Genomic DNA, 47643 nt, shown 5'->3' on the forward strand with positions numbered 1-47643 from the left:
GAGGTCGCCAAGGAGCTGGGGATGAGTCGCGTCCCGGTGCAAGAGGCCGTCGTTCAGTTGGAACGCGACGGCGTGCTGTCCACCCGATACCACCGGGGCGCGTTCGTCGAACGGTTCGACGAAGACACCATCCTCGAGCATCACGAGCTGCACGGCGTGCTCAACGGCATGGCATCGGCGCGGGCCGCCGCCAACCCAACCCCGCGGGTCCTGGGCCAGCTCGATGCCCTGATGCGCACGCTGCGTACCGCGAAGGAGCCCCGCACCTTTCAGCACGCTGCCCGCGAGTACCGGCACGCGGTCAACGACGAGTACGCCGGGCCGCGGTTGCATGCGGCGATCCGGGCTTCGCAGAGCCTGATTCCGCGTGCGTTTCTGCTCAGCTACCCGAACGTCATCGCTGAGATGCTGCCGTTCTACGAAGACGAGACCGCCGCGATCCATCGACGTGATCCCGACGCCGCGCGAGCGGCGTGCAGTGGCTGCGCCGAAGTGATGGCCAAGGTCATGGTGAGCGAACTCGTTCGGCGCGGCGTCCTCGCCCCGCCGCAGAAGGCAGCCCGGTTGTGAGGTCTCCCGATCGCCGTGGCTGAACCGTTCGCCAGCCGATACCTTGCAGGTTATGCAAGTCAACGCCGGCCACCGAGTCGCCGGAAAGCTGTTCGCGCTGATCGCGGTGACACTGTTGGTGTGCAGCCTTGGATCGGCTGCCCCCGCCGCCGCCGACACCAACCAGTGCGCCCCGCCCGGTAAGGAGGCGGCGATCGCGCTGCCGCGCAAGCTGGCCACCGCGAAACGCCCGCAGGAGGACAAGTACACGACCGCCGACGTCGAGCCGCTGAGTTCGGTGGACATCAACGAGCTGGGGCTGCTCACCCCCGGCACCTTGACCATCGGTACGTTGTCGCAAGCTCCGCCGACCAGCTGCGTCGACCCGGGCGGGCGCTACACCGGGTTCGACAACGAACTGTTGCGTGCCATCGCCGAGAAGCTGGGTTTGCGGGTCGTCTTCGTCGGCACCGACTTTTCCGCATTGCTCGCCCAGGTGGCTTCGCGGCGCTTCGACGTGGGCTCGGCATCGATCACCGCGACCGATGCGCGCCGGCGCACCGTCGCCTTCACCAATGGCTATGACTTCGGCTACTTTTCGCTGGTTGTGCCGTCCGGCTCACCGATCACCGGATTCGACGACCTCGCCGCCGGACAACGCATCGGCGTCGTTCAAGGCACTGTGGAGGACGCCTACGTCGTCGACAACCTGCACCTGCAGCCGGTCAAATTCCCGGATTTCACCACGGCCTACGCCAGCGTGAAAACTCACCAGGTCGACGCGTGGGTGGCGCCGGCGATGGAGGCACTCAACGTAGTGCGCCCCGGTGATCGGGCCGCGATCGTCGCCTACACCTTCAGCCTGGGACGGTACGTGGCCTATGCGGTCGCCAAGGACAACCGTGCGCTGCTCGCGGCGCTGAACTCCGGGCTGGACGCCGTGATCGCCGATGGCACCTGGTCGCAGCTGTACACCGATTGGGTACCGCGTCCGTTGCCGCCGGGGTGGGAGCCCGGATCCACGGCGGCGCTGACTCCGCACCTGCCGGACTTCGCCGCGATCGCCGGGCGCCATCACCGGGTGGCCGATGAGCCGCCTCCGCCCAGGTCGACGCTCGCCCAGCTGCGGGAGTCGTTTTTCGACTGGGAGCTGTACAAGCAGGCCGTCCCGGTGCTGCTCGTGACCGGGCTGCCCAACACGCTGATCCTGACCGTCAGCGCCGGCGTCATCGGCCTGGCGGTCGGGATCGTGCTGGCGATCGCCGGCATCTCGCGCGCCCGCTGGTTGCGCTGGCCGGCGAGGGTATACACCGACATCTTCCGCGGCCTGCCTGAAGTGGTGATCATCTTGCTCATCGGGCTTGGTGTCGGGCCGATCGTGGGCGGGCTGACCAATAACAACCCCTATCCGTTGGGTATCGCCGCACTGGGATTGACCGCCGCAGCCTATGTCGGCGAGATTCTCCGCTCCGGCATCCAAAGCGTGGAGTCCGGCCAGTTGGAGGCGTCCCGCGCGCTCGGTCTCAGCTACCCGACCGCCATGCGGCTGGTGGTGGTGCCACAGGGGATACGCCGGGTGCTGCCGGCGCTGGTCAACCAGTTCATCGCGTTGCTGAAAGGCTCCGCGCTGGTGTACTTCCTCGGGTTGATCGCCGGTCAGCGTGAGCTGTTCCAGGTCGGCCGCGACATCAACGCGCAGACCGGCAGCCTGTCGCCGTTGGTGGCGGCCGGTGCTTTCTACCTGCTGCTGACTATCCCGCTAACCCATCTGGTGAATCTCGTCGACGCCCGGCTTCGCCGTGGACGGCCCGCGACCGAAGCGGAGGACCACCTCGATGCGATCGCCGCGGCGTCCGGCCAGGAGATGACATGAGGCGAGAGTCAGTGTCGTTGGCCGGCAAGGGTATTCACCTGGCATTCGGCAGCAATGCGGTGTTGCGCGGCGTCGACATCGCCGTGCCGGCAGGCAGCACGGTGGCGGTGATCGGCCCGTCGGGATCGGGTAAGTCGACGCTGCTGCGCACGCTGAACCGGCTGTACGAACCCGACGGCGGCGATGTCCTGCTCGACGGTCAGTCGGTGTTGCGTGACGATCCCAACCAGCTACGCGAGCGCATCGGGATGGTGTTCCAACACTTCAACCTATTCCCGCACCGCAGCGTGTTGGACAACGTCACCCTGGCGCCACGCAGACTGAAGCGGCTTTCGGCCGATGCCGCCCGCGAGTTGGCGCTGGCGCAGCTCGATCGGGTGGGCATGAAAAACAAGGCCGACAGCCGTCCGGGCGCGCTGTCGGGCGGACAGCAGCAACGGGTGGCAATCGCCCGAGCGCTGGCGATGGCACCGCAGGTGATGCTGTTCGACGAAGCGACTTCGGCGCTGGATCCGGAATTGGTCAAGGGCATCCTGGCGTTGATCACCGAGCTCGGCGACGAGGGCATGACGATGGTCGTGGTCACCCACGAAATGGGTTTCGCCAAGTCAGCGGCCGATACCGTGGTGTTCATGGATCATGGCGCGGTCGTGGAGAGCGGACCGCCCGAGCAGATATTCGAGGCGGCTGAGACGGAGCGGCTGCAGCGATTCCTGTCCCAAGTACTTTGACAGTGCTAACGATTTTTCGCTTTGGCGCGCTGCCATCAGGTTAGACTGGCGAATTATGGCGGACCGTGAAGCCACCGCGGCGGAAGCAATACAGCTGGCTCAGGGTCTGCACCGTGCGTTGTCGAAACTGTTCTCCATCCTGCGCCGCGGCGATCCCAGCACCGGCGCTGCAACAGCGGGTGAACTGACGCTGGCACAGTTGTCCATCCTGGTTACGTTGCTCGACCAGGGCCCGATCCGAATGACCGACCTCGCGGCCCATGAACGTGTCCGCACTCCCACCACGACCGTGGCGATTCGGCGGCTGGAGAAAATCGGCTTGGTGAAACGCTCCCGTGACCCATCCGATCTGCGCGCGGTACTGGTCGACATCACCCCGCGCGGACTGGCGGTTCACCGCGAGTCACTGGCTAACCGGATCTCCGCCCTGGCCGCGATGCTGAACAAACTCAGTGAGTCCGACCTGGAAACCCTGACTAAGGCGCTCGCGCCGCTGGAACGCTTGGCGGCCGGCGAACTCGCCGGCACTCCCGACGGTTCGCCCCAGGATCGGTAGACCTGATAGTCGAAGCGCTGCAACGTCATTGACCGCATGTCTACCGCACTGATCACCGGCGCGAGCCGCGGTATCGGGTCGGCGATCGCCGCCGCCTTGGCCCCGACACACACCCTGCTACTGGCCGGGCGGCCCTCGGCTCGACTCGACGACATCGCAAAGCGTCTTGGCGCCAGCGTGTTCCCACTCGACCTGGCCGACACCGGCGCGATCGGTGCCAGTGCCGGCTCGATCACCGACCTCGACGTGCTGGTACACAACGCCGGTGTGTCCATGCCCGGCCATGCCGGGGAGTCCACCATCGGCCAATGGCGCACCACCTTCGAAGTGAATGTTATTGGCGTGGTGGCGCTTACGCTGGCGCTGCTGCCCGTGCTGCGGAGCTCGCACGGCCAGGTGGTGTTCGTCAATTCGGGGTCCGGACGCAAAGTTTCACCGGGAATGGCCTCCTACTCGGCCAGCAAGTTTGCGTTGCGCGCGTTCGCCGATTCATTGCGCGACGACGAGCCGGCACTGCGGGTCACCACTGTGTACCCCGGACGTGTCGACACCGACATGCAGCGCGAGCTGGTCGCGTTCGAGGGTGGCGATTATGACCCGGCCCGTTTCCTGCGCCCCGGGACCGTCGCGGAAGTTGTTGCGAATGTGGTGGCCACCCCGCCGGACGGCCACGTCCACGAGGTGGTCATCCGGCAGCGCTGAGCAGACGCCTAGACGACCAGGTTGACCAGTCGGCCGGCAACCACGATCACCTTCTTCGGCGTGGCGCCGTCCAGGAATGCCTGCACCTTCTCGTCGGCCAGCGCAGCCGCTTCCAGGGTGTCGGTGTCGGCGTCGGCGGCCACCACCACCTTTCCCCGCACCTTGCCGTTGACCTGCACAGGGTATTCAACCGTGTCCTCGATCAGATAGGCCGGGTCGGCCACCGGGAACGGCCCGTGCGCCAGCGACGCGTCGTTGCCCAGCCGTTGCCACAACTCCTCGGCGACATGCGGCGCCAGCGGCGCCAGCATCAACACCAGCGGTTCGACCGCTGCTTGCGGCACCACATCCCCGTGCTGTTTGGTGAGATGGTTGGTGTACTCGATCAGCTTGGCCACTGCGGTGTTATTACGAAGTGTCGCAAAGTCTTCCGAGACGCCCGCGATGGTGCGATGCAGGAGCCGCAAGGTGTCGACGTCCACGGCCACGTGGTTGTCCACGCGCGTCTCGCCGGTTTGCTCGTCAACCACCAGGCGCCACACCCGCTGCAGAAACCGGTGTGCACCGACAATGTCCTTGGTGGCCCACGGACGCGAGGCCTCCAATGGTCCCATCGACATCTCGTATACCCGCAGTGTGTCGGCGCCGTACTCGTCGCAGATCTCGTCGGGTGACACCGAGTTCTTCAGGCTCTTACCGATTTTGCCGAATTCCTGGAAGACCTCGATCTCGCCGTCCGGTCCCGGGTAGACGAACTTGCCGTCGCGTTCGATCACTTCCGTAGCCGGAACGTAGGACCCGCGGGCGTCGGTAAAGGCGAACGCCTGGATATAGCCCTGATTGACCAAGCGTCGGTAGGGTTCCCGGGAGCTGACGTGGCCCAGGTCGTAGAGCACCTTGTGCCAGAACCGGGCATACAACAGGTGCAACACCGCGTGTTCGACGCCGCCGACATACAGGTCGACGCCACCCGGGTCGTCGGAGCCGTGCTCGGCCGGCCGCGGGCCCATCCAGTAGGCCTCATTCTCTTTGGCGCAGAACCGCTCCGAGTTGTGCGGATCGGTGTAGCGCAGCTCGTACCAGGAACTGCCCGCCCACTGCGGCATCACGTTGGTGTCACGGGTGTAAGCCTTGAGTCCGTCGCCCAAGTCCAGTTCTACGTGCACCCAATCGGTCGCCTTGGCCAGCGGCGGCGATGGCTCGCTGTCGGCGTCGTCCGGGTCGAACAGCACCGGTGCGTAATCCGCGACATCCGGTAATTCGACCGGCAGGGCCGCCTCGCCCAGCGCGTGCGGACGTCCGTCGCGGTCATAGACGATCGGGAACGGCTCACCCCAGTACCGCTGTCGGGCGAAAAGCCAATCCCGCAGCTTGTATTCGATCCGGGCCTGGCCACGGCCATCGGATTCCAGGCGAGCCGTGATGGCCTCCTTGGCCGCGGCCACATCCATGCCGTCGAGGTAACCCGAGTTGACCAGCATACCGTCGCCGACGTAGGCGGCTTGCGAAATATCGCCACCGGCAATGACTTCGACGATCGGTAGGCCGAACTCGTGGGCGAATTCCCAGTCGCGCTGGTCGTGACCGGGAACGGCCATGATCGCTCCGGTGCCGTAGCCGGCCAGCACGTAGTCGGCAATGAAGATCGGTACCTTGACGCCGTTGGCCGGGTTGATCGCGTAACTGCCCAGGAAGACCCCGGTCTTCGCCTTGTTCTCCTGGCGTTCCAAGTCGGACTTCGCGGCGGTGGACTGCCGGTAAGCGGCGACGGCCGCGGCAGGTGTGGCACTCCCGAACGTCCAGTGCGGGTCCACGTCGTCTGGCCAGTCGGCGGCCACCAGGCGGTCGACCAAATCGTGCTCCGGGGCCAACACCAGATAAGTCGCGCCGAAAAGCGTGTCCGGCCGGGTGGTGAACACTTCCAGGTCGACCTCGGTACCGTCGGCGGTACGCGCCACAAACAACGCGGCCGCGCCGCTGGAGCGCCCGATCCAGTTGCACTGCATGGTCTTGACCTTCTCCGGCCAGTCCAGCAGGTCGAGATCGTCGAGCAGCCGATCGGCGTAAGCGGTGATCCGCATCATCCACTGGCGCAACCGTTTGCGGAACACCGGGAAGTTCCCCCGATCACTGCGACCGTCGACGGTGACCTCTTCGTTGGCCAGCACTGTGCCCAGGCCGGGGCACCAGTTCACCATCTCCTCCGAGCGGTAGACCAGGCGATGAGCGTCGATCACGTCGGCCCGCTCACCGGCCGACAACGCCGCCCAGTCCCGACTGTCATCCAAAGCGCGCGTACCGGAATCGAATTCGGCGATCAGTTCGGCGATCGGACGGGCCTTGTTGGTGGCAGTGTCGAACCACGCGTGGTAGATCCGCAGGAAGATCCATTGTGTCCACTTGTAGAAGTCGACGTCGGTGGTGGAGAAGCTTCGCCTGGTGTCGTGGCCGAAGCCGAGCCGGCCCAGTTGACGCCGGAAGTTGACGATGTTGGCCTCGGTCCGGGTCCGCGGGTGAGTGCCGGTTTGCATCGCGTATTGCTCGGCAGGTAGCCCGAACGCGTCGAACCCCAATGCGTGCAGGACATTATGGCCGGTCATCCGGAAGTAGCGCGCGTAGACGTCGGTCGCGATGTAGCCCAGCGGATGACCGACGTGTAGACCCTCGCCGGAGGGATACGGGAACATGTCCTGGACGAACATCTTGTCCTCGGGCACCGTCGAACCGTCCGTTGGCGCCAGCGAGCCGACCGGGTTGGCGACATTGAACGTCCTCCACCGGACCCAATTGTCCTGCCAGGCCCGCTCGATGCCGTCCGCCAGGTCCGCGGTATAGCGATACCGCGGTGTATCGGATTCCGCGTCGCCGGCACCCGGGTTGGCGGCGGTCGGGGATTCGGTCACGTCAACAGGGTATAAGGGCGCAAAGGACCGGCCCTGCGGCCATCGGCCGGTCTCGGTTGGATTGCGGCCCGGTCAGCGGTTCATCCCAGCTCGATTCCAGATCTATTCCGAGCCTGGCAGTCACCGGTTGTTCCTGGTTACAGTCGGCCTCTAATCCCCTTTCGCCGTTTGGAAGGACCAGTCTCATGATGCGGATTGCCCGTAACTGGCGGGTACTGCTAGCAGCTCTTGCCGTGATCGTCGGGGGTGCCATGGGATTTCCCGCTGCGACCGCGTCGGCAGAGCCGGTGTTTCCGCCCCGGCCCAATCCCGTACCGGCCCCCGCGGCACCGCTGACACCTCCAACCGCGCCCGGGCCGGTCGGCAACAGCATGCCGGGAACGGCTCCTTCCTTGCCGCCTAATGGAGGTACGTCCCCGGTCGCACCGGCCCGGCCGGCAGCACCGACACTGCCAGCGCCGACGCTGGCACCGGCCAGCTCCGGAACGCTAAGCGATTACTTGCACACTAAGAACGTCCAACTCGAGCCGCAGCAACCGCAGAACTTCAAACCGCTCGACATCAGCTTGCCGCTGCCGCCCCGCTGGACGCAGGTACCCGATCCCAACGTGCCCGACGCGTTCGCCGTCATCGCCGACCGTACCGGCAACAGCAGTCTCTACACATCGAATGCCCAGGTGGTGGTGTACAAGCTGATCGGCGACTTCGACCCTCGGGAAGCCATCACCCATGGTTACGTCGACAGCCAGCAGTCGCCCGCCTGGCGGACCACCAACGCCTCGATGGCCGATTCCGGCGGATTCCCGGCGTCGCTCATCGAGGGCACGTACCGGCAGAGCGACATGACGCTCAACACCTCGCGCCGACACATCATCGCCACCTCCGGGACAAACCGCTACCTGGTGTCGTTGGCGGTGACGACCGCAGTCAGCCAGGCCGTCGCCGACGGCCCGGCCACCGACGCGATCATCAACGGTTTCCGGGTGAGCACGCCCGGCGCCACCCCATCCGTCGCTGCCCCGGCACCCGGGCCGTCCACCCCTCCACTGTCTGGCCTGTCGCCCACACCGTCGCGCTAGGAAGGCGTTGCGGCCTACCCGCGCGGCGCGTGCGGTCTGCACCCTGCGTGATTGCGCAGCCAGGTTCAATTGCGGCTGATGTCGACCGGGTGGGTGGCCAATAGCGAAAGCGGCAATGGCTGGCGCCGGAGCGCCGTCCCCCACAGATCCACTTTCGGCGCCATCAGAATGTCGGATGGCAACGCCGACAGCACAATCCAATCGTCGCGTTCGATCTCGCCTTCGAGCTGGCCGATCGTCCAGCCGGAGTATCCGGCGAAGATTCGCACGCCCTCCACCAGCGGGGCGATCGTCTCCGGATCCCTGTCGAGGTCCACCATCACCAACCGGCCGGAAACGTGCCGCAGGCCCGGTACACCGTCCGGATCCGCACCGACCCGCAACACCGACAAGCACAATGCCGCGTCCCGTTTCACCGGGCCCCCGATGAACATGGTCTTGGGTTTGGCCGCCAGCTTGGCCCACTGCGGCAACACGTTGTAGACGGCGGTCTCGCTGGGGCGGTTGAGCACTACACCCAGGGTGCCGCCATCATTGTGCTCGACGATGTAAATCACGCTGCGACGAAATGTCGGCTCAAGCAACTCGGTGTTAGCCAGTAGCAAGGTGCCCGCCCGCACCCGATGCGCGGCGGGCGCGACAAAGTCCTCGGGATCTTCGGGCTGCGCCACCACACCATCATGGCATCAGCATCGGGTCGCTGTAGTGAACAAGCCGGGCGCTGCCGATATTTGTAGGGTGGTTTTGCGGACCTCACCCTGCATTCGCTCACCGAAGCCCCTAGCGGCAGCAGCAGTAGCCGTGGAAGTAGGTCTTTTGACTACTCCCCGCCCTGGAGGACGGAGATTTCAGCCCTCGCGGGCTGGGGTTCCTGCTTCGTCGCCGACCGCTGAAAGGGGTCTCCTTGCAGACTGATATCAGCTCGACAGGCCGTCACCGAAAGTCCTTCGGCCAAAATGTTCTTCGCGGCGTTCAAGTCCCGGTCGTGCCGGGTGCCGCAGGACGGGCAACGCCACGTCCGCGTATCGAGGTTGAGCTGGTCAAGCACGTGCCCACACCCGCTGCATTTTTTCGAGCTGGGACAAAACCGGTCGATGACCACCAGTGTCTTGCCCCACTTCAGGGCCTTGTAGTCGATCATCTGGCGAAACGAAGACCAACCACAGTCGGAGATCGCCCGCGCGAGCCGACGGTTGCGCAGCATCCCCGACACATTCAAGTCCTCAATCACGATCACATCGTTGGCCCGAACCAGCCGGGTGGACGTGGCGTGCAGAAAATCGCTTCGCGCGCGCCGAACCTTGCCGTGGGCGACCGCGACCTTGCGAGCTGCCTTGGCCCGGTTCTTCGAGCCCTTCTGCTTACGAGCCATGCGGCGCTGATAGCGAGCCAAGTTGCGCTGCTTGCGGTGCAGCAGACGCGGGTTGTCGGTGACCTCACCATCGGAGGTCACCGCGAACGATCTGATGCCCATGTCGATACCGACAGTGTTGCCTGTCTTGGGCAACGGTTGGGGGTCTGGGACATCGAGTTGAAAGGTCACATACCAGCGCCCGTCGGCGTCGTGGGTAACGGTCACCATCGACGGTTCGATTGCGACCTGGTCGATGTCGGCCCAGGACCATACGAACCGCAGGGGCCCGGTCTGCCTCGCGAGAACCAGTTGGCCATTCCGGTAGCGGAACGCCGAACGCGTGTAGGTCGCGGTCTTACGTCCGCGCCGGGGCTTAAAACATGGGTAGCCAGCCCGGTGGGCGAAGAAGTTGTTCATCGCGCGCGACTGATGGCGCAGCGTCTGCTGCAAGGGCACCGACGACACCTCCTTCAGGAATGCCGAATCGGGACGTTTTTTCAACTCGGTCAAAAACCGGTCGGTTTCGGCGTAGTTCGTGCGAATACCATCGGTGCGATACCGCCTGGTGCGCCAGTCCAGCACCTCGTTCCACACTTTGCGTACGCAGCCGAAAGTCCGGGCAAGGTTGGCCGCTTGCTCGTCGGTCGGATAAGCCCGACATCGGAACGCCGTACGCACAGCACAATACTTATCGCAAGGGACCGACACATCATGAGATTGCGGCCTTGCAGCGACAGACCGCCATTCTGCAACAGCCTGATGGCCCAGGCTTCCTGGCGGTGGTTTCTGTGATTCACACCCGGACACCGGGTGCTGTCTGGCGCTCGGTGCGTAGCCTGCCCGACTTTCGGCGGCTGCTGGAATTGCGCATGGTCAGCCAATTCGGTGACGGGCTTTTCCAGGCCGGACTGGCCGGTGCGTTGTTGTTCAATCCGGAGCGGGCCGCCAGCCCGTTGGCAACCGCCGGAGCGTTCGCCGTGCTGTTTTTGCCGTACTCTCTGCTGGGCCCGTTCGCCGGCGCACTGATGGATCGCGGGGATCGACGGCTCGTGCTGGTGTGGGCCAACGTGGGCCGGCTGGTGTCGGTGGCCGTGGTGGGCACCTTGTTCGTTGCAGGGGCCGCTGACCTGCCGGTGCTGTGTGGCGCACTGATCGTCAACGGTTTCGGCCGTTTTGTGTCCTCTGGGCTCTCGGCGGCACTGCCGGACGTGGTGCCGCGTGAGCAGGTGGTCACGATGAACTCGATAGCCAGCGCGGCGGGCGCGGTGGCCGCCTTCCTCGGCGCCAACTTCATGCTGGTGCCCCGCTGGCTCTTCGGGAGCGGCGACAACGGCTCCGCGTCGATCATCGTCCTGGTCATGATCCCGGTGGCGGTCGCGTTGCTGTTGTCGCTGCGATTTGCGCCGCACGTGCTGGGCCCCGACGACACCCGGCGCGCGGTCCACGGATCCGTGCTCTACCTGGTGATCACGGGCTGGCTGCACGGCGCGCGCACGGTGCTTACCAGCCCGACGGTGGCTGCCACGTTGGCCGGGCTGGCCGCGCACCGAATGGTGTTCGGGATCAACACGCTGCTGGTGCTGCTGTTGGTGCGCAGTGCCGGTGGCGCGTCCCTCGGCGCTCTGGGTACCGCGGTGTCGTTCCTCGCCGCGACCGGGACCGGGTCGTTTCTGGCCAACGTGCTGATGCCGCCGGCCGTACGCCGCTGGGGCCGCTACGCCACGGCCAACGGAGCGCTGGTGATCGCGGCAGTTATTCAAGTCGCCGGGTCCGGTCTGCACCTGCCGGTCATGGTGGGTTGCGGGTTTTTCCTTGGCGTTGCCGGACAGACGGTCAAGCTGTGCGCCGACACCGCGATGCAGGTCGATGTCGACGACGCCCTGCGAGGCCACGTGTTTGCGGTGCAGGATTCGGTGTTCTGGGTGTCGTTCGTCGGGGCGATCACCGTCGCGGCGGTCATCGTTCCCGCCGATGGGCACGCGCCCGCTCTGGCGCTGGCCGGGACTGCGCTTTACCTGGGCGGGCTTGCCGTTCACAGTCTGGTGTGGCGAGCACCGGTCCGTCGTTAAGGTAGTCGGGATGACCGACCTGCACTCGATTGTTGCTGATCTGCGCGCCGAAAGCGACGAACTCGACGCGCTGGTGACGCCGATGCCCGCCGAACGCTGGGCGGAGTCAACGCCCGCGGCGGGCTGGACCATCGCCCACCAGATCGGACACCTGTTGTGGACCGATCGGGTCGCGCTGACCGCGGTCACCGACGAGGCCCGCTTCGGCGAGCTGCTGGATGCCGCGGCCGCCGATCCCAGCGGCTTTGTCGACGCCGGGGCGGACGAACTGGCCGCCACGCCACCGGCCGAGCTGCTCGCCGATTGGCGGTCCACCCGCATCCGATTGCACGACGCGTTGTTGTCGGTCCCCGACGGCCGCAAGCTGCCATGGTTCGGGCCGCCGATGAGCGCGGCGTCGATGGCAACCGCGCGCCTGATGGAGACCTGGGCGCACGGCCTCGATGTCGCCGACACGCTCGGGGTCCAACGGCCCGCCACCGCGCGGCTGCGGGCGGTCGCACATATTGGCGTCCGCACCCGCGACTACGCCCTCGCCGTCAACGGCCTTACCCCGCCGAGCGCACCGTTCTTCGTCGAGCTCCGCGCGCCGGACGGCGGCACCTGGTCGTGGGGCAAGCCAGACGCCGCGCAGCGGGTAACCGGATCGGCCGAGGACTTCTGCGCCCTGGTCACTCAGCGGCGGCCATTGAGCGTTCTCGACATCACCGCACAAGGAGAGGGCGCGCAGCGCTGGCTGGGGATCGCGCAGGCCTTCGCCGGCCCCCCGGGCCCTGGGCGATGAGCGCGCGCAGCGCGCGAACAGAGACAGGGCCCAACCAGCCCGGGCCCTGGGCGATGAGCGCGTAGCGCGGTACCGGTTTGGGCACCGATTGTTGCGGGTAGCCGCGTGCCAGTGTCGATCGAGATAAGCCCTGAACGCGCGCCGCTGGCAGCCGACGCTGCCGTCGGCGAAGCGCGGCCGGATAACCGGCTTTCGTTCATGGATCAAGCCCTCTTTCTGGCCATGCGCGCAACCGGCCGCAGGGCGGTCGTCCAGAGCGTTTGGGTTTACGACGATGCCATCGACCTCGATGGGTTAGAGCGTTTTCACCACAACCTCTGTTACGGGTTGTTGGGCCGACGCATCGAATGTTCGCCGTTGCCGTTTGGCCGCCATCGGTGGGTCGCATGTCAGGGTCCGGATATCGATATCGCTGAATACTCCCGCCCCCGTTCTGAACTCAGCGACTGGGCCGACGAACGTGCACAGCTACCAGTTGATCCTGAATCGGGCCCCGGTTGGCATCTCGGGGTCCTTCCGCTTACTGACGGGTCCACAGCGGTGAGTTTGGTCGTTTCCCATTGCCTGGTCGACGGCCTCGGGGTCAGCGGTGCGATAGCCGATGCGGTCACCGGCAAGAGACGCGATCTCGGCTACCCTCCGCCGGGGTCGAGAACCCGGCTGCGGGCGCTGGCCCAAGACCTCCGTCAAACCGCACGGGGTGCACCCGAGATCGTCCGGGCGCTTGTTGCGGCCGCAAGAGATGGCCGTCACCGCCAGCGTAATGGTAATGAATCGGCTGCGTCGCAACGTATCCCAGTCCAGGACAGTGACGACAGCCAACCTGTCGTCGTACCGATGATCACGGTCCATGTCGGTGCAGATGACTGGGATGCCCGCGCGAAGGCGCTTGGCGGAATGAATCACCACCTTCTCGCCGGATTCGCGGCGAAGCTCGGGGAACACATGGGCCGCCGGCATTCCCGTCACGGCCTTGTCACCTTACAATTGCCGATCAGCGACCGCACCGAGGGCGATGCCCGGGCCAACGCATTGTCATTTGTCAGCATCGACGTCGATCCGGCGCCGGTAACGACAGATTTACGCAACATCCGTGTCGCCCTGGGGCAGGCATTCCGGGCGCAGCGAGAGGCACCCGAGGGGGCCGCACAACTCGGTGCGCTGGCCCCACTGGTGTCGTTTGTGCCGAAACGGCTGCTCAAACGATTCGTCGATGCGGCCTTCGCCTACAACGACCTTCCGGTGGGTTGTTCCAACGCCGGCGACGTCGATCCGGCGCTCGGCCGCCCCGATGGGACCGATGCTTCGCAGGCCTCGGCACGAGGAGGGGAACAACAGGTGACGCGCGAGCACCTTGAGCGAACGGGCGGCCAACTTACCGTGTGGGCGGCGCGTTTTGGCGGCAAGGTGTGCGTCACCGTCGGTGCCTACCAGCCGGGCGGGGCGAACTCCAAACCAGCCCTGCGCGAACAGGTTACGCAAACATTAAGAGAGTTCGACCTGGCCGGCGTGGTCGACTGAGACACACCGATGAGTCGGTCAGGTGGTCGTCGTCATCAGGTGCCGTTTGACTTCCAGGCGCCGCAACTTCCCTGACGACGTGCGTGGCAGCGATCCGGGTGCCATGAATACGACATCGGAGGGGACGACTCCACATTCGGACGCCACCCGCGCCACCAGTTCGCTGCGGGCGGCGGACTCATCGGAACCACGGAACTCCGCGACGATCACCAGCCCTGGCCGCACCCCGCCGTCATCGGTGCCGACCGCCACGACACTCCCCTTACGTACGCCGTGCACTTCGGCGACTACGTTTTCGATCTCGGTTGGAAAGATGTTGCGGCCCGCAACCGTGATGAGCTCTTTGGCTCGCCCGCACACCACCAGGCCGTCGTCGGTCAGGTAACCGAGGTCACCTGTCTTGAACCAGGTGTCGGCTTGCAGCGGAGCTTCGCCGACGTATCCGGACATCATTGACGTGCCGCGGATCTCGATCTCGCCGACCTCGCGGTCCATGACTTCGGCCGGCTGATCCGTCGCCTCGCCGATCCGTACCTGCATGCCGGTTACCGGTTCGCCCAGGATGGCGTGGCGCGCCGGCTCACCGGAGCCGGTTTTCGTGACCTTGTCGTAGCGCAGGCCGCTACCGGGGCGCGGGATGGTCACCGCGCAGGTGGACTCCGCCATGCCATACGACGGTGCGGACGCACCCGGATCAAGACCGAACTTGCTCAGCTCCGTGATGAACCGCTCCATCCCGGCGCAGTCGACCGGCTCGCCCCCGTTGATGGCCAGCCGTAATCGGCCGAGGTCGACGTCAGGCAGCAGGCTGGCGTACTTGCCGATCAAGCTGTAGGCGAGGTTGGGCGCGGCGGTCAACGTCGCACCGCTGTCTTGCAGCCACGTCAGCCAGCGGACCGGGGAGGCGGAGAACGCGGGAGTCGGGGCCAGCCACAGCGGGTAGCCGAGCCGCATAGAGCTGAGCAGAAAGATCAGGCCCATGTCGTGATACAACGGCAGCCACGAACATCCCACATCGTGCGAGGCGTCGAGCCGTAAACGCTCGGTCAGGCCGTTGAGATTGCTGAGCACCGCTTCGGAGGAAACTTGAGCGGTGCGCGGGGTGCCGGTGGATCCGGCGGTGCCCTGCAGGACTGCTGGTGTGTCAGCTGCGCCGGTTGCCGGCGCCAAGCTCGCTGAGCGTGGTGTGCCTGCGGCTGCGCCGACATCGAGCACTCGCAGCAGTGGTGCATCCGAGGTCTGCAGCAGGTGCAGTTCCGCGCCGTGACTGAACACGGTGCGCACGCCGATTGCGCCAAACCGGTTCAGCGTCGACCGTGCCCACTGCTGCGGGTCGGCGCCGCGGATCAGTCCGGGCAGGATAGACACACCCTGCCCGGCAAGCCACGTGCCCTGAACGGCGGCGACGAAGTCGACGGTCGGCTCGCCGACGAGGCCGACCGGGCCGGGTTCGTCCTCATCGAGCATCCGGGCGGCGAGGCTTTCGGCGCGCGCGTGTACCTCCGGCCAGGGGCAACGAATCCAGGATTCGCTGTCCGAGTCGAAGACGGACAGGTCGTGCGGTGACGCGTTCATCGCCTGAGTCAGGGCGACGGACAGCGCACTCACCGCGTCACCGGAACCTTTGCCCGGATGACCGTCTCGAGGTCACCGATGGTGTCGCAGCTCAGCAGTTCTTGTTCGGATAGCGACACTCCGAGCTTGGCCTCGATCGCCACCTTGCCCACGGTGAACGCCACCGAGTCCAGGCCGACGTCATCAATCAGCCGCGAGTCGCGGGTTACCCGGCTGATGTCAATGTTCAAGTCGTTCTGCAATATCTCTTCGAGGGCCGGACTCACCGCGTCTGGAGTTGGTCGGTCCATGCACCTCGGGTGCCCCACGACACCGGCAACTAAACGGCTACGGATGCAGTGCGCTGGCCGCATCGGCGGCGCCGTCACCGTCACCGTCGGTGAGTTTGACATCCCACCGCCCGTCGCCGTCGGTGTCGACGTAGCCGGTCACGCCGTTTTCGCCGCCGCACATCGCGCGGTCCGCCAGCCCGTCGCCGTCGCTGTCGAGCAACCGGTCGTCGGCCTGGCCGTCACCGTCGAAGTCGACCACCGGCCCGCCGGTGTGTTCGACCCCGTCGAGACTGAACCAGCGCAGCCCCCCGGCCCGGTCAACCGACACCGCCCAGGTTCCCGAGCCGTCGTCGGTGAAGTAGCTCTCCGGGGTGCCGTCATTGTCGAGGTCCAGCACGGCATGGTCCGCCATCCCGTCCCCGTCGAGGTCGGCGAGGGCATCATCGCGCAGTCCGTCGCTGTCGAAGTCCAAGCCGATCGCGTCGAGGCGGCCATCGCCGTCGAGGTCGAGGTCGGGTTGGCCGTCCCAGATGGTTGCCGCGCCGTCACCGGCGCCCAAGCAGTACTCCATGTGGGTGGGACGGCCCCTTGGCGCTACTGGTTCCCCCGCGCCTGCCACCAGGCCAGTAGCTCGGCGGTCGCCTCGTCATGCGATAGCGGCCCGCGGTCCAGCCGCAGCTCTTTGAGGTGGCGCCACGCCTCGCCGACCGGCGGACCAGGCGGGATGCCCAGCAGTTGCATGATCTCGTTGCCGTTCAAATCAGGGCGTACCCGCTGCAGGTCTTCCCGGGCGGCCAGTTCGGTGATCCTGGCCTCCAGGTTGTCGTAGCTGGCTTGCAGCCGGGCCGCTCGCCGCACGTTGCGGGTGGTGCAGTCGGCGCGCACCAACTTGTGCAGCTTGCCCAACAGCGGACCCGCATCGTGGACGTAGCGGCGCACCGCAGAATCGGTCCAGCTGCCCTCGCCGTAGCCATGGAAACGCAGATGCAGATACACCAGCTGGGAGATGTCGTCGGTCATCTGCTTGGAGTACTTCAGCGCCCGCAACCGCTTGCGGGTCATTTTGGCGCCGACCGCTTCGTGATGGTGGAAGCTCACCCCGTCGTCGGGATCGTGGCGGCGGGTGGCGGGTTTGCCGATGTCGTGCAGCAGCGCGGCCCAACGCAACACCAGGTCTGGTCCGTCATCCTCGAGTTCGATCGCCTGCCGCAGCACGGTAAGCGAATGCTGGTAAACGTCTTTGTGCTGGTGATGCTCGTCGATGGCCATCCGCATGCCGCCGACCTCAGGCAACACCACGTCGCCCATGCCGGTTTGGACCATGAGATCGATCCCGGCGGCGGGATCGTCGCCGAGCAACAGCTTGTCCAACTCGGCACCTACCCGTTCTGCGCTGATCCTGCCCAGTTCGGCTGCCATCTCCTCGATCGCCGAGTGCACCCGCGGCGCGACCGCGAACCCGAGCTGTGAGACGAACCGCGCGGCGCGCAACATCCGAAGTGGATCGTCACCGAAGGACACCGCCGGCGCCGCCGGAGTGTCCAACACAGCGGCACGCAGCGCCGCCAAACCCCCCAGCGAATCAATGAATTCGCCGGGCCCGGCTGGTGTGATCCGTACCGCCATGGCGTTTACGCTGAAATCGCGGCGCACCAAATCGTCATCGAGACGGTCGCCGAACCGCACCTCCGGATTGCGTGTCACCCGGTCGTAGCGGTCGGCGCGGAAAGTGGTGATCTCCAGCCGGTGGTCCCCCTTGCCAACGCCGACGGTGCCGAATTCGATTCCGGTGTCCCACAGCGCATCGGCCCACGGCTGCATAATTTTCTGCACCTGCTCGGGGCGCGCATCGGTGGTGAAATCCAGGTCCGGGCTCAACCGCTGAAGCAGCGCATCCCGCACCGATCCGCCCACCAGATACAGCTGGTGGCCGGCCGCAGCGAACAACGCGCCTAGTTCGCGTAACAGTCCGGCATGGCTGTTCAGTGCGACCGTGGCCGCGGTCAGCAGGTCGGCATCGTGGGCGGTTTCGGGCACGTTCGATCAGCCTAGTCCGGCGACGATGCAGAGCCGCAGCGCGATGAGGAGGAGCCGGACGATTAAGCCTAGTCCGGCGACGATGCGCGCCGGCACGGCGCGAGGAGAAGCCGGACAATTCAGCCCAGTCGGAGCGTAAGCCGGACACTCCAAGCTAGTACGGCGAGTGCGGACAGGAACACCCAGACGTGCCAGCTACTATCGCTTGGGTGTCGGACGGCGAACAAGCCAAACCACGTCGGCGCCGGGGCAGGCGCCGTGGTCGGCATGCCGCCGGGCCCGCCGAAAACCGTGCCGACAACGTAACGGACGTCGCAGGAGCAGCGGCGGCCAGTCCGGCCAAGTCGCGTCGTCCGCGCTCCGCGCGTCGCGGACCGGAGCGGCTGCGCACGGTGCACGAAACGTCTGCGGGCGGACTCGTGATAGACGGTATCGAGGGACCGCGGGCGGATCAGGTTGCCGCGCTCATCGGTCGGGTCGACCGCCGCGGCCGGATGCTGTGGTCACTGCCCAAAGGTCACATCGAACTCGGCGAAACCGCCGAACAGACCGCGATCCGAGAAGTGGCCGAAGAGACCGGGATTCAGGGCAGTGTGCTGGCCGCGTTGGGCAGCATCGACTACTGGTTCGTCACTGAGGGACGGCGGGTGCATAAGACCGTGCACCACTACCTGCTGCGGTGCTCAGGCGGTGAGCTGTCCGATGACGACCTGGAGGTCGCCGAGGTCGCATGGGTGCCGATCCACGAGCTGCCCTTCCGGCTGGCCTACGCCGACGAGCGCCGGCTGGCCGAGGTGGCCGACGAACTGATCGACAAACTGCAAACCGACGGTCCCGCCGCACTGCCCCCGCTACCACCCACCTCGCCGCGACGGCGGCCGCAAACCCATTCGCGGGTCCACCACGCCCATCCCGACGAACCCGCACCGGGCCGGAAGAACGGTCGCGGTCCAGGACCGTAGCCGCCGACGACGATGCAGAGTCGAGAGAGCGATGCGGTGGCGAGCGGCGCATTGACCGTGGCATCGCCGCTCGGGCGGGTTGCGCTGGTGCGCCTCGCCCTGATAGCCGGCATCCTGGCTGGTCTGGGGGCCGTGCTCACGCTCCCCAGCGTGCCGCGAGCCGTTGCGGGCGAACCCGGCACCACGCCGTTCCTGCAGGTCCGCATCGATCAGGTGACTCCGGATGTGGTCACAACGACCAGCGAGCCCGTCATCACCGTCGTCGGCATCGTCGCCAATGTCGGCGACCGGCCGGTGCGTGACGTGATGGTCCGCCTCGAGCATGCCGCGGCGGTGAGCTCGTCGGCGGGGTTGCGCACCAACCTCGACGGCGACACCGACCAGTACCAGCCGGTCGCTGACTTCCTGACGGTGGCCAACGAGCTGCAGCGCGGTCAGGAAGCCGGGTTCACGCTGTCTGCCCCACTGCGCTCGCTGACCCAACCGTCGCTGACCATCGAGCGGCCCGGTGTCTACCCGCTGCTGGTCAACGTCAACGGCACCCCCGACTACGGGGACCCCGCCCGGCTGGACAACGCCCGGTTTCTGCTGCCGGTGGTGGGGGTGCCCGCCGACCCCGCCGACACGTCCGCGGACGCGTTGAGCTCCGTCGCCGCGCCCGACACCTCCAAACCCGTACAGATCACGATGCTGTGGCCTATCACCGACCGGCCGCGATTGTCGCCGGGCGTACCCGGCGGCACGATCCCGGTGCGATTGATGGACGACGAATTGGCCACCTCACTTGCGGCCGGTGGCCGGCTGGAAAGCCTGTTGTCCGCAGCAGAGTTCGCCACCAGCCGCGACGTCGACCCGGACGGCGCCATCGGCCGTTCGCTGTGCTTGGCCATCGACCCGGACCTGCTCGTCACCGTCAACGCGATGACCGGCGGTTACGTCGTCTCTGACTCTCCCGAACACCCCAGCCCGGGCACCGGTCAGGCCGCCGCGGCCGGCTGGCTGGAACGGTTACGCGCGCTGGCGCATCGGGTGTGCGTCGCGGCGACTCCGTACGCTCAGGCCGACCTCGGCGCCGTGCAACGCGTCGGCGACGGCACGCTCAGCGCGATCGTTACCAACACCGCCGACGACATCGTCGACCAGATCTTGGGTGTCAACTCGGTGCGGGGCGCCACCTTGATGGCCGATGGTTCGCTGACGCGCCGCACGGTGGACCTGCTCAGCGCCAACGGCAGCACGGTCGCGATCGCAGCTGCCGATTCCGCCGCACGTGACTCAGCGACCGGGACAGCAGCCACGGCCGACATCACCCCGCGCCGAGTGTCCGCACAGGTGGTGGCCGCACCGTTCGACCCGACCGTCGGCGCCGCGTTAGCCGCCGCCGGGACGGACCCCGTCGCGCCGACTTACCTGGATGCTTCGCTGGTGGTGCGCCTGGCCCACGACTCCCACATCGCCCGCCGCCAGGATGCGCTGGGCTCGATGCTGTGGCGGGGCTTGCAGCCTGACGTGACACCGCGCACCGAGATCCTGCTACCGCCGACAACCTGGAACCTGCAATCCGACGATGCGCGAGCCGTCCTGTCAACGCTGGCGACCGCCGTGCGTTCCGGGCTGGCGGTGCCCCGACCGCTGCCGGCGCTGATCACCGACGCCAGGGCGGTGACAAACCTCACTGAGGCGCCCCCGCCATTGCGCGCGGACACCGTCGAACGAGGTCGGTTCGACGACGCGGTTATCGCGCAGATCGCCGACGAGATGCGCAGCCTGGGAGGGCTGGCCTCGGCGTTGACCACCGATAACCGAACCGGGCTGACCGGCACCGCCTACACCGCGCCGCTGCGCGAGGACATGCTACGAGCGGTGAGCCAGGCGCAGCGGCCGGACACCCGCAACGGGCCGGCGCAGGCACGGCTGCAGATCGTCGGCACCACCATCAACGACCTGTACCGCGCGGTGACGATCGTAAACCCGGGCGGCTCGTACACGCTGGCCACCGAACACAGCCCGCTGCCACTGGCGCTACATAACGGGCTCGCGGTGCCGATCCGGGTGCGGTTACACGTCGACGCCCCACCCGGCATGACCGTGACCGACGTCGGCGAAATCGAGCTTCCGCCCGGATACCTCCCGCTGCGGGTACCGATCGAAGTGAACTTCACCCAGCGCGTCGCCATCGACGTTGCGTTGCGTACCCCCGACGGGGTCGCGCTGGGCGACCCGGTGCGGCTGTCAGTACATTCCAATGCCTACGGCAAAGTCCTGTTCGCGATCACCCTGACCGCGGCGGCCGTGCTGGTGACGCTGGCCGGACGGCGGCTTTGGCACCGCTTCAGCGGTCAGCCCGACCCCGCCGACCTGGACCGCCCGGACCCCGGCCCCGAACACAAAGAAGCCATGCGCGTCGAGGAAAGCTCCCGGGCGGACGACCGCGTCGACGAAGAGCACCGAATATGAGGTCGGTCAGCAGGCGGGTCCCGCCGGCACGAAATGTGGCGCCGCCGCCACCCTTGCAGTCGCGCACCGAGCTCTCCGATGCCGCGCTGGTGTCGCAGTCGTGGGGCATGGCGTTGGCGACGCTTATCAGCAGACTCACCGGCTTCGCCCGGATCGTGCTGTTGGCCGCCATCCTGGGCGCCGCGCTCACCAGCGCCTTCTCGGTGGCCAACCAGCTGCCCAACCTGGTCGCCGCGCTGGTGTTGGAAGCGACGTTCACCGCGATCTTCGTGCCGGTGCTGGCCCGGGCCGAACAGCACGACGCCGACGGCGGCGCAGCGTTCGTGCGCCGCCTGGTCACCTTGGCCACCACGTTGCTGCTGGTGACCACACTATTGTCGGTGGCCGCCGCGCCGCTGTTGGTGCGGTTGATGTTGGGCCGCCAACCGCAGGTCAACGAACCGCTGACCACCGCGTTCGCCTACTTGTTGTTGCCGCAGGTAATTTTCTACGGTCTGTCGTCGGTGTTCATGGCGATCCTCAACACCCGCAATGTGTTCGGGCCGCCGGCCTGGGCGCCGGTCGTCAACAACGTCGTCGCGATCGCCACGCTGGGCGTGTACGTCGCCGTACCCGGTCAACTGTCCCTCGATCCGGTGCGGATGGGTAACACCAAACTGCTGGTGCTGGGTATCGGCACCACGTTGGGGGTGGCCGCGCAAACCGTGTTGCTGCTTGCAGCGATACGCCGTCAACGCATCGGCCTGCGCCCGCTGTGGGGAATTGACGAGCGGCTCAAACGTTTCGGCGCGATGGCCGCCGCGATGGTGTTCTACGTGTTGATCAGCCAGCTCGGTTTGGTGGTCGGTAACCAGATCGCCAGCACGGCAGCGGCTTCGGGACCGGCGATCTACAACTACGCGTGGCTGGTGCTGATGCTGCCCTTCGGCATGATCGGGGTGACGGTGTTGACCGTGGTGATGCCGCGGCTGAGCCGCAACGCCGCCGCCAACGACGCCGCCGCGGTGCTCGGTGACCTGTCGCTGGCCACCCGGCTGACCATGATCACGCTGATCCCGATGGTGGCGTTCATGACCGTCGGCGGCCGGGCGATCGGCAGCGCGCTGTTCGCTTATGGGCATTTCGGCGAAGTCGACGCCGGTTATCTGGGCACGGCAATCGCGTTGTCTGCCTTCACGCTGATCCCGTATGCGTTGGTGCTGCTGCAACTGCGGGTCTTCTACGCTCGCGAGCAGCCCTGGACGCCGATCGTGATCATCATCGTCATCACCACCGTCAAGATCATCGGCTCGCTGCTCGCGCCGCATGTCACCGACAACCGCGAACTGGTCGCCGGCTACCTGGGATCAGCCAACGGCCTGGGGTTTTTGGCCGGCGCGATCGTCGGCTACTTCCTGCTTCGGAAGACGCTGCGCCCGCCCAGCGGTCAGCTGGTCGGGGCCGCGGAGATGCGCACCGTCCTGGTGACGGTGGCCGCCTCGCTGTTGGCAGGGATGGTTGCGCACGCGGCGGACCGGCTGATGGGGTTCGAGGCGCTGACGGCCCACGGCGGTGGCGCCGGCTCGCTGCTCCGGCTGGTCGCGCTCGCGCTGATCATGGCGCCGATCATTGCCGCGGTCATGCTGCGCGCACAGGTGCCCGAGGCGCGGGCGGCGCTGGGCGCAGTCCAGGGCTGGCTCGGCGCCAGGCGCACGCCCGGCGGGTCGGCCGCCGGCAGAACTGCTGATCACGTGTCCGGGCGCAACGCTGTCACGTACGCTGAGCAGAGCAATTCGTTGACGCCGGGGGTATATCCAGTCCAGGAACCTTTCCGGCGCCGGCCTTTGGAGCGAATAGCCGATGCGGGCACAACGAAAGGATCGGGGGTGACAGACAGCCCTTCGGACGACAATGCGTCGTCCAAGGCTGCGTCCGACTCCGACTTGCCCCGACAGTCGGCCGATGATTTCCAGCCGGATATTCCGCCCGACGCTGCGGTCGGGACTGTCTCGGCGCGGGTTCCGCCGAAGCAATCCAACAGTGATTTTTCGGCAGGCCCGGCATCCGAACACGCAGAACCCGGCGGCGGCGCCGGCGATCCGCTCGAGTTCGATGCGCCCCGCGAGGCACCGGTGGAACCTTCGTCGCCTGCGGAAGACACCCGCCTGGGTCCGGGCGCAAGTATCGCCGGCGGCCGCTACCGGTTGCTGGTATTCCACGGCGGTACGTCGCACCTGCAGTTTTGGCAAGCGTTGGACACCGCGCTGGATCGGCAGGTGGCACTGACATTCGTCGACCCGGACGGCGGCCTGTCGGACAACGAACTCCAGGAGATCCTCTCCCGCACGCTGCGGCTCAGCCGCATCGACAAGCCCGGCATCGCCAGGGTTCTTGACGTCGTCCGTACCGGCAACGGCGGCATGGTGGTGGCCGAGTGGATCCGGGGTGGCTCGCTGCAGGAGGTGGCCAATACCTCGCCGTCTCCGGCCGGCGCGGCGCGGGCGATGCAAACCTTGGCTGCCGCCGCCGAGGCCGCCCACCACGCCGGTGTCGCGTTGTCCGCTGACCATCCCAGCCGGGTGCGGGTCAGCATCGAGGGGGACGTTGTGCTGGCGTTCCCTGCGACCATGCCCCACGCCACCCCGCAGGCCGACATCCGCGGGATCGGTGCCGCGCTGTATGCCCTGCTGGTCAACCGGTGGCCGCTGCCGGAGTCGTCCGGGGTGCGCAGCGGCCTGGCGCCCGCCGAGCGAGATCCGTCCGGCCAACCGGTCGAACCGCGGTTGGTTGACCGTGACATCCCGTTCCAGATTTCTGCGGCTGCTACTCGCGCGATTCAACGTGATGGCGGGATACGCAGCGCGGCGACACTTCTCAATCTGCTGCAACAGGCAACGGCGGTGGCCGACCGCACCGATCTGCTGACGCCGATCGTAGAACCGTCCCCGGAGCCGGCGCGGCCGGGGTTCTTCCGCCGTCCCGCGCCGGGCGACGAGAAGGCCTACCCGCAGCGCCGCCGCAACCTCATGATCGGGATCGGTGTCGGCGTCGCCATCATCGCAGTGGCCCTGCTGGTGCTGGCGTCGGTGCTCGGCCGAATCTTCGGCGATTTGAGCGGTGGCCTGGACAAAGACCGGCTCGGCCTGAATGCGCCGTCGAGCTCGAGTTCAACCTCCGCCGGCGGTGCCGCGGCGTCGGGCAGCATGGTCAAGCCCGTCCGGGCCACGGTCTTCTCCCCCGGCGGCGACGCCGACTCGCCCGGTCAAGCGAACCTCGCGATCGACGGAAATCCGGCCACCGCGTGGACGACCGACACCTACAGCGACGCTGTCCCGTTCCCGGGCTTCAAGAGCGGGGTCGGACTGTTGCTGCAGCTCCCGAAACCCACCGTGGTGGGCACCGTGACCGTCGATCTCTCCAGCACCGGAACCAAGATCCAGATCCGCTCGTCACCGACGCCGGCTCCGTCCCGGCTCGAGGACACCACCGCGCTGACTCAACCGACGTCGATGCGCCCAGGTCACAACAGCATCACGGTCAACGCGTCATCGCCGACGGCAACCCTGCTGGTGTGGATCTCGACGCTGGGGACTACCGACGGCAAGAGCCGTGCGGACATCTCCGAGATCACCGTCAAGGCCGCGTCCTGACGTACGCGGCGGGTGAAGTGCTCCGTACGAACCAATTGGTTACCGTCCGGCCGTGGAGTTCCGGGACCGGGTGCGGCACCAACGCAGCGACGCCGAACTGCTGGCCGCCCACGTCGCCGGTGACCGCTACGCGTTCGAGGAGCTGTTCTACCGTCATCACCGACAGCTGCATCAACTTGCCCGGCTCACCACCCGAAACGCCGAGGATGCGGCCGACGCGATGCAAGACGCGATGCTCTCGGCGCACCGCGGCGCCGGATCCTTTCGCCACGACGCCGCGGTCAGCAGTTGGCTGTACCGCATCGTGGTGAACGCCTGCCTGGACCGGTTGCGTCGCAACAGAACCCACGCCACCATCGCCCTTGACGACGTCTATCCCGTTGCCGATAGGACTACCCAGGTAGAGACAGCCATCGCGGTTCAGCGCGCACTGCTGCGGCTGCCTGTCGAACAGCGCGCCGCCGTGGTAGCCGTCGACATGCACGGCTACTCCATCGCCGACACCGCCAAGATGCTGGGTGTTGCCGAGGGCACCGTCAAAAGTCGCTGCGCCCGCGCCCGCGCCCGGCTCGCCACCGTCCTGGGCTATCTGGGCCGCGACAGCGCCCCGAACCGGCCGGCTTGAGCGGAGCAACTCGCTCGTTCTGACTGTGCATCGCCGCCACATTGTGGATAGCGCACACTGAGGCTGATGGGTGGAGTTGACAGCGATCCCGGCGATCACCACGAAGCGGGCGCGCGCCCCGCACACGCGGTCCGACCGGGCCCCGGCCGGGCCCGGGTGGTCGCCGCCGTTGCCGGCCTGGGTGCGACCATCGTCGCGGCTGCGCTCGGAACCACAGCACTGATCGCTGCACCCGCTCCAACTCCCAGCGAACCGACCACCGCGCGGCACGTCACTGTGTCGCACGCACCGATTGTGATTCCCCTGTCCGACGCCCAGATCCTGACATTGCTCGACCGCAAACCGGACTACGGCCCACTCGGCGATCCGCAACGCCGCGCGTCCTGTCTGACGGGCCTGGGCTACTCTCCGGCGGCCCCGGTGCTGGCTGCGCAGCCGGTCGACATCGCCGGCCGTCCCGGTGTGCTGTTGGTGTTGCCGGACGATACGCCCGGCACTCTGGCCGTGCTGGCGGTGACACCGGCCTGTAGCTCCGCGGACACCGGGCTGCTGGCCGACCGACTTGTTCGCCGTCCGTAGTACCGCGGGAACAGCACGGCCTACGCTGGCGTTCACACACCTTTGAAGACCGTTTCTACGACCGTGTCGAAGCCTGCTGCCGGCTTCCGCATCTCGAAAGGCTTGTATGTCCGCCACCAGCACTGTTCATGATGTGATCGTTATCGGCTCGGGGCCGGCCGGGTACACGGCAGCGTTGTATGCGGCGCGGGCGCAGTTGGCGCCATTGATGTTCGAGGGCACCTCGTTTGGTGGGGCGTTGATGACGACCACCGAGGTGGAGAACTATCCGGGTTTTCGCGACGGCATCACCGGCCCGGAATTGATGGATCAGATGCGCGAGCAGGCGCTGCGGTTCGGGGCGGATTTGCGGATGGAAGACGTCGAATCGGTGTCGCTTTCTGGGCCGTTCAAGTCGGTGGTCACCGCCGACGGGCAAACCCACCAGGCCCGCGCAATCATTTTGGCGATGGGGGCGGCGGCCCGGTATCTGCATGTGCCTGGCGAGCAGGAGCTGCTGGGCCGCGGGGTCAGTTCGTGTGCCACCTGCGACGGATTTTTCTTCCGAGACCAAGACATCGCGGTGATCGGCGGCGGCGATTCGGCGATGGAAGAGGCCACGTTTTTGACCAGGTTCGCCCGCAGTGTGACGATCGTGCACCGCCGCGAGGAGTTCCGGGCCTCCAAGATCATGCTCAACCGGGCCCGCAGCAATGACAAGATCCGGTTCGTCACCAACAGCGTGGTGGTCGCGGTAGAGGGCGAGGGCACCGTAAGCGGGCTGCGGCTGCGCGACACCATTACCGGTGCAGAATCCGGGCTGGCGGCGACCGGGGTGTTCGTCGCGATCGGCCACGACCCGCGTTCGCAGTTGGTGCGCGGCGCACTCGACCTCGACCCGGACGGCTACGTGCTGGTCAAGGCGCCCGCCACTCATACGTCGCTGGACGGGGTGTTCGCCGCCGGTGACCTGGTCGACCGCACCTACCGCCAAGCGGTCACAGCCGCCGGCACCGGCTGCGCGGCGGCCATCGACGCCGAACGCTGGCTCGCCGAGCAGCACGAGTCTGGCGAGCCCAAAACCCCCGGCAGCGATCTGATTGGAGCACCCCAATGACTCACCCCGACAACACCGCGGCGCCCGTGGAAGTCTCTGACGCGTCTTTTGCAACCGATGTTCTCTCCAGCAATACCCCCGTGCTGGTTGACTTTTGGGCTACCTGGTGCGGGCCGTGCAAAATGGTGGCCCCGGTGCTAGAAGAAATCGCGGCCGAAAAAGCCGGGCAACTCACCATCGCGAAACTCGACGTGGACGCCAACCCGCACACCGCCCGCGAATACCAGGTCGTCTCCATCCCCACACTTATCCTGTTCAAAGGCGGCCAACCCGCCAAACGCATCGTCGGTGCCAAAGGCAAAGCGGCGCTACTGCGGGAAATCTCCGACACCATTTAACGCGCTGGCGAGCTCGCCGTACGGCGCGCCCACGAATCTTTACTGCCTGGTGTTTTCCTGAAACCGGCGCGCGTCTGCGACAATACCGCCAAGCCTGCCAAGCGATCGGCACGCTATACACACTGGCTTACCGGAGGCCTTGGAATGTCGACTCCGCACCGTGGCGCCAACGGTGCGCTGCGCTGCGGTGACCGCAGCGCAGCGGTCACCGAAATTCGGGCCGCGCTGTCCGCGCTGGGGCATCTGAACAGCCAAGACGATGATCTGACCACCGGAAGGCACGTCACGCCCGATCTGTTCGACGAGGAACTCGACCAAGCGGTGCGGGCCTTCCAACAGCACCGTGGCCTGCTGGTGGACGGCATCGTCGGCGAGGCCACCTATCGTGCCCTGAAAGAAGCCTCCTACCGGTTGGGCGCGCGCACGCTACATCACCAATTCGGCGCTCCGATGTACGGAGACGACGTCGCCACGCTGCAAGCCAGGTTGCAAGACCTCGGTTTCTACACCGGGTTGGTCGACGGCTACTTCGGCTTGCAGACCCACAACGCGCTGATGTCGTACCAGCGTGAGTACGGGCTCTACGCCGACGGCATCTGCGGTCCGGAAACCCTGCGCTCCTTGTACTTTCTGAGCGCACGGGTGAGCGGCGGGTCGCCGCACGCCATCCGCGAAGAGGAGCTGGTGCGCCGATCCGGCCCGAAGCTGTCCGGCAAGCGAATCATCATCGATCCCGGTTGCGGCGGTGCGGACCATGGCCTGATCACACAAGGCGCGGCCGGGCCGATCAGCGAAGCAGATATCTTGTGGGACTTGGCAAGTCGGCTCGAGGGCCGGATGACCGCGATTGGCATGGAGACCTTCTTGTCCCGGCCGACCAACCACAATCCGTCCGACGCCGAACGCGCTGCGACGGCCAACTCCGTGGGCGCCGACCTGATGATCAGCCTGCGCTGTGCCACCCAGGCCAGCCCCCTACCCAACGGCGTGGCCTCTTTCCACTTCGGTAACTCGCACGGCTCGGTATCCACCATTGGCCGCAACCTGGCCGACTTCATTCAACGAGAAGTGGTAGCGCGCACCGGCCTACGAGACTGTCGCACCCATGGCCGCACCTGGGATCTGCTGCGCCTGACCCGGATGCCGACCGTCCAGATCGACATCGGCTACGTCACCAACCCTCGTGACCGTGCGATGCTGGTCACGACACAGACTCGGGATGCGCTCGCCGAAGGTATTCTCGCCGCGGTCAAACGGCTGTATCTGCTCGGCAAAAATGATCGTCCCACAGGGACTTTCACGTTCGCCGAGCTCCTCGCCCATGAGTTATCGGTGGAACAGGCCGGTCGGTTCAGCGGCTCGTAGCGGCGATCGCCAGCGCGGCGAAGCCGGGCGCTGGGGGCACCCCCAGCCGCGGAGCAGCGAGGGGGACGGGTCGCCGCCATCGAGCCTGGCCTGCGCACCTGCCGCTACCGGCTGTTGCAACCGCGCGTCCTCCAGCAGTCGCTCCAGGGCGGCTTCAACCTCGGCCTTCCAGCCCAGGCCCTTGTCCAACTCGAGTCGCAGACGTGGGAAGTACCGGTGCGGTGCCACCACTACGAATCCCACGTCGCGCAGAAAGTCCGCAGCGATCACGCAATGGTCGATCGAACAGTCTCCGAGCGCTTCCAGCACCGGCTGGATATCGGGGTCAACAGCTCGCGGGTCGAGCAATTCGGAGACCTCGGGCGTGCGCCCGAATGCCTCCAGCGCCCGGACTCCGCGGCGCACCAGTTCGTCGACTACCCGGGCGATGAGGCTATACGGCAGGTCGTCTGCCTCCCGTCCCGGCTCGACCCCCATCGAAGTGAGCAGCACGGCATCGGCGGAGACCGGCGCCGTGGGGAACCGGTATGCCCGTGGCACCGCCCGTGGTGGCGCGTAGAGCGCATACCCCAGACACGGCTGTTCGCTGGGGCCGCATTTCTCCGGAAGCGCGGTCGCCAGCAGGCCGCACGATCCCCATTCCAGCATCACCATCGACAACCAGGCTTCCTTGTCGAACTCCGGATCGGCGAGATGATCGTCCTTGCCGAGGGTCGCCGGATCGACTTCCCAGAAGACGCACCGGCGCACGTGCTTGGGGAGTTGCTCGAAGGCTTCGAGCCGCAGCGGTGCGATTCGTGCAGACACTAGACTCCTGGGCTTCCGTGCGGTGCCAATCGCCCGGCTTCTCTCGCGATCAGGTGGTACCCGCACCCCGCAAGCGAGGTAGCTCCGGTACCGCCGCGTCATCGGCCGGCTGATGTGCGCTAGTAGCCCTTCTAGGATAGGAGAATCCGCCACCGCCCGGCCAGTCCTGCCCAGACTGCGCTTCGATCGCCGTACCGTCACTGAAAAGTATTGGCGGGCAGAATGTTTGACTTAACCAACGCACTATCGCGCGGCTCCATCCGTCCGCAATGTCACAGTGACGTAACGACCGCGTGTAGTAATTCAGGCGTTCGGCGAACCCATCAGGCCGACGATGCGCTGCAGATCGTCCACCGAACCGAATTCCACGACGATTTTGCCTTTGCGTTTGCCCAGGCTGACCGTAACCCGGGTGTCGAAGGAGCTGGAGAGTTCTTCAGCGATGTCCTGCAGGCCGGGCATCTGGATCGGCTTGCGCCGTGGTGGTGCCGGCTTGTTCGTGTCGCCGCGATTGGACAAGGTGACCGCTTCCTCGGTGGCCCGTACCGACAGCCCCTCGGCGACGATCTTGGCGGCGAGCTCTTCCTGAGCCTCCGGGCCACCTTCCAGCGACAACAGGGCGCGAGCATGGCCGGCGGACAGCACGCCCGCCGCGACACGGCGCTGGACGGCGATCGGCAGCCGCAGTAGGCGGATCATGTTCGTGATTAGCGGACGGGATCGGCCGATACGCGCGGCCAGTTCATCGTGGGTGACACTGAACTCGTCGAGCAGCTGCTGGTAAGCCGCCGCCTCTTCCAGCGGGTTCAACTGCACCCGGTGGATGTTTTCCAGCAGCGCGTCACGCAGCAAGTTCTCCTCGCCGGTCTCCCGCACGATCGCCGGGATCCTGGTCAGCCCGGCCTGTTGGGCAGCGCGCCAACGTCGCTCCCCCATCACCAGCTGGTAGCGCTGGCCTTGCCCGGATCCATCCAGCGTCCGCACCACGATGGGTTGCATGAGGCCGAATTCACGGATCGAGTGCACCAGCTCGGCCAGCGCCTCGTCATCGAAGACCTGCCGCGGTTGGCGGGGGTTGCGTTCGATGAGGGCCGGGTCGATTTCGCGGTACACCGCGCCCATCCCGGCGGCGGAACCCGTCGACGTCGGACCGCCCAGTACCACGTCGGCGGCGGCGTCGCCCATCCGCGGCCCGACTTGCCCGTCAGCGGGTCCGGTCGGAATCAGCGACGCCAACCCGCGGCCGAGGCCGCCTTTCCTGCGTACCTGTTGAGTCATGGTTGTCCCTCCGCGGATGATGGTCGGTCGTGCTCGGCGAGTTCGCGGCTGGCGTCCAGATAGCTCATCGCCCCGCGTGAGCCGGGATCGTAGTCGATGATCGTCATGCTGTAGCCCGGTGCCTCGGAGACCTTGACGCTCCGCGGGATGACCGTGCGCAACACCTTGTCGCCGAAGTACCGTCGCACTTCGTCGGCGACCTGATCGGCGAGCTTGGTCCGGCCGTCGTGCATGGTGAGGATGACGGTGGTCACCTCGAGTTTGGGGTTCAGATGGGCTTTCACCATCTCGATGTTGTTCATCAACTGTGACACCCCCTCCAATGCGTAGTACTCGCACTGGATCGGGATGAGCACCTCGGGTGCGGCCACCAACGCGTTGATGGTCAGCAGGCCCAGCGACGGCGGGCAGTCGATGAAGACGTAGTCGAAGTCGGAGTGTTCCAGCTCGGCCAGGGCGGTCCGCAACCGATTCTCCCGGGCAACCGTGCTCACCAATTCGATCTCGGCGCCGGCCAGGTCGATGGTCGCCGGGACGCAGAACAGCCTCTCGCTGTGCGGGCTGCGTCGCAGCGCGGCGTGCAGCGGGATCTCCCCCAACAGCACCTCGTACGACGAGGGCGTGCCGGAGTGACGTTCGGTGATACCCAACGCGGTGCTCGCATTGCCCTGCGGGTCCAAGTCGATGACGAGTGTCTTGAGGCCCTGGATCGCCAGGGCCGCGGCGAGATTCACCGCCGTGGTGGTCTTGCCGACACCGCCCTTTTGGTTGGCGATGGTAAAGAGCCGACGGCTCCGCGGGGGGTGTAGCTGCTCGTGCGTGGTGTGCAACACCCGCATCGCACGTTCGGCCGCAGCGCCGATCGGGGTGTCGTATTCTGCCAACGTTTCACGTGAAACATCCGGCGCAGGAACCGCGCGCGGTCCGGATTCGGAGGCCGCTGGCTCGTGCGGCGCATTCATAGCGTCTCCCTGTTGTCCCGATCGGGCGTCCGACGCGGCTGCTGGCCGCCCCGCGCTCGGATCCCGCGCTGTGCCACCACCACGGTTACCGGCGGACTCAGGTAGTTCACGCCACATTTCACCACCCTGACATCCGTGGCGCCCAGTGCGGTCATCACACGCCGGTATTGCCGGACTTCGTCGAGCGCCCGCTTTCCTTTAATCGCCATCATTCGCCCGCCCGGGCGCAGGAGCGGCAGGCTCCATCGGGTCAGCCTGTCGAGTGCGGCGACTGCCCGCGACACCGCGACGTCGCTCCCGCCGACCCGTCCCCGAACAGCCCGCTCCTCCGCTCGCCCCTGGACGACATCGACCTCGAGCCCGAGCTCACCGACCGCCTCCGCCAGGAACGCCGCTCGGCGCAGCATCGATTCGACGCAGACGACTTTGAGGTCGGGCCGCGCGATGGCCAGCGGTAGCCCCGGCAGGCCGGCGCCGCTCCCAATGTCCACCACCCGCTCCCCCGGCTGCAATTGTTCTGCCACCACCGCGCTGTTCGACAGGTGGCGGTCCCAGATCCGGTCGACCTCATGCGGGCCGAGCACGCCCCGCTCCACACCGGCACCCGCCAAGAGTTCGGCGTAGCGTTCGGCTAGGTCGAGCCGCGGACCAAAGATTGCGGTCGCGCTCTCTGGCGGGGCAACCACTGCTCCATGTTTCACGTGAAACATCTCCCCCGCAAGCGGGCGGTACCTCCACGGGTCAACTGGTTGGCGAACATCGAACTACATTGATGTAACTCAGGCGGTGGCTGAGTCTGGCGATATCACGACCCGGCGGGACGGCTCGGCGCCCTCGCTCTCGCTGCGCACTCCCTGGACCACCGCGACTGCGTCGTGGACGATCTTGCGCTCGAAGGGCGTCATCGGTGCCAGCTCTTCACGCTCGCCCGTCTCCAAAACCCGCCGGGCGACCTTGTCGCCAAGTGCCGCTAACTCGTCGCGCCGGCGGCGCCGCCACCTGGCGATGTCGAGCATTAACCGGCTGCGTACCCCGGTCTTTTGGTGTACGGCCAGCCGGGTCAGCTCCTGCAGCGCGTCAAGGACTTCGCCTTTGCGCCCGACCAACTTGTTCAAGTCGTCGCTGCCGTCGATGCTGACGACTGCGCGACTGCCCTCGACGTCCAGATCGATATCGCCATCGAAGTCGAGCCGGTCGAGCAACTCTTCCAGGTAGTCGCCGGCGATCTCCCCCTCGGCCACCAACCGCTCCTCGGTGTCGGTGTCGGTTTCGATCATCGATGTCGTCGCGTCCTCCGGGGCGTCGTGCGCCGGCCCATCGTTTGCACCGCGTTCGGTCGTCTCGGCATCCGTCATCGTTGCCTCTTTCTTTTCCGTGCTCCAGGTGCCGCTGGTTTACCCAGCTCGGCCCAACTCGACCTGGCCGCCACCCGCACGTTCCACGGCTGGCCGTCCGGTCATCGTTTGCGCTTCTTCGGCTTTACCCCCGGACGGGGGCTACGGTTGGCCGCGCTGCCATCCCTCACTGGCTGACCGGGCTTGCCCGATTCGGTTTTCGGAACTTTAGCGCCGGCGGCCTCATCGTCCGCCGACCCGCCCGTGCCGTCCCCGCCCGCCGGGGCGGCTTTCGTTGGTCTCTTCGGTTTCGCGCCGGGCGCCGGGGCGTTCGCTGCCCGTCGTTCCAGCAGTTCCTGCTTCTTTGCCTCTTCCTGTTTTTCGATGATGCCGAACACGTAATGCTGCTGGCCGAAGGTCCAGATGTTGTTGGAAACCCAATACACGATGATCGCCAGCGGCAGGAATGGGCCACTGACGACTACACCCAGCGGAAACACGTACAGCGCGAGCTTGTTCATCAGCGCCGTCTGGGGATTGGCGGCGGCCTCCGGGCTCTGCCGCGCGACCGACGCGCGACTGTTGAAGTACGTCGCGATGCCGGCTAGGACCATCACCGGAACGCCGACCGCGATTACGGCGGGGCGACTGAATTCGGTGAACGCGTCCATCCCACCTCGCTGGGTCATGAACGCGCCGATCGGCGCGCCGAACAGGTTCGCATCCAGGAAGTGAGCGACGTCGGTCGGGCTGAACACGTAGTTTCCGGTCGCCCGGTTCTCCGCCACCGAAAGGTGCGGCTGACCGAATCCACCCGTGGTGCGGTTGAACGACCGCAACACGTGATAGAGCCCGATGAACACCGGAACCTGGGCCAGCATCGGCAGGCACCCCAGGATGGGGTTGAAGCCATGCTCGCGCTGCAGCTTCTGCATCTCGATCGCCATCCGCTGGCGGTCCTTGCCGTATTTCTTCTGCAGCGCCTTGATCTGCGGCTGTAACTCTTGCATCTGGCGCGTGGTTTGGATCTGGCGGACGAACGGCTTATACAACAGCGCACGCAAACTGAACACCAGGAACATCACCGACAGTGCCCACGCAAAGAAATTCGTCGGCCCCAGCACGGCGGCAAAAGCCTTGTACCACAACCACATAATCGCCGACACCGGGTAGTAGATGACGTCCAGGCTGAACCAATCAAACAACGGATGCGTCCCCTCGCTTCACTTGGGGTACCCCACTCCCTCGTCTCGCCGGGGCATTCCCGGCCTGACCCATCCGGGCCGGGATCACCCGGCGTTCCGGTATCGGATCCCATCCTCCCCGATGCCACGGCCCGCACTTGGCCAGCCGAACCGCCGACAGCCAACTCCCCCGCAGCAACCCGTACTCGCCCAGCGCCTCCACAGCGTATTGACTACAAGTGGGGACAAACCGGCAGGTCGGCAACCGCAACGGCGACACCGTGTGTCGGTACAGCTGGATGAGGAGAATCAAGCCGCGCGCACATTCCCGTCCGGCGCCACGGAACCATCGCCCGTACCTCGGCGCCCGAGCGCTCGTCATCGGGCACGCCCCGCCGACTGCCCGGTCCGCTGCAAACCGGCGCGCAACTGTTGTTCCAATCGGTTCGAAATCGCGGCCTGACTGCCCGGCAGCGCACGAATCACTACCTGATCGCACGGATCCAAGTCCGGTAACACGGCCCGCGCTATGTGGCGTAACCGCCGGGCCACCCGATGGCGCTGCACCGCGGAACCCACCGATTTTGCGATGATCAATCCCACCTTCGCTGCCGATGCGGTTTCGCCCCGCCGTGCATAGACGACGAGGTCTGTCTGAACGGCCCGGGCTCCATCCCTGACCGTCGCATCGAAATCCGATGACCGCGTCATGCGGTTCTGCGCGGGAAGCACCGCTGTGACACCTGTAAGCGGATCAGGCTGTAAGCGCGCGGCGACCCTTGCGGCGCCGGTTGGACACGATTGCCCGTCCTGCCCGAGTCCGCATCCGCAGCCGAAAGCCATGCACGCGGGCTCGGCGCCGGTTGTTCGGCTGGAAGGTCCGCTTGCCCTTCGCCACCATTCTCTCCTCGTCGCATCTGGCATCGCGTTCCGACCGCGCAACTCTCGGGGTCGGACACGATTGCCCGCACGAAGCCCTCAACAGGCTCTGTGTCTCGCTGGTAACCGGCGCGGGCCCCGGGTGTCTCCACTCGGATCGCAGCCGTATCGCCGACTTTCGGGCGACTGTTCGAGGGTACTGACCAGTCTTCGCCGGGTCAAACCTGGCTCGCCGCGTCCGCCGATCCCACTTGCGGTGGTGAGCCGGGCAGTAAAACCGCGCCCGTCAAACCAGTCAATCTCGGGTGTGGCTTTCACTGGTTTCACACCCCCGCCTCCCCGTCGCGCAAGCCACGTGACCAAAGCCCGACCGAATGTTCCAGAACGGTTGGCACCCGCACCGAAAACTGTTAGCTTCGGGCAATGCCGTTTCAGACTGAAACGGCGCCCGACAACGAAGCGAGGATGGCGGACCGGTTCTCTGCCCAGGCAGCCCTTGTTGCCTGTCTAGAGTGTCGGCCTCGTGTGCCATCGCCGATGGACTGCACCGCGATGACGATCGTCCTGTCCACACCTGTGGATAACCATGTGGACAGGTCGTCCGCGCCAACCGTTGTTGGACCTCGATTCCAAACCAGGGGGATCCGTCGTTGACCGATGATCCCGGTTTAGCTTTTGCGACCGTATGGAACGCGGTCGTCACCGAACTCAACGGTGAAACCCCGGCCGACGACAACCCCGCCAACGGCGAACCCTTCGTCGCGCCCCTTACCCCCCAGCAGAGGGCCTGGTTGAACCTTGTCCAACCCCTCACGATCGTGGAAGGGTTCGCGCTGCTCTCAGTACCGAGCAGCTTCGTGCAAAACGAGATCGAGCGGCATTTGCGCACCCAGATCACCGACGCGCTCAGCCGGCGGCTCGGACACCAGATCGAACTAGGCGTGCGCATCGCTCCAGCGCCCGGGGACGAAAACGACAATGGCAGCACCGCGATAACCGACGACCCCGGCCTCGATATCGACGAGGTCGACGACGATCGCGAAGCGCTCGCCAGCGCACATGCGAGCTGGCCCTCTTACTTCACCGAACGCCCGCACTCGAACGATCCCACGGGTCCTGGCGACACCAGCTTGAACAGCCGCTACACCTTCGACACCTTTGTCATCGGTGCCTCAAATCGGTTCGCTCATGCCGCTGCCCTGGCAATTGCCGAGGCGCCGGCTCGTGCCTACAACCCGTTGTTCATCTGGGGCGAGTCGGGTCTGGGCAAGACACACCTGTTGCACGCGGCCGGGAACTACGCACAGCGGCTTTTCCCCGGCATGCGAGTCAAATACGTCTCCACCGAAGAGTTCACCAATGATTTCATCAACTCGCTTCGCGATGACCGCAAAGTCGCATTCAAACGCAGTTATCGCGACGTCGATGTACTGCTAGTCGATGACATCCAATTCATCGAAGGCAAAGAAGGTATCCAGGAAGAGTTCTTTCACACTTTCAATACGCTGCACAACGCCAACAAACAGATCGTCATCTCTTCCGATCGTCCCCCTAAACAACTCGCCACCCTCGAAGACCGCTTGCGGACCCGGTTCGAATGGGGACTGATCACCGATGTGCAGCCGCCGGAACTGGAAACCCGAATTGCCATCCTGCGAAAAAAGGCGCAGATGGAACGCCTGGCCGTTCCCGACGACGTGCTCGAACTGATCGCCAGCAGCATCGAACGCAACATCCGCGAACTCGAAGGCGCGTTGATTCGAGTCACCGCGTTTGCATCGCTGAACAAGACCCCGATCGACAAGGCACTGGCCGAAATCGTATTGCGAGATTTGATCGCCGATGCCAGCACCATACAGATCAGCGCAGCGACCATCATGGCCGCCACCGCCGAATATTTCGACACCACCGTCGAAGACCTCCGCGGACCCGGTAAGACCCGCGCGCTGGCCCAGTCCCGCCAGATCGCTATGTACCTGTGCCGCGAGCTCACCGACCTTTCATTGCCGAAAATCGGCCAGGCCTTCGGACGCGATCACACCACCGTCATGTATGCCGAGCGCAAAATTCGCGGCGAGATGGCCGAGCGTCGGGAAGTCTTCGATCATGTCAAAGAACTGACCACCCGGATTCGTCAGCGCTCAAAGCGCTGACACAAAACTTTCGTCTCCACCACCCCACGAGTCACAGCACTGCGCTGTGCACACAGCTTGTGAGCAACCCCCCACACGGTGTTCACGGATTTAGTCGCAGATGCACAAACCGCCCGTTATCCCCAGCCGCCCCTATTGGAACTCACAGCTTCTCCCACCGTCATCCACAACCCCATCTCCGCTCCCAGCAGCGTGGAAACCCGGTCATCCCCACTATGCACAGGACTTAATACTGTTACTGGTATCTCTTCCTAGCTTCTTCTTGGAAAAGACTCTTGGGGAGACACTGCTCGACACTCCGGAATGTCACCGTGACTGCCGCCCAGTGTCACTGTGACTGATTAGCTTTCAAGATGGCGCCGAAGGCTCTACGGTTGGTGTTCGACTGCCGTTGCGGCCGTTGTGGCGGGTTGTCCGCCAGCGTTCGTCACCGGGGTAGCCGCTGAATGTGACTCTGTTCTTCGAGGTGGTGAAGGGACGCTATGGACGTGGCGACGACTGGGGTCGGTTTAACCGATTTGAAGTTTCGTTTGGTGCGGGAAGAGTTCGCCGACGCAGTCGCTTGGGTCGCACGTAACCTGCCCGCCAGGCCCACCGTGCCAGTGCTGGCCGGCGTGCTGCTAACCGGCTCAGATGACTGGTTGACCATCTCCGGGTTCGACTATGAGGTTTCGGCCGAGGTGCGACTTGCCGCTGAAATCGCTTCGTCTGGAACGGTTTTAGTGTCAGGGCGGTTGTTGTCTGATATCACCCGGGCATTGCCCAATAAGCCGGTGGACGTGCACGTGGATGGCACCAGGGTCGGCATAACCTGCGGAAACGCCAGGTTTTCCTTGCCGACGATGGCTGTGGAGGATTACCCGACGCTGCCTGCATTGCCGGAGGAGACCGGGACAGTGCCGGCCGAGCTATTCGCCGAAGCGATCGGTCAGGTGGCCGTTGCGGCGGGTCGCGACGACACCCTGCCTATGCTGACCGGGATCCGGGTGGAGATCTCCGGCCAGACCGTGGTGTTAGCCGCGACCGACCGGTTCCGGTTGGCGGTTCGCGAGCTGACGTGGGCTGCAGCCGCACCCGATATCGAAGCCGCCGTTTTGGTGCCGGCCAAGACCTTGGCCGAGACTGCGAAGACCGGCACAGATGGCGGTGATGTTCATCTGTCGTTGGGTGCCGGATCGGCGGTGGGCAACGACGGGCTGCTGGGGATCAGCGGCAATGGCAAGCGGAGTACGACCAGGTTGCTTGATGCCGAATTTCCGAAATACCGGCAGTTGCTGCCGACCGAGCACACCGCGGTGGCCACGATCAGTGTGGACGAGTTGACCGAGGCGATCAAACGGGTCGCCTTGGTCGCCGACCGGGGCGCGCAGGTGCGGATGGAATTTTCCGACGGTACGTTGCGGCTGTCCGCCGGCGCCGACGACGTCGGCCGGGCCGAAGAGGATCTGTCGGTGGATTTCGCCGGTGAACCACTGACAATCGCGTTCAATCCGACCTACCTGACTGACGGGTTGGGGTCCTTGCATTCCGATTGGGTGTCGTTCGGTTTCACGACGGACCGGAAGCCGGCTGTGTTGCGACCGGCTTCCGACGACGATCGCCAACTCGCCGGTAACGGACCGTTCCCCGCCATCTCGACGGATTACGTCTACCTGTTGATGCCGGTCCGACTGCCGGGTTAAGACCGTTCGGTGTACGTTCGCCATCTCGGCCTGCGCGATTTCCGATCGTGGGCACACGCCGACCTCGAGCTGGGGCCGGGACGGACCGTCTTCGTCGGCCCCAACGGTTACGGGAAGACCAATCTCGTTGAAGCACTGTGGTATTCGTCTGCACTGAGTTCTCATCGCGTCGCGACGGACGTTCCCTTGGTCCGGGTGGGTGCATCCCGGGCAGTGGTGTCGACGATCGTCGTCAACGAGGGTCGGGAGTGTGCCGTCGACTTGGAGATCGCGGTCGGTCGGGCGAACAAGGCCCGGCTGAACCGCGCGCCGGTACGCAGCCCGCGCGCGGTGGTCGGTGTATTACGTGCGGTGTTGTTCGCACCGGAAGACCTGGCGTTGGTCCGTGGAGATCCCACCGATCGACGGCGCTACCTCGACGACCTTGCTACCGTGCGTCGGCCCCGGATTGCCGCCGTGCGAGCCGACTACGACAAGGTGCTGCGTCAGCGCACCGCGCTGCTCAAGAACGCAGCCGCGGCGCGGTATCGAGGCGGTGCCGCAGGTGCAAGCGTCTTGGACTCGCTGGAGGTCTGGGACGGCCAGCTGGCTACGCACGGGGCCGAGTTGATGGCGGCGCGGATGGAACTGGTGGCAGAACTGGCGCCGGAGGTGCAGAAGGCCTACGAGCTGTTGGCTCCCGGATCGCGGTCGGCGTCGATCGGTTACCGCGCCAGCATCGACGCCGCGCGCGCCGACGACGGCAGCGACAGGGAATTCCTCGAGGCCGCGTTGTTAGCTCAGATGGCCGTGCGCCGCGAGGCCGAACTCGAGCGTGGAGTGTGCCTGGTCGGTCCGCACCGCGATGATCTCGAACTGCGGCTCGGCGATCAACCCACCAAAGGCTTTGCCAGCCACGGCGAATCGTGGTCGATGGCAGTGGCGCTGCGGTTGGCCGCCTATGAGTTGTTGCGCGCCGAGGGTAGTGATCCGGTGCTATTGCTCGACGACGTGTTCGCCGAGCTGGACGCGGCCCGACGGCAGGCGCTGGCGACGGCGACGGCCTCGGCCGAACAGGTGTTGGTGACCGCAGCGGTGGCTGACGACATCCCGCGCGATTGGGACATCCGGCAGATGACGATCGCTTCGCACGATGACGACAATGGACGAATCTCGGTGGTGCAGTCGTGACACGCGCCGGCGACGATGCAGTGGGGGTACCCCCAGCCGCGCAGCGGCGAGGGGGACGAAGCGATGAGGAGGAGCGGCGCCATCAGGATCAGCCTGATGACACGACGGTGCCAGGTCCCCCGGAGCATCTGAGCGGGTTGGCGGGTATGGATTTGGTCCGGCGCACGCTGGAAGAGGCCCGCGGGGCGGCACGCAGTCGAGGGAAAGACGTAGGACGGGGCCGCCGGATTCCGGTCCGCCGCGTCGCGGGCACCAACGGCCGCCGGCGCTGGTCCGGACCCGGACCCGACACGCGAGATCCGCAACCGCTGGGCCGTGCGGCGCGGGACGTGGCGAAGAAGCACGGCTGGTCCTCGCGAGTCGCGGAGGGGACGGTGTTTGGCCGGTGGCCGTCGGTGGTCGGTCACCAGATCGCTGAACATGCCCGACCGACCACACTGCGCGACAAGGTGTTGAGCGTGTCGGCCGAATCCACCGCGTGGGCCACCCAGCTGCGGATCATGCAGGCGCAACTGCTCGCAAAGATCGCCGCAGAGGTCGGTGACGGGGTCGTCACGGCATTGAGGATCACCGGTCCGACCGCGCCATCGTGGCGCAAGGGACCGCTGCACATCGCCGGACGAGGCCCCCGCGACACCTACGGGTGAGTGGGTACTGACACGATGGGCTGAAAGCCGCCAGGACGACACGTATCCGATTCCCCAGCGCCAGGACCTGCCCTTAATAAAGATATCGAGCACACGACGCCGATAGCTGTGTAGAAACACCCCCAGAAAATCAGTGCAGGCCCCTCATCACGATAGACTGACGGAACTACCTGCTGCGGTCACTGGACCGCTGGTATGCGACCCCCAAGGAGAGCTTTCCGACCGTGGCTGCCCAGAAGAAGAAACAACAGCCGGAATACAGCGCCCAGTCCATCACGATTCTCGAGGGGCTGGAGGCTGTCCGCAAACGTCCCAGCATGTACATCGGCTCGACAGGCGAGCGGGGTCTGCACCATCTTGTGTGGGAAGTCGTCGACAACGCGGTGGACGAGGCGATGGCCGGCTATGCGACCACCGTCGATGTGACCTTGCTCGACGACGGCGGCGTCGAGGTCACTGACGACGGCCGCGGCATCCCGGTCGGGATGCACCAGTCGGGCATCCCGGCGGTCGACGTAGTGATGACCCAGCTGCACGCCGGCGGCAAGTTCGGCGGTGACAATGGCGCGTACGCGGTGTCCGGTGGCCTGCACGGTGTCGGCGTCTCGGTGGTCAACGCGCTGTCGACTCGGCTCGAGGTGGAGATCTCGCGCAACGGGCACGAGTGGTCGCAGTTCTACGATCACTCGGTACCGGGGACCCTCAAACAGGGCGCCGAGACCAAAAAGACCGGCTCGACGGTCCGGTTCTGGGCGGACCCGGACGTGTTCGAGACCACCGAGTACAACTTCGAGACGGTTGCGCGCCGGCTGCAGGAGATGGCTTTCCTCAACAAGGGCCTTACCATCAACTTGACCGACGAGCGGGTGAGCCAGGAAGAGGTCGTCGACGATGTCGTCAGCGATGTCGCCGAAGCACCCAAGTCGGCAGAGGAGCAGGCAGCTGAATCCGTTGCGCCACAAAAAGTCAAACACCGCGTCTTCCACTACCCCGGCGGCCTGGTCGACTTCGTCAAACATATCAACCGCACCAAAAACCCGATCCACAGCTCCATCGTCGACTTCTCGGGTAAGGGTCCCGGCCATGAGGCCGAAATCGCTATGCAATGGAACGCCGGCTATTCCGAGTCGGTGCACACCTTCGCCAACACCATCAATACCCACGAGGGCGGCACCCACGAAGAGGGTTTCCGCGCGGCATTGACTTCCGTAGTGAACAAGTACGCTAAAGACCGCAAACTGCTCAAAGACAAGGACCCCAACCTCACCGGCGACGACATCCGGGAGGGATTGGCTGCGGTTATCTCGGTCAAGGTCAGCGAACCGCAATTCGAAGGTCAAACCAAGACCAAGCTCGGCAACACCGAAGTCAAGTCGTTCGTGCAGAAGGTCTGCAACGAGCAGCTCACCCACTGGTTCGAGGCCAATCCCAGTGATGCCAAGACCGTGGTCAACAAAGCGGTGTCGTCCGCGCAGGCCCGCATCGCCGCCCGGAAAGCACGAGAGCTGGTGCGCCGCAAGAGTGCGACGGATCTGGGCGGTCTGCCGGGTAAGCTGGCTGACTGCCGTTCCACCGATCCGCGCAAGTCGGAACTATATGTTGTGGAAGGCGATTCGGCCGGTGGCTCAGCCAAAAGCGGCCGCGATTCGATGTTCCAGGCGATCCTTCCGCTGCGTGGCAAGATCATCAACGTTGAGAAGGCACGCATCGACCGGGTACTGAAAAATACTGAAGTGCAGGCGATCATCACCGCGCTGGGTACCGGGATCCACGACGAGTTCGACATCTCCAAACTGCGCTACCACAAAATCGTGTTGATGGCCGACGCCGATGTCGACGGCCAGCACATCTCGACGCTGCTGCTAACCCTGTTGTTCCGGTTCATGCGGCCACTGATCGAGAACGGACACGTATTTTTGGCGCAGCCGCCGTTGTACAAGCTCAAGTGGCAACGCACCGACCCGGAGTTCGCGTACTCCGACCGGGAGCGCGACGGCCTGCTGAAAGCCGGGCTCAAGGCCGGCAAGAAAATCAACAAAGACGACGGCATCCAGCGTTATAAGGGTCTCGGTGAGATGGACGCCAGGGAACTATGGGAAACCACGATGGATCCCTCGGTTCGGGTGCTGCGCCAAGTCACCCTCGACGACGCCGCCGCCGCCGACGAGTTGTTCTCCATCCTGATGGGCGAGGACGTCGACGCTCGCCGTAGCTTCATCACCCGCAACGCCAAAGACGTTCGCTTCCTAGACGTTTAAGGGAATAGATGACAGATACCACGCTGCCACCCGGCGGTGACGCCGCCGACCGCATCGAACCGGTCGACATCCAGCAGGAGATGCAGCGCAGCTACATCGACTACGCGATGAGCGTGATCGTCGGCCGCGCGTTGCCGGAGGTACGCGACGGCCTCAAGCCGGTGCACCGCCGAGTGCTCTACGCGATGTTCGACTCGGGCTTCCGCCCGGACCGCAGTCACGCGAAATCAGCACGCTCCGTTGCCGAGACGATGGGTAACTACCACCCACATGGCGACGCGTCGATCTACGACACGTTGGTGCGAATGGCCCAACCATGGTCGCTGCGCTACCCGCTGGTCGACGGTCAGGGCAACTTCGGTTCACCGGGCAACGACCCGCCCGCAGCCATGAGGTATTGCTGTACCGGTGACACGCTGGTCGCGCTGCCCGAGGGACAGTCGGTGCGCATCGCCGACGTGGTCCCCGGCGCGCGGCCCAATAGTGACAACGTCATCGACCTCAAAGTACTTGACAGGCATGGTGATGCCGTCGTCGCTGACCGGTTGTTCCACTCAGGCGAGCATCACGTGTACACCGTGCGCACCAACGAGGGCTTCGAGGTCACCGGCACCGCCAATCACCCGCTGCTCTGCTTGGTCGATATCGGCCGTGTACCGACCCTGCTGTGGAAGCTGATCGAGGAGATCCGGCCCGATGACTGCCTAGTGCGCATCGACTGTGTAGCTATTGGATGCGAAACGCAGGAAATTCCGTCCATAAGCTACACAGTCGACGACGTGCCCGGGCTGGCGCGGTTTCTGGGCGTCTACGGCGACGATCCGGATGCGCAGGTCATTGCCGACGAACTGACTGACGGCCGCTTCTACTACGCCAAAGTCGCCAACGTCACCGACGCCGGCGTACAGGCCGTCTACAGCCTGCGGGTGGACACCGAAGACCACGCGTTCATCACCAATGGCTTCGTCAGCCACAACACCGAAGCGCGGCTGACACCGTTGGCAATGGAAATGCTGCGTGAAATCGATGAAGAGACAGTCGATTTCACCCCGAACTACGACGGGCGGGTGCAGGAACCGACCGTCCTGCCCAGCCGGTTTCCCAACCTGCTGGCCAACGGGTCGGGCGGCATCGCGGTCGGGATGGCCACCAACATCCCGCCGCACAATCTGCGTGAGCTCGCCGAAGCGGTGTTCTGGGCACTGGACAACCACGACGCCGACGAAGAGGCGACGCTGACCGCGGTCACCGAGCGGGTGAAAGGCCCCGACTTCCCCACCGCCGGGTTGATCGTTGGTACCAGCGGCATCGACGACACGTACAAGGTCGGCCGGGGGTCGGTCCGGATGCGCGGTGTCGTCGAGGTCGAAGAGGACTCACGGGGCCGCGCGTCGCTGGTCATCACCGAGCTGCCGTATCAGGTCAACCACGACAACTTCATCACCTCGATCGCCGAACAGGTACGCGACGGCAAGCTCGCCGGGATCGCCAACATCGAAGACCAGAGCAGCGACCGGGTCGGTTTGCGCATCGTCATCGAGCTCAAGCGCGATGCGGTGGCCAAGGTGGTGCTGAACAACCTCTACAAGCACACCCAGCTGCAGACCAGCTTCGGTGCCAACATGCTGGCGATCGTCGACGGGGTGCCACGCACCCTGCGGCTCGACCAGCTGATCCGCCACTATGTCGCGCATCAGCTCGACGTGATCGTGCGGCGCACCACCTACCGGCTGCGCAAGGCCAACGAGCGGGCTCACATCCTGCGCGGCCTGGTCATGGCGCTCGATGCCCTCGACGAGGTGATCGCGCTGATCCGGGCGTCGGAAACGGTGGATGTGGCGCGGGCCGGTCTGATCGGGCTGCTCGACATCGACGAGATCCAGGCTCAGGCCATCCTGGACATGCAGCTGCGTCGGCTGGCCGCGTTGGAGCGCCAGCGCATCATCGACGACCTGGCCAAGATCGAGGTCGAGATCGCCGATTTGGAGGACATCCTGGCCAAACCGGAGCGGCAGCGCGGGATCGTCCGCGACGAGCTGGCCGAGATCGTCGACAAGCACGGCGATGACCGCCGCACCAGGATCGTGGCCGCCGACGGCGACGTCAGCGACGAGGATCTGATCGCCCGTGAGGATGTCGTCGTCACGATCACGGAGACCGGGTACGCCAAGCGCACCAAGACCGACCTGTACCGCAGCCAAAAACGCGGCGGCAAGGGCGTGCAAGGCGCCGGCTTGAAGCAGGATGACATCGTCGCGCGCTTCTTCGTGTGCTCGACGCATGACTGGATCTTGTTTTTCACCACCCAGGGCCGGGTGTATCGGGCCAAGGCTTACGACCTGCCCGAAGCCTCCCGCACGGCGCGGGGGCAGCACGTCGCCAACCTGCTGGCCTTCCAGCCGGAGGAGCGCATCGCGCAGGTCATCCAGATCCGGGGCTACACCGATGCTCCATATCTGGTGCTGGCCACCCGCAAAGGCCTGGTCAAAAAGACGAAGCTGACCGACTTCGACTCCAACCGGTCGGGCGGCATCGTGGCGATCAATCTGCGCGACGGCGACGAACTGGTCGGCGCGGTGCTGTGCTCGGCCGACGACGACCTGCTGTTGGTCTCGGCCAACGGCCAGTCGATCCGGTTCTCGGCGACCGACGAGGCGCTGCGGCCGATGGGCCGGGCGACCTCGGGTGTGCAGGGCATGCGGTTCAATACCGACGACTACCTGTTGTCGTTGAACGTGGTCCGAGAGGGCATATATCTGCTGGTCGCGACGTCCGGTGGTTACGCCAAGCGCACGGCGATCGAGGAGTACACCGCCCAGGGGCGCGGCGGCAAGGGCATCCTGACCATCCAGTACGACAGCCGCCGTGGCAAGCTGGTCGGAGCGCTGATCGTGGACGAAGACAGCGAGGTGTACGCCATCACTTCCGGCGGCGGGGTAATCCGGACGGCGGCGCGGCAGGTCCGCAAGGCCGGACGCCAGACCAAAGGCGTCCGGTTGATGAACCTGGGCGAGGGCGACACACTGATAGCCATCGCCCGGAATGCCGAAGAAGCCGCCGTAACCGACGGCGAGGACGACCCGGGTGCTGACACCACATAACGCGACCGCCGATCGCTTTGGCGGCCGGACGCACACCTAAGGAGTCGCGGTGACTTCACCGAACGAGCCGGGATACCCCGGAACGGGCGACGGTCCGAACGGGAATGGCTCGATCGAGCGGCCAGGCCCGCACCGATCCGAGGCGCGCCCGCTTACGGAGCGAGCATCGGGCGGCGGGGATACCCCGCCGCGGCAGCGCGGCAGCGCTCGTCCGCCACAAGCGCCGCATCGCCCGCCGCCCGAGACGCCCGCGCAGCACGAACCGCGCGGGGCGGGCCACTCCCCCGGCGTCGAGGCCCGGCTGACCCGCTTTATCTCCGGTACCGCGGCGCCCGGCGGCGCTTCGGCCACCGCGCCGAGCCACCCGAAGACGCCAACGGCGGACCCGGACCCCCCATCGGGCCGGGGCGACAGCCGATCCCCCGAGGCCTACGCCAGTGAGCTGCCTGACCTGTCCGGGCCGCCGCCGAGTCCGCGGCCCGGACAGGGCGCGCCACGCATGCCCGCGCCCGAACGTGCCCGGGATACGTCGACGGAATCGGGTACGAGTCGATTCGCCGGCCGCATCCAGGTGGGTGGGCGCTCGCGCGGTCCGGTGCGGGCCAGTATGCAGATCCGTCGGATCGACCCGTGGAGCACCCTGAAGGTGTCGCTGGTGCTGTCGGTGGCGCTGTTCTTCGTCTGGATGATCGCCGTCGCCTTCCTGTACCTGGTGCTCGGCGGGATGGGCGTGTGGAGCAAGCTCAACAGCAACGTCGGGGATCTGCTGAACAACACCAGCGGCAGCAGCACCGAATTGGTCTCCAGCGGCACGATCTTCGGTGGTGCGGTGCTGATCGGGCTGGTGAACATCGTCTTGCTGACCGCGATGGCCACCATCGGCGCGTTCGTGTACAACCTGACCACCGATCTCATCGGTGGCGTCGAAGTGACGCTGGCAGACCGCGACTAACCAGCGGTGAATGTGGTTTGGGGGCGGACGGTTCGGTGCGGTAATCTCGTCGCTCGGCCGTACGCGAGTGCGGGCCTATAGCTCAGGCGGTTAGAGCGCTTCGCTGATAACGAAGAGGTCGGAGGTTCGAGTCCTCCTAGGCCCACCATGTGTTCGCCACGACGCTCCGTAAGACTGGTG

Annotated in this window: 38 protein-coding genes, 1 tRNA gene and 2 pseudogenes; 25 read left to right on the plus strand and 16 right to left on the minus strand. The window is 65.8% G+C overall.

Going from position 1 to position 47643, the window contains the following annotated elements:
- The 5 genes from ACRDTL_RS17230 to ACRDTL_RS17250 form a co-directional block, all read left to right on the plus strand.
- The coding region (locus tag ACRDTL_RS17230) for a GntR family transcriptional regulator (protein WP_431507916.1) at nucleotides 1-570 on the plus strand (570 nt) is incomplete at its 5' end.
- 52 nt (nucleotides 571-622) lie between these two features.
- Nucleotides 623-2422, plus strand: coding sequence for an ABC transporter substrate-binding protein/permease (locus tag ACRDTL_RS17235; protein ID WP_431507917.1), 1800 nt, complete (start codon nucleotides 623-625; stop codon nucleotides 2420-2422).
- Nucleotides 2419-3153 (plus strand): amino acid ABC transporter ATP-binding protein, encoded by a 735-nt coding sequence (locus tag ACRDTL_RS17240; RefSeq protein ID WP_431507918.1) that lies wholly within the window; start codon nucleotides 2419-2421, stop codon nucleotides 3151-3153. Before ACRDTL_RS17235 ends, ACRDTL_RS17240 begins: the two co-directional genes overlap by 4 nt.
- A 55-nt stretch (nucleotides 3154-3208) precedes the next feature.
- Complete coding sequence (locus ACRDTL_RS17245; protein WP_431507919.1) at nucleotides 3209-3709, plus strand: MarR family winged helix-turn-helix transcriptional regulator; 501 nt, start codon at nucleotides 3209-3211, stop codon at nucleotides 3707-3709.
- A gap of 36 nt (nucleotides 3710-3745) precedes the next feature.
- Entirely contained in the window at nucleotides 3746-4411 is a 666-nt protein-coding gene (locus tag ACRDTL_RS17250) for an SDR family oxidoreductase (RefSeq protein WP_431507920.1), read from the plus strand.
- A gap of 8 nt (nucleotides 4412-4419) precedes the next feature.
- Here ACRDTL_RS17250 and leuS read toward each other — a convergent pair whose 3' ends face one another.
- A complete protein-coding gene (leuS, locus tag ACRDTL_RS17255) occupies nucleotides 4420-7314 on the minus strand; it encodes a leucine--tRNA ligase (protein ID WP_431507921.1) in 2895 nt (964 codons plus the stop codon).
- 185 nt (nucleotides 7315-7499) lie between these two features.
- Between leuS and ACRDTL_RS17260 the strand changes: the two genes are divergently transcribed.
- Nucleotides 7500-8393, plus strand: a complete 894-nt coding sequence (locus ACRDTL_RS17260) for an LpqN/LpqT family lipoprotein (RefSeq protein WP_431507922.1) — start codon at nucleotides 7500-7502, stop codon at nucleotides 8391-8393.
- Nucleotides 8394-8458: 65 nt separating this feature from the next.
- On the opposite strand, the gene ACRDTL_RS17265 is transcribed toward ACRDTL_RS17260, so the two are convergent.
- Both ACRDTL_RS17265 and ACRDTL_RS17270 read right to left on the minus strand, forming a co-directional pair.
- Complete coding sequence (locus ACRDTL_RS17265; protein ID WP_431507923.1) at nucleotides 8459-9067, minus strand: YqgE/AlgH family protein; 609 nt, start codon at nucleotides 9065-9067, stop codon at nucleotides 8459-8461.
- Nucleotides 9068-9213: 146 nt separating this feature from the next.
- Entirely contained in the window at nucleotides 9214-10425 is a 1212-nt protein-coding gene (locus ACRDTL_RS17270) for an RNA-guided endonuclease InsQ/TnpB family protein (protein WP_431507924.1), read from the minus strand.
- 101 nt (nucleotides 10426-10526) lie between these two features.
- Between ACRDTL_RS17270 and ACRDTL_RS17275 the strand changes: the two genes are divergently transcribed.
- From ACRDTL_RS17275 to ACRDTL_RS17285, 3 genes are all read left to right on the plus strand, one after another.
- The gene (locus tag ACRDTL_RS17275; RefSeq protein WP_431507925.1) at nucleotides 10527-11816 is read left to right on the plus strand and encodes an MFS transporter; all 1290 of its coding nucleotides are present in this window, start codon (nucleotides 10527-10529) and stop codon (nucleotides 11814-11816) included.
- Between the two features lie 10 nt (nucleotides 11817-11826).
- A complete protein-coding gene (locus ACRDTL_RS17280; RefSeq protein WP_431507926.1) occupies nucleotides 11827-12600 on the plus strand; it encodes a TIGR03084 family metal-binding protein in 774 nt (257 codons plus the stop codon).
- Nucleotides 12601-12798: 198 nt separating this feature from the next.
- Complete coding sequence (locus tag ACRDTL_RS17285; protein ID WP_431507950.1) at nucleotides 12799-14121, plus strand: wax ester/triacylglycerol synthase domain-containing protein; 1323 nt, start codon at nucleotides 12799-12801, stop codon at nucleotides 14119-14121.
- A gap of 18 nt (nucleotides 14122-14139) precedes the next feature.
- Here ACRDTL_RS17285 and mbtM read toward each other — a convergent pair whose 3' ends face one another.
- From mbtM to ACRDTL_RS17305, 4 genes are read right to left on the minus strand one after another with little or no spacing between them, the layout of a single operon-like run.
- Nucleotides 14140-15729, minus strand: a complete 1590-nt coding sequence (mbtM, locus tag ACRDTL_RS17290) for a long-chain-fatty acid--ACP ligase MbtM (protein WP_431507927.1) — start codon at nucleotides 15727-15729, stop codon at nucleotides 14140-14142.
- Nucleotides 15726-15986: an acyl carrier protein gene (locus ACRDTL_RS17295; protein WP_431507928.1), complete on the minus strand. Its 261-nt coding sequence runs from the start codon at nucleotides 15984-15986 to the stop codon at nucleotides 15726-15728. The genes mbtM and ACRDTL_RS17295 overlap by 4 nt, the downstream gene beginning before the upstream one ends.
- A gap of 37 nt (nucleotides 15987-16023) precedes the next feature.
- Nucleotides 16024-16539 carry a pullulanase gene (locus ACRDTL_RS17300; protein ID WP_431507929.1) on the minus strand — a complete coding sequence of 172 codons (516 nt, stop codon included), beginning with the start codon at nucleotides 16537-16539 and terminating at the stop codon, nucleotides 16024-16026.
- A 23-nt stretch (nucleotides 16540-16562) separates the two neighbouring features.
- A complete protein-coding gene (locus ACRDTL_RS17305; protein WP_431507930.1) occupies nucleotides 16563-18005 on the minus strand; it encodes a CCA tRNA nucleotidyltransferase in 1443 nt (480 codons plus the stop codon).
- A gap of 209 nt (nucleotides 18006-18214) precedes the next feature.
- Between ACRDTL_RS17305 and ACRDTL_RS17310 the strand changes: the two genes are divergently transcribed.
- The 8 genes and pseudogenes from ACRDTL_RS17310 (at nucleotide 18215) to ACRDTL_RS17345 (ending at nucleotide 29056) form a co-directional block, all read left to right on the plus strand.
- The gene (locus tag ACRDTL_RS17310; RefSeq protein WP_431507931.1) at nucleotides 18215-18967 is read left to right on the plus strand and encodes an NUDIX hydrolase; all 753 of its coding nucleotides are present in this window, start codon (nucleotides 18215-18217) and stop codon (nucleotides 18965-18967) included.
- A 12-nt stretch (nucleotides 18968-18979) separates the two neighbouring features.
- Entirely contained in the window at nucleotides 18980-21424 is a 2445-nt protein-coding gene (locus ACRDTL_RS17315; RefSeq protein WP_431507932.1) for a hypothetical protein, read from the plus strand.
- Nucleotides 21421-25053, plus strand: a complete 3633-nt coding sequence (murJ, locus tag ACRDTL_RS17320; protein WP_431507933.1) for a murein biosynthesis integral membrane protein MurJ — start codon at nucleotides 21421-21423, stop codon at nucleotides 25051-25053. The genes ACRDTL_RS17315 and murJ overlap by 4 nt, the downstream gene beginning before the upstream one ends.
- Nucleotides 25054-25105: 52 nt before the next feature.
- The gene (gene sigM / locus ACRDTL_RS17325; protein ID WP_431507934.1) at nucleotides 25106-25678 is read left to right on the plus strand and encodes an RNA polymerase sigma factor SigM; all 573 of its coding nucleotides are present in this window, start codon (nucleotides 25106-25108) and stop codon (nucleotides 25676-25678) included.
- A 120-nt stretch (nucleotides 25679-25798) separates the two neighbouring features.
- Nucleotides 25799-26257, plus strand: a pseudogene (locus ACRDTL_RS17330) (hypothetical protein); the annotation flags it as partial.
- Nucleotides 26258-26363: 106 nt separating this feature from the next.
- Nucleotides 26364-27353: a thioredoxin-disulfide reductase gene (trxB, locus tag ACRDTL_RS17335; RefSeq protein ID WP_431507935.1), complete on the plus strand. Its 990-nt coding sequence runs from the start codon at nucleotides 26364-26366 to the stop codon at nucleotides 27351-27353.
- Nucleotides 27350-27691: a thioredoxin gene (gene trxA, locus ACRDTL_RS17340; RefSeq protein WP_431507936.1), complete on the plus strand. Its 342-nt coding sequence runs from the start codon at nucleotides 27350-27352 to the stop codon at nucleotides 27689-27691. Before trxB ends, trxA begins: the two co-directional genes overlap by 4 nt.
- 144 nt (nucleotides 27692-27835) lie before the next feature.
- Entirely contained in the window at nucleotides 27836-29056 is a 1221-nt protein-coding gene (locus tag ACRDTL_RS17345) for a peptidoglycan-binding protein (protein WP_431507937.1), read from the plus strand.
- An 87-nt stretch (nucleotides 29057-29143) separates the two neighbouring features.
- Here ACRDTL_RS17345 and ACRDTL_RS17350 read toward each other — a convergent pair.
- From ACRDTL_RS17350 to rpmH, 9 genes and pseudogenes are all read right to left on the minus strand, one after another.
- Nucleotides 29144-29863: pseudogene (locus ACRDTL_RS17350) on the minus strand (acetyltransferase); the annotation flags it as partial.
- A gap of 303 nt (nucleotides 29864-30166) precedes the next feature.
- Nucleotides 30167-31141, minus strand: coding sequence for a ParB/RepB/Spo0J family partition protein (locus ACRDTL_RS17355; RefSeq protein ID WP_431507938.1), 975 nt, complete (start codon nucleotides 31139-31141; stop codon nucleotides 30167-30169).
- Complete coding sequence (locus tag ACRDTL_RS17360) at nucleotides 31138-32103, minus strand: AAA family ATPase (RefSeq protein WP_431507939.1); 966 nt, start codon at nucleotides 32101-32103, stop codon at nucleotides 31138-31140. The genes ACRDTL_RS17355 and ACRDTL_RS17360 overlap by 4 nt, the downstream gene beginning before the upstream one ends.
- A complete protein-coding gene (gene rsmG, locus ACRDTL_RS17365; protein WP_431507940.1) occupies nucleotides 32100-32813 on the minus strand; it encodes a 16S rRNA (guanine(527)-N(7))-methyltransferase RsmG in 714 nt (237 codons plus the stop codon). The genes ACRDTL_RS17360 and rsmG overlap by 4 nt, the downstream gene beginning before the upstream one ends.
- Before the next feature lie 69 nt (nucleotides 32814-32882).
- On the minus strand, nucleotides 32883-33380 hold the full coding sequence (locus ACRDTL_RS17370) for a protein jag (protein WP_431507951.1): 498 nt from the start codon (nucleotides 33378-33380) through the stop codon (nucleotides 32883-32885).
- Nucleotides 33381-33559: 179 nt separating this feature from the next.
- Nucleotides 33560-34591, minus strand: a complete 1032-nt coding sequence (yidC, locus tag ACRDTL_RS17375) for a membrane protein insertase YidC (RefSeq protein ID WP_431507952.1) — start codon at nucleotides 34589-34591, stop codon at nucleotides 33560-33562.
- 43 nt (nucleotides 34592-34634) lie between these two features.
- A complete protein-coding gene (yidD, locus tag ACRDTL_RS17380; protein ID WP_431507941.1) occupies nucleotides 34635-35003 on the minus strand; it encodes a membrane protein insertion efficiency factor YidD in 369 nt (122 codons plus the stop codon).
- The gene (gene rnpA / locus ACRDTL_RS17385; protein ID WP_431507942.1) at nucleotides 35000-35353 is read right to left on the minus strand and encodes a ribonuclease P protein component; all 354 of its coding nucleotides are present in this window, start codon (nucleotides 35351-35353) and stop codon (nucleotides 35000-35002) included. The genes yidD and rnpA overlap by 4 nt, the downstream gene beginning before the upstream one ends.
- Before the next feature lie 22 nt (nucleotides 35354-35375).
- Nucleotides 35376-35519: a 50S ribosomal protein L34 gene (gene rpmH, locus ACRDTL_RS17390; protein WP_003919815.1), complete on the minus strand. Its 144-nt coding sequence runs from the start codon at nucleotides 35517-35519 to the stop codon at nucleotides 35376-35378.
- Nucleotides 35520-36150: 631 nt separating this feature from the next.
- Between rpmH and dnaA the strand changes: the two genes are divergently transcribed.
- The 8 genes from dnaA to ACRDTL_RS17430 all read left to right on the plus strand — a co-directional run bounded on the left by dnaA (nucleotide 36151) and on the right by ACRDTL_RS17430 (nucleotide 47611).
- A complete protein-coding gene (gene dnaA, locus ACRDTL_RS17395) occupies nucleotides 36151-37653 on the plus strand; it encodes a chromosomal replication initiator protein DnaA (RefSeq protein WP_431507943.1) in 1503 nt (500 codons plus the stop codon).
- 482 nt (nucleotides 37654-38135) lie between these two features.
- Nucleotides 38136-39335, plus strand: a complete 1200-nt coding sequence (dnaN, locus tag ACRDTL_RS17400) for a DNA polymerase III subunit beta (protein ID WP_431507944.1) — start codon at nucleotides 38136-38138, stop codon at nucleotides 39333-39335.
- A gap of 9 nt (nucleotides 39336-39344) precedes the next feature.
- A complete protein-coding gene (gene recF / locus ACRDTL_RS17405) occupies nucleotides 39345-40505 on the plus strand; it encodes a DNA replication/repair protein RecF (protein WP_431507945.1) in 1161 nt (386 codons plus the stop codon).
- Nucleotides 40506-40612: 107 nt separating this feature from the next.
- Nucleotides 40613-41152 carry a DUF721 family protein gene (locus ACRDTL_RS17410; RefSeq protein ID WP_431507946.1) on the plus strand — a complete coding sequence of 180 codons (540 nt, stop codon included), beginning with the start codon at nucleotides 40613-40615 and terminating at the stop codon, nucleotides 41150-41152.
- Between the two features lie 224 nt (nucleotides 41153-41376).
- Nucleotides 41377-43410: a DNA topoisomerase (ATP-hydrolyzing) subunit B gene (gene gyrB / locus ACRDTL_RS17415; protein WP_431507947.1), complete on the plus strand. Its 2034-nt coding sequence runs from the start codon at nucleotides 41377-41379 to the stop codon at nucleotides 43408-43410.
- An 8-nt stretch (nucleotides 43411-43418) separates the two neighbouring features.
- Nucleotides 43419-46511 carry an intein-containing DNA gyrase subunit A gene (gyrA, locus tag ACRDTL_RS17420; protein ID WP_431507948.1) on the plus strand — a complete coding sequence of 1031 codons (3093 nt, stop codon included), beginning with the start codon at nucleotides 43419-43421 and terminating at the stop codon, nucleotides 46509-46511.
- Between the two features lie 49 nt (nucleotides 46512-46560).
- Entirely contained in the window at nucleotides 46561-47463 is a 903-nt protein-coding gene (locus ACRDTL_RS17425) for a DUF3566 domain-containing protein (RefSeq protein WP_431507949.1), read from the plus strand.
- Between the two features lie 71 nt (nucleotides 47464-47534).
- Nucleotides 47535-47611 (plus strand) — tRNA-Ile (locus tag ACRDTL_RS17430).
- The last annotated feature ends 32 nt before the right edge of the window (nucleotides 47612-47643 follow it).

Source organism: Mycobacterium sp., assembly GCF_050700595.1.
Taxonomy (GTDB): domain Bacteria; phylum Actinomycetota; class Actinomycetes; order Mycobacteriales; family Mycobacteriaceae; genus Mycobacterium.

Excerpts from the sequence above, each read along its gene's own strand:
- trxA (WP_431507936.1), top strand. The coding sequence starts at position 27,350 with ATGACTCACCCCGACAACACCGCGGCGCCCGTGGAAGTCTCTGACGCG.
- ACRDTL_RS17245 (WP_431507919.1), top strand. The coding sequence starts at position 3,209 with ATGGCGGACCGTGAAGCCACCGCGGCGGAAGCAATACAGCTGGCTCAG.
- ACRDTL_RS17260 (WP_431507922.1), top strand. The coding sequence starts at position 7,500 with ATGATGCGGATTGCCCGTAACTGGCGGGTACTGCTAGCAGCTCTTGCC.
- yidC (WP_431507952.1), bottom strand. The coding sequence starts at position 34,591 with ATGTGGTTGTGGTACAAGGCTTTTGCCGCCGTGCTGGGGCCGACGAAT.
- trxB (WP_431507935.1), top strand. The coding sequence starts at position 26,364 with ATGTCCGCCACCAGCACTGTTCATGATGTGATCGTTATCGGCTCGGGG.
- ACRDTL_RS17315 (WP_431507932.1), top strand. The coding sequence starts at position 18,980 with ATGCAGAGTCGAGAGAGCGATGCGGTGGCGAGCGGCGCATTGACCGTG.
- ACRDTL_RS17280 (WP_431507926.1), top strand. The coding sequence starts at position 11,827 with ATGACCGACCTGCACTCGATTGTTGCTGATCTGCGCGCCGAAAGCGAC.
- ACRDTL_RS17355 (WP_431507938.1), bottom strand. The coding sequence starts at position 31,141 with ATGACTCAACAGGTACGCAGGAAAGGCGGCCTCGGCCGCGGGTTGGCG.
- ACRDTL_RS17370 (WP_431507951.1), bottom strand. The coding sequence starts at position 33,380 with ATGATCGAAACCGACACCGACACCGAGGAGCGGTTGGTGGCCGAGGGG.
- ACRDTL_RS17285 (WP_431507950.1), top strand. The coding sequence starts at position 12,799 with ATGGATCAAGCCCTCTTTCTGGCCATGCGCGCAACCGGCCGCAGGGCG.
- murJ (WP_431507933.1), top strand. The coding sequence starts at position 21,421 with ATGAGGTCGGTCAGCAGGCGGGTCCCGCCGGCACGAAATGTGGCGCCG.
- gyrA (WP_431507948.1), top strand. The coding sequence starts at position 43,419 with ATGACAGATACCACGCTGCCACCCGGCGGTGACGCCGCCGACCGCATC.
- yidD (WP_431507941.1), bottom strand. The coding sequence starts at position 35,003 with ATGACGAGCGCTCGGGCGCCGAGGTACGGGCGATGGTTCCGTGGCGCC.
- ACRDTL_RS17295 (WP_431507928.1), bottom strand. The coding sequence starts at position 15,986 with ATGGACCGACCAACTCCAGACGCGGTGAGTCCGGCCCTCGAAGAGATA.
- ACRDTL_RS17360 (WP_431507939.1), bottom strand. The coding sequence starts at position 32,103 with ATGAATGCGCCGCACGAGCCAGCGGCCTCCGAATCCGGACCGCGCGCG.
- ACRDTL_RS17300 (WP_431507929.1), bottom strand. The coding sequence starts at position 16,539 with ATGGAGTACTGCTTGGGCGCCGGTGACGGCGCGGCAACCATCTGGGAC.
- rsmG (WP_431507940.1), bottom strand. The coding sequence starts at position 32,813 with ATGTTTCACGTGAAACATGGAGCAGTGGTTGCCCCGCCAGAGAGCGCG.
- ACRDTL_RS17250 (WP_431507920.1), top strand. The coding sequence starts at position 3,746 with ATGTCTACCGCACTGATCACCGGCGCGAGCCGCGGTATCGGGTCGGCG.
- ACRDTL_RS17235 (WP_431507917.1), top strand. The coding sequence starts at position 623 with ATGCAAGTCAACGCCGGCCACCGAGTCGCCGGAAAGCTGTTCGCGCTG.
- ACRDTL_RS17240 (WP_431507918.1), top strand. The coding sequence starts at position 2,419 with ATGAGGCGAGAGTCAGTGTCGTTGGCCGGCAAGGGTATTCACCTGGCA.
- ACRDTL_RS17345 (WP_431507937.1), top strand. The coding sequence starts at position 27,836 with ATGTCGACTCCGCACCGTGGCGCCAACGGTGCGCTGCGCTGCGGTGAC.
- dnaN (WP_431507944.1), top strand. The coding sequence starts at position 38,136 with ATGGACGTGGCGACGACTGGGGTCGGTTTAACCGATTTGAAGTTTCGT.